We start from the raw sequence: 57,671 nt of genomic DNA on the forward strand, positions 1-57,671 counted from the left end.
CAAAGCAAAAGCTCTTGCTATATTCTTACTAACTGGTTCTACATAGCCTTCACTTATTAAATTATTTAATCTAAATTCTATAGGATCTATATTTAATTCTCTTGCTATATCTTCAACATGGCTTTCTATGGCAAAAAACATTTGAGGTGCACCATATCCTCTCATAGCTCCTGCAACTGGTAGATTTGTATAAACTGTTTTGGGATTATATTTAATTGAATTAAAATCATATAATGGTCTAAATTTTCCTCCTGCACTCATGGTAACTGAATGACCATGTGAAGCATAGGCTCCATTATTAACTAAGTTCTCTATATATATTCCAAGTAATTTTCCTTCTTTTGATACTGCAGTCTTGAATTTTAATTTCATAGCATGTCTAGTTCTTGTATCTATAAAACATTCTTCTCTACTTAATCCATATCTTACTGGTCTTCCATGCACAGCCAAACTCATTGCTACTGTTAGTGGTTCAAGAACTACGTCTTGTTTGTTACCAAATCCACCTCCAATATATGGTTTAATTACTCTTATTTTTCCCCAAGGTATCCCAAAAGCTTGCCCAACTATTCTTCTAACTATATGAGGGATTTGAGTTGATGATACAACAACTATTCTTCCTTCTCCATCAACATAAGCATATGCACTGTGGTTTTCCATTTGACAGTGTTGAACCATGCTAGTTTCAAAGGTACCTTCAAAAATTTTATCCGCATTCTTAAAGTCTTCTTCTACCTTTCCTGATTCTGATCCCATTTGGCTCAAAATATTATTAGGTATTTCTTCATGTATTGCTGGAGCTCCTTCTTTTATAGCATCTTCCGGCTTTATAATATGAGGTAAAACTTCATATTCAACCTTTATAAGTTTTAAAGCTCTTTCGGCTATTATTTCATCAGTTGCTACAACTGCTGCTACTGCATCACCAACAAACCTTGCCTTATCAGTAAGTATTAACCTATCTTCAATATCTCTATGACTTTCCTCTAAAGACCATGGATGTCCGGCTGTTCCAAACTTAATATTTGGTAAATCCTTATAAGTTATTACAGCTTCTACTCCTTCTAATAATTTAGCCTCTCCAACATCTATACTTTTTATTTTAGCATGTGCATAAGGACTTCTTAGAACTTTTCCAACTAGCATATCTCTTTCAAAAAAATCGTCTACATACTTAGCTTTACCTGTTACTTTAGCAACTGCATCTAGTCTATTTACGCTACTCCCTATTACTTTGTAAGTCATTTTACACCTCCACAAATTTTTTGTAATTATTTACATAACTAGAATATATAAAATTTTATTGCTATATATATCCTGTCAATGCTTGCTTATTGTGTTTATTACTTATATTTATTTTATAAAAAGCCAACACCTCTAAATAACTTTATTAGCTTTTTATTTACTAATTTGCTGTAATTTCTTTATGATAAAATTATCTTCTACTTTAATAATTTATACTCTTCTATTTTTCTATATAAAGTTGCTATTCCTATTCCTAATTTTTGTGCTATCTTCTTTTTGCTTTCAGTGGTAGTACCATATAAATCTAGTGCTTTTTTTATTTCTATTTCTTCTAATTCCTTTAATGGTATAATATCCTCTCTATCTATAAATAATTGTGCTTTTTCTGCTGATAAAATATTCTTTGGTATAACTTCCTTATCTATTATTCCATCTACACCTATCATATTAACTATAAATTCTATAGTATTTTCCAACTCTCTAACATTTCCTGGCCAAGAATAGCTATAAAAAGCTTTTTTTACTTCTTCAGTAATTGTTATAGATTTAAAACTCTTATCTAAAAGATTTGTGTACTTTTCTATAAAAAAGCTTATTAATATCTCTATATCATCTATTCTGTCTCTTAATGCTGGAATTTCAAATGGAATAACATTTAATCTATAATATAAATCTTCTCTAAACTTATTTTCTTTTATAAGTTCCTTTAGATTTTTATTTGTTGCTGCAATTACTCTAACATCTATATCTATTTCTTTATTTGATCCTACTCTTGTTATCTTTCTTTCTTGTAAAACTCTTAAAATCTTTGTTTGAAGATAAATTGGCATATCTCCTATTTCATCTAAAAATATTGTTCCTTTATTAGCAAGCTCAAACTTACCTATTTTCCCCATAGGGTCTGCTCCAGTAAATGCTCCTTTAACGTAACCAAATAATTCGCTTTCTAATAGTGTATCTGGAATTGCTCCACAGTTTATGGCTACAAAAGCCTTAGTTTTTCTATTTCCTTCATTATGTATAGCTCTAGCAAAAACCTCTTTTCCCGTACCACTTTCCCCTGTAACTAATACTGTAGAAGTTGAAAGTGCTATTTTCTTCACTTTATTCTTTAGCTCTTTCATAATTTTAGTTTGTCCTAATATATTTTCTGTCTTAATAACCTTTTTTATATTAGTATATTCTGAGATATCATCTCTAAAACCTTTATAATCTCTAAAAATAAATATCTTATCAAATTGCTTATCATTTATCCCCATAGAAAAAATATTGCCTATAAATTGAAAGCTTTGATTTCCTATGGAAACTTTGTAAATTTCCATTTGAAATAAACTATCACCAGTTGATTCTATAACTACCTTTGATGCAAAAAAATTATCTACATGCTTTATAAGTTCTACACCTTTTGAATTTATATGAGTAACTTTATCATTTTTATTTAATACCATTACTCCCTGATCCATTTTATCTATTATTAGATTTAAAGATTTTACTACTACATCTTCTCTTTTTCGTTGTATATTTTCATAGGCCGCAGTACTTATAAATTCTGCTATTTGTTCCATAAAAGCCCTATAGTTTTCGAATCTTTCCATTATATGATGTTTTTGTTCTTTACTAAAACAAACTAAGCCTATAACTCCTATTATTCTACCCTGTAATTTTATTGGAGTACTCATTTCAAAAACTTCTTCACACTTTCCTCTTTTTATGCAATTTCTACAAATGCTATCTTTACCAGGTTCAGTTATAGCTTTAAATTCTCCTGTTTTTAGTACTTCTCTATAAGCATATCCTTGCTTCGATATATCTTTATCTATCCTATTTCTATATGCGCCTGTAGCTGCAATTCTTATTAAGTTTTCATCTACTACTTCTACATCTACCATAAGTATTTTTTCTACTATATTGATGTATTTCATTACAGCACCTTGAATTTCTTTCAATATAGATGACATATCTAAACACCTCTTTAAGTTTTATAATATAAGTTAAATATTTTAATATTTTACTTATATATAATTAATAGCAATTCCCATGCCATTAATTACCTTTTTGTAAATTTTATAATTATCATATGCCTTTAATTTATAATATATTAAAGGCTATACACAAAGCTTTAATTCACGCTTATGTACAGCCTTTGTATAATACTATCCCTCTATTTTACTTCTTTCAATTTCTTCTTCTTCTATAGTTTTCTTTGGTAATATTAAATTTAATAATATTACTGATATAGTCGTTATTACTACCGGTGAAGTTCCAAAAACCATGCTCACCCCACTTGGAAATGCATCTAAAACTCCAGGAACTTGTGTTACTCCCATTCCAAGAGCAACTGAAAGTCCTACAATGCTCATGTTTCTACTTGACAATTCATCTTTAATTATTATCTTAATACCTGTCATTGTAATCATAGCAAACACTATTATAGTTGCTCCTCCTAAGACACTTTGAGGTATTGTTGTAATTAATGCTCCAAATTTAGGTATAAAACCTGCAATTAACATAAATAAAGCCGCTATCATAACTACAAATTTACTAATAACTTTTGTCATTGCAACTATTCCAACGTTTTGACTATAAGTAGCTGTTGGAAGCCCTCCAAAAAGCACACCAAGTACACTGGCTACACCACTTCCTATGATTCCTCCTGATATCTCAGTATCTTTAGCATCTCTACTAAGTCCTCCTTCTGTTATAGCTGAAAGATCTCCTACAGCTTCTACAGAATTAACTATATATATTACACTAATAGATGCTATAGCTGAAGGTATAAACTTAATTCCAAAATGAAACGGAGTAGGAACTTGAATCCATGCTGCAGTTGAAATTGCTGTAAAATCAACTCTTCCCATAATCATGGAAATGATATAACCTACAATTATCCCTATTAATATTGAAGCTAGTTTAACATATCCTTTTGTAAAATGATTACAAAACAAAACTACAACTAATGTAATTATAGCTATTGCCCAATTAATAGGAGATCCAAAATCACTTACATCTGTTCCTCCAGCCATATATCTTATAGCTGTTGGATATAAAGATAATCCTATAGAAAATACAACAGTACCTGCAACTAGTGGCGGAAATAATTTTCTCATAGGTTTTAAGAAAGCGCCAAATAATATAGCTACAAATCCACCAGCCAGCTGAGCTCCAAATATAGCTTCTATTCCATAGGTTGATCCTATAGCGATTAATGTCGGTACATAAGTAAAGCTTACTCCTATTACCATTGGTAATCCTGATCCTATCTTCCATACAGGATATAATTGCATCAACGTTGCAATTCCTGCAATGAAAAATGAACATTGAACTAAAAGAGTTTTATCACTTAAATCCAATCCAGTTGCCCCTGCAACTATAAGAGCTGGTGTTACATTTCCAACTATCATAGCTAGTAAATGTTGTAATGATAAGGGCATTGCTTTTTTTAGCGAAGGAACTCCATCTAAATCAAAGACTGAAGTACTCCTCTTTTTCCTTTTACTCATTTCTAACATAATAATATATTCCCCCTCATGTAAGATTTATAATTTAATACATCACTCGAGAATATATCATCATTATCAACTGAAGAACTTTCTTCTCATTTTGATAATAACGCTATTCTTTTATATTATTTTTGTATTTCATAACCTTTTAAATTCCTTTTAATATTATTTTTCTTACATATATATGTTTGGAATTTCTATAATTCAAAAGGATTTTTAAAGCTTGCTTCACTTAAGTTAAAAATAGTAAATACTATAACTTTAAAATATTCTTATATTTATTTATAAACTATTAAAGACTATACATAAAATTTTAGTTCTATATATAGTCTTTTATTTTATATCTCTATTTTGCTTCTTTCTTTATCTTCTTCTTCTATAGTTTGTTTTGGTAGTATTAAATTTAATAGTATTACTGATAAAGTTGTTATTACTACTGGTGAACTTCCAAAAACCATATTAACCCAGCTTGGAAAAGTATCTAAAGCACCTGGAACTTGTGTTATACCCATTCCAAGAGCAACAGAAAGACCTACAACGCTCATATTTCTACTTGAAAGTTCGTCTTTAATAATTACTTTAATTCCTGTCATAGTAATCATAGCAAATACTATTATGGTAGCTCCACCTAAAACACTTTGTGGTATTGTTGTGATTAATGCTCCAAATTTAGGTATAAAACCTGCAATTAACATAAATACAGCTGCTATCATTATTATAAATTTACTAACAACCTTTGTCATTGCAACTATTCCAACATTTTGGCTATAAGTAGCAGTTGGAAGCCCTCCAAAAAATGCACCTATTATACTTGATACTCCATTTGCCATTATTCCTCCTGATAATTCAGTATCCTTAGGTTCTCTATTAAGTCCCCCTTCTGTTGTAGCTGAATAATCTCCTACAGCTTGCACAGAATTAACTATATATATTATAACCATAGATATTATTGCAGAAGGCATAAATTTCATCCCAAAATGCAATGGGGTAGGAACCTGAATCCATCCCGCTTCAGTAATTGCTGTAAAATCAACTTTGCCAATAACTATAGAAAAAATGTATCCTACAACTATCCCTATTAATATTGATGCTAGCTTAACATATCCTTTTGTAAAATGATTACAAATTAAAACTACAACTAATGTAACTATAGCTATAGTCCAATTAATAGGCGATCCAAAATCCTTTGCAGTAGCTCCTCCAGCCATATATTTTATAGCTGTTGGATATAGAGATAACCCTATTGTAAATACAACAGTTCCAGCTACCAAAGGAGGAAATAACTTTCTTAAAGGCTTTATAAATGCTCCAACTAATATAGCTGCAAATCCTCCAATTAACTGTGCTCCAAATATAGCTTCTATTCCATAGGCTGAACCTATGGCTGTTAGCGTTGGTACATATGCAAAGCTTATTCCCATTACTACTGGTAATCCTGAACCTAGCTTCCATACAGGATATAATTGCATTAATGTTGCAATTCCTGCCATAAATAGTGAGCATTGAACTAAAAGAGTCTTATCGCTTAAACTTAACCCAGTTACTCCTGAAACTATAATAGCAGGTGTTACGTTTCCAACTATCATAGCTAATAAATGTTGTAACGATAATGGCATTGCTTTTTTTAATGAAGGTGTTCCATCTACCTCAAAAATAGAAGTGCTCTTAGCTTTTCTTTTACCCATTTCTAACATAATAATATATTCCCCCTCATGTAAACTTATTAATTTAAACTTAATACATCACTCGAGAATATAATAACTATTATCAAAACGAGAATGGATTCTCGGATTGATAATAGACTTATTCTTTTATACCACTTTTGTAACCGTTTAAATTTTTTTGACATTATTTTTTCACATAGCTATATGTTTTAAATTTCTATAACTTAAAAGAGCCTTTAAAGTTTCACTTATTACAAAAGCAATAAGTATGCCAAACTTTAAAAGCCCTTTAAAATTTACTTAATATTCAGTCTTTTCAGTCACTTATACTATTTTTAATAGATTACACAAAGTATTAAAATGATAATTAAATTAACTTATAAATAGCGAGTTTCCTTACATTTATTTATTAATTTATCTATATCAAATTAATAATTTTTTATCATATTGATATTACCAAATAATTTCATGCTTTATATTAAGCTTAACTAGCAACCTATATATAAAACTAACTACATCCCACATATTATCTATTTCATCTTCACAATCTATTATTAAATATGAATTTTTATCTTCTGTATAGCATTCAACTATTATATCATAACCTTCTTCAACAAAATAATTTTCTAAAGTCTGGGCTAGATTATCTCCCTTTTCATATAAATAGTCTTCTCCTAACTTTATCTCTATTACATAATTTAATTTCATTAAATTATATAAATCTAAAGCGTTCTTACAAAACTCAATAAGGATTTTAATTTTTTTTATTATGTACTTTCTTTCAATTCGTTGTCTCAAATTTTCCCTTACCCTCTATCTTAATATATTTAATGTTTAATCTTCTTTTTTAATTTTGTATCTTCTATATAAGATACAATTATAGATAATATCATAAAGAAAATTCCTACGTATAATATAGGTCTATTATCCTCAATCGGACATGCTCCAACAGGTAGATGTTGTCTTACTTCATATATTTTATAAAAACCATATAAACTTATAACTATTGCTATAGTAATTAGTATGTTTGATAGTTTAATTAAATTCTTCATAATTACTTTTGCCTTTCGTAAAAATATATCTATATTATAGCACATTTATATAATTATATATATTTTTTAATTTATTGAAAATCATATATATAGGTTCTATTAAAGTTTCTACATTTAATATATTATTTCAATTATTGTAAGTTATATGGTTATAAGATGACTTTAAAGAACCTATATATGTAAAATTTAAAAATATATCTGATTCTAATTCGCTATTAAACTTATATTTTGACTTTTAACTATTAATTTTAATTTAACCGTAGATGATGCGGAATGTTAATTAGAACATATATATACCATAAAAATTAATTTAAATAAAAGTTTATAACTTAAATCAAAATTATTAGAAATACTATTTTTATATGTAACAATTATATATTTATATTCATATAATTAAAGATAGCTATTAGCTTTATGGCTAATCCATATAAATTCATCTCCTTCATTAATTATATAAAAAAGAATCAAAGCATATAGCATTGATTCTTTTTTATATTTCTCCAAATCTAATATTTATTTTCTTAAATGCAATTTCTTTACTTAAAGTCAGATTTTCTATATCTATTTTAATTTTAAATATATTAGGGCATTTTTCCTCTCTCCATAATTTCATAAACTTAGGAGTTGCGGTTAAACTTGCATAATATTTTTCTTCAAAATCGTCCCAAAACTCAAAAAACTCTAGTTTACTATCTTTATCTATACATAAGTTGTCCTTATTTATATTATTTACTAAAGGCACAAAATACCTAAGTGGAACTTGATAATTATACCTTCCTTTTATCTTTTTAGCTTCAATTATAGCTCTCTTTAAAAAAGGATAATTAACTAACTCTTCATTCTTTATTCTTATTTTAAAAATAGGCTCCTCATTTTTATCTTTTTGTATTTTAAATTTAATCATTTGTTTCACCCTTAGTTTATTTTATTTCCATGTATCCCAAACTTCTTTTTTATATCCAATAGTAGCCATATTACCATTTCTTACTATTGGAGACTTAAATAGTTTAGGATTCTCTAATAAAATTTCTTCTTTCATTTCGCTACTTCTAATTTTATCTAAATTTAAGCCTTTATATTCTTTTGCTAGTTGATTTATTAATTCATTTATGGAAACTTGCTTTTTTACAGAATTTAGCTCTCCCCTACTTAATCCCTTTAAATCTATATCAATGAATTGAAAGCTTATTTTTCTCTCTTTAAAATATCTTTCTGCCTTTTTAGTATCAAAGCATTTTTTTCTTCCAAATATTTGTATATTCATATTCTTCATCTCCTTTTAAACTTCAATCTATTATACCATAAAATTATTTTTTATATAAAATAGGAATAATACATTAATATACTTAATATTATTTTATAGTACTGAATTATTATTTGTATTATTTAAATCCTTGATTAAAAAGCTTGGTTATAAGGTTTAATAGCAAATATCTATTATCTCACAGCTTTTTAAATTATATTTTGGACATTTTACTATTCTTCATATTTAATAAGCTAGAGAGTAGATTTTCTATACAGCATTAAGAAAGCTATTACATACTTTTTATGCTTTCTTAATGCTGATTTATTTTCCTAAAAACTATCACTTTTTTTATATAATACTCTATATTAATAATTAAGATGAATTTTAAGGGTGATGATTTTGCAGTATCTTATTATAACTTTAAAAATTTTTATTATAGAATATATAATTCTTTTTCTACATGAACTTAGTCACTATGTAGTATCTCTAATTTTAGGTTTTAAGTGCTCTTTTTATTATATGATTCCTTTTACCATATACAGAAAAGATTCTAAAATAAAACTTAAATTAAGACCATCAATACAGAGTGATATAACTAGTAGATTGCATTTTGATTCAATAAAAATTTCTTCTAAATTAGAGTATAATATACTTTTAAAAAGATTAAAAATCTTTCTTTGGATTGGTCCTATATTTGATTTTATAGCTTTTATAGTATTATTTTGTATAGGAGTTACTTATGTAAACCTATCATACTTAGCTTTAATTTCTTTAATTCATCTTTCTATAAGCACAATTAATTTCTTTAATAGTGATGGAAAATATGCAATTGGATCTAAAGAAGATAATAGAATTGCTTTTGATTTAATTAGAAATGCTACTATTTGTGGAAACGCTGAAGTTTCTTGTGAAAGTAAAAGAATTCTTACTGACATTCATATGGAAATTTCTGAAAATATAACTCTAGAAAGCTTTGATGTTAATAATTTATGGGAATTCTTAAACAATATATCTTTCTACACTAATTCCCTATTAAGTTTTTTGAATAAAGATCTTTTAACTATTCATTCGTCTTCCTTTGCTTTTTTTGAAGGCTTAATAAATGATTTTGATAATATAAAAAAATATGATTATAGACAAATACAAAAAACTTCTATTTCTATAACTTATTATTTAATATATAAAAAGCTTAATGATATATCTTTTTATCCTAGTTCATTAATCATGGCTAAGATTTATGATGGGTGTAACTCCATTTATTTTAGAAAACTATTAGATTTATATTTCAAAAATGATTCTGGAAATATAGATTATCTAGTTAATGAAGATAATATGCCTATTTCTATATCTTATTGTCAGGGATATAATAAATTACTCTTTAATATTATAGAGTTATATAATTTATAGAATTTGTTAAAAGCACTGTAAAATTATAATATTTTACAGTGCTTTTAATTAAATTTTAATTTACTTCTGTTCCATCAAATTTATTATTTAAAATAAGTATATCAACTCTTCTATTTTTTGCTCTTCCTTCTTCTGTATTATTATCAGCAATACTTCTATATTCGCCATAACCTACAGCAGATAATCTATTTGGAGAAATTTCTCCATAATTTATTAAAAATTCAACTACATTAGAGGCCCTAACAGATGAAAGTTGCCAATTTGAATGGAAATCACTATTATTTATAGGTATATTATCTGTATGTCCTTCCACTCTTACATAGTTATCAATTTTATTTAAAATCTTTGATACAGAAATAAGCTTAGGTTTTAATTCGTCTTTTATATCTGCTTTTCCACTATCGAAAAACACACTATCTGTAAAGCTTATAATAAGACCTCTTTCTTCAATACTAGTTGATACGCTTCCTTCTAACTGTAAATCTTTTACTATATCATTAATTTGATTTTCTATTCCCTTTAATTTTTCTTCTTCTGTTTGAACTAACGGTTTTAACTCACCAGCATTATCACTTGAACTTCCAGAATTCTCCTCACTCCCTAACACCGTTGATCCACCAGTAAAAACTGCTCCCATTGAAGTAGCTAATTGTTTATATTTTGTTTCATTTACAGTTGAAGCTGAATATAGTACCACAAAAAATATCATAAGTAACGTTATAAGATCTGAATATGTAAGTAGCCATCTTTCATGATTTTCTGGTTTTTCTACTCTTTTTTTCATACTATTTTTCCTCACCAGCTTTAAGCTTTTTCAATTCTTCTTCTGTTAAAAAACCTTCTAATTTACTTGTTATAGAACTTGGACTAGCTCCAGCTTGTACAAGTAATAGTGCTTCTATACACATCTCTTTTTCTATTATTTCTTCACTATTTAATATTTTTAGTTTATTAGCTATTGGAAGCCACAATAAATTTGCTGTCCCTATACCATAAAGCGTTGCTATAAATGCTACTGCAATTTTAGGCCCCAAAGTGCTTGGATCATCTAAATTACCCAGAACTTGAACTAGTCCCATTACTGTTCCTATAATTCCCATAGTAGGAGCATATCCTCCTGCTGCTTCAAAAATAGAAATTCCTTGATGATGTCTTTCTGATATTTGCTCTAACATAGTTTCTAATGATCCTTTCATTATTTCTGGATCAATTCCATCTACAATCATTTGTAAGCCCTTTCTTATAAAAATATCTATGTTAGGATTGTTTAGGTCTAATTCCAAGCTAAGTAATCCATTCTTTCTTGTTTTAACTGCAATCTCCTTAAAAAATTCTACATTTTCTACAATACTGCTTTCTCTCTTCTTAAATGCAATTGCAATAACTTTAGGAAATCTTTTTAGTATTTTTCCTGGAAAAGCAACTCCAATAGCCCCTATCGTTCCTCCTACAACTATTAATAAAGCTGTAAATTGATATAAAGCTCCTAAAGCTCCTCCTTCTAATATAAATCCTAAAATGATACAAGTAAATGCAAATATTATACTAATTATTATCGTAATGTCCATATTTCACCATCCATATAAATTTATCTTCTAAATTATATATTCTTTATTTTCATATATCAATTTCATTTTTCTGCTGTTTTTTATCCATTTAAGTCCATTTTATTGCATAAAAAAAAACTATTGTGCACTAACTAATTTTATCGTTATAATACACAATAGCTTAAAATTTTTATAGTTTTTTCTTAACTGCCTTAACCCATTCCTTTGCTCCACGAACTGAATCCCAAGCTGTTTCTGCATTTTTCATATAGTATATTGCATCTTCTTCCGAACCTAGACTCTTTAGTTCTGGTGGGTTTTTAGGAATTCTTTTTTGTTTTATAATATAATCTATAACAAATGGATTAGAAGCATTCGCGATTCTTAATGCCCTCTCTGCCTCATCTTTTTTACCAACTTTAAATAAATAAAGTGCCTTTGAAAACTTTGTAGATGATAAATAATCCCCCTTATACCTTTCTAATAGATTCTCCGCCTCCTCATCTAAACTCTCTGAGATGAGCCAAGAAAGCAATATGCCTCTTATTAATAGCCTATCCTCTGGACATAACTCTATTAAATCATTAAATTCTTTTATAGCCTCTAATTTTTCATTTATACTCCAAAGTAAATTTCCAAGTCTATATTTTGCACTATAATAAGGCCTAGTAATTTCTAAATCTAAGAATTTTCCAATATAATCTTTTAGATTTTCTTTTCCTATAACATTCTCAGCAGCTTCTATTCCCTTAATTACTAAAGCTTTTTGTTCTTTTATATTTAATGAGTTATCATATGAAAGTATTATATACGCCTCTGCACAATTTTTACTTATTTCTAATGCTTCTCTAGCTAACTTAACTTTCTTATTATAATTCTTTTGGTTCCATGCTTCATTAGCTAATTTATTAGCTTTTTTTAAGTCTTCATCCTCTTTAATATTAACTTCCATTTGGGAAACACAGACTTCATCTAATGCTAACTTTTTTACAATTTCTTTACTTTCTTCTTTATCTTCTATTTCACCAACTTCACTCTTTAAAGAAGTTAATAACCATTTTTCATCTTCTATATCTATTAATGATCTTACTTCCTTCGATTTTGAAAGCCCTGTACTACTACTTACATTAAATATTTTATATAAATCCCCAGCTTTAATATTAATTTCTGTTTTATTTGTAAATAGTCCATTTTTTAATCCCAAAGCATGTACAATTCCACAAGCCCATGAATTTGCTTTTCCTTTATTTATAGAAGTTGTCTCTAATTTGCATATTTCTTTACATAAGTTCTCTGCAAGAAACAAATATTTTTTATTTAAGCTTTTTTTACAAACCTCTTCAATAGCACTCATTATTTCTAAATATCTTTCATTATTTACCCTAGATGTTTTTTGCATTACTTATTTTCTCCTCTTTCCTTTATGGTATTTGGAATCCCGTAAATTAATTCTCATCTTTAATGATTATTACTTAATTAATAATTTAAGCCAACGTTTTATATTATATTCTATATTAATACTTTTTTCAAATAATAGAATTTTTAGCTATTAGTTATAATTAAAATTTTGTAAATTTGTAACAATTGCCGAATTATGCTATAATATAAGAAAGATAATTTCAAAGGGGGAATTTTGAATGAAAAAGAACATTATAGCTACATTACTATTATTATTTATACCTTTTTCAATAATTTCTTGTACTCCTAAAACTCCAGCTAAAAACGATACAACCTCTAATATTAATGTAAATGAAAATAATTCATCTAAAATTAATGTCAATAAGAATAATTTAGCTAAAAATGATACAATTAATAAAGAGAATAATAATACTCCTCCAGAAATAATAAATGATAATGCTAAAATATATTATTACGATGCTGTTAATGATAAGATAGTTTATATAAATAAAACTATTGAAATAAAAAATAAAGCAGTTGCAACAGCTTTGGTCAATGAATTAAAAAAGGCTCCTAATGACGAGGTTGCATCATCAATATCTACAGACATTTCACTTATATCAGCTAATGTTGACGAAGATAAGGATTGTATAACATTGAATTTTTCTTCTAACTTTGTAAAAGCTCAAAACCTAGGTGGTGGAGCTGAGTCAAGTACTCTTAATGCTATATGTAATACATTTGGTAATTATTTCAATATAAAAAACGTTATAATAACATTAGAAGGTAAACCTTATAGCTCAGGTCATATTTTGATGAAAGATGGAGAAGCATTTAAGGTTGATTTAAGCAATACTGTTGAACTAAGTAAATAATATCTAATAATTAAATACTAACTAAGGAGATTTTAAAATGAGATATGATGAAAGCAAATGCCCTAATTGTGGTAATACAACTAAAGGCGATATAGTTTATAAATGCACTCATTGTTATGATATTTATTGTGAAGCTTGTGCGGGAGATGGTCCTTTAGATACCACTTGTCCTCATTGTGGAGATCTATCTGCTGAAAGACTTTATGACATTAAGTAACTCTATAATAAATATACTACTAAAAATAAGTTTATATCATTAATTTAATGATATAAACTTATTTTTTTATTTATACTCAATTCCTCTTGTATAAAATAAATCATCTGATATAGCTGCAATTCCCTTTATCTTTTTACCTTTTTTTATTCTTTCTTCTTTTATAGGATCTAATGGATATGCATTTCCATTAAACTTTAATACTCTAAAATCCTCTCTCTCATTATCTAGTACTTTTAGTATTAAGTTTCTATATTCATTAGTTTTGTCTTCCGAAATAATTATAGGGCTTGTTGCATTACTTATTTTTGATATTACTTTATACTCATTATTTATTTTATCTAATACAGCTAAAGTTGCCCCTCTTTCAGTACAAAATCTAGGTCCTTCTAAATAAACTAAAACCTGATAACTATCACTATCCTTTAAATTTACTTTATTATATAAATAAGTAACTTTATCTTCTTCTGGATTTAATAAAAATTCTTTCTCTATTGTTCTCTCTATTAAGTTGTCCTTTATAACTTCTGATTCTATAAATTCAACTTTTGAAAAATCTATATACTCTTTTCCACCTATATTACTTAATACTTTTTCCTCACATCTAAGTAATGAATTAGGCCTTTTCTCTCCTAATATAGTAACAAAAGAATTTATTTTTTCAAATTTTGTATCTTTGAAGCTTAAAATGCAATTTAAATTTCCTAAGATATCATTTTCATTTATTCCTATTATCTTTTGTATTGATAAAATATCTATTTTATCATTCCTACTTAAATTTATAGGACTTATTTCAGATACAGGCAAAACCTTTCCAAATATCTCCTTTTTCAACTTTCCATTAGAGTCATAAATGTTATTTAAATAAGCTTTATCTTTTTTACTTATATCTATTAAGTAATTTATATTAGTATTTATATCTACTAAATTAACTTTATAATTATCTTGATATAATACTTGATAAATTTCTCCTCTCTTATAGTAGCCTGTATCAAATATTTTCACTTCTTTATCACTATCTAATGAATACATTTCTCCTATTATATAGCCATTATTCTCTTTATCTTCTATTGTAAATAGTATTTCCTTATTCTTATCAATTTTAAAGTTTTCTAAAGTTATTTTAGGATTATACCCTCTTATTTCTCTTAAGTTTATATCAATCATACTTCCATTTTCTCCGTCAGAAACTATAATTTGCATATTACTATAAACTGCATTCTTCCCCTTTCCCTCTACATTACCTAATAAATAAATAATATCTTCTTCTCTCTTTCCCTTTACGTTACCGATTTTAGTTATTATTACACTCTTTTGATTGGGTACTTCTAATTCAGTTCTTAATAAATCTTTTATATACATTAATATAGCAACCTCTTTTTAATTATTATTACAATACATACTATTACACTATAATAAATTTTGTTATTTTAAATAAAAAAATAAGGTAGGAGTACCCTACCTATAATATAACTTGCAACTAATTGTTAGACATATTTTTTTATTTTCTTTAGGTTTAAATTAAAATGCTCCTTCTCCATCACAAACTGGGCATTTAAAACTACCTTCTCCACTACATGTTACGCATCTTAGATTAGGTGATTTTTCTGTACCACAATCACAGCTTATTCTGCCAGTTCCGCTACAGCTAATGCATTCATTCATATAAATATCTTTATTAACCTCCACAGATTCGCCTCCTATTATTAGTTCCATTAATTAATTATTGTCTAACAAAATAAATTTATTCAATTTATAAGTAAAAGTTGTTAAATATCTCTAAAACTACTAAAAGTCATACTGTATTATAAAATACATTATGACTTTTAATAATTGTAAATTAAACAGAAATTTCGCTCTTAACTTTTAATGCTTCTTTATTATCCTCAATTATAGGATTTATGTAGTTTTCTATAAATTCTACAACTTGACTTGGTGCTCTTCCAACAAACTTAGTAGGATCTATTATATTTAATATTTCACCCTTACTTAACTTAAAGCTATCATCATTTATAATTCTTTCTATTAAATCGTTATCTAAGCCCTCTCCCTTCACTCTTTGAGCTGCTGCCATTGAATGAACTCTTATTTTTTCATGAAGCTCTTGCCTGTCTCCACCTCTTTTTACAGCTTCCATCATTATATTTTCTGTAGCCATAAAAGGAAGTTCATTATTAACATGGCTCTTTATTACTTTTTCATATACTACCATATTTTCAGCAATATTAATATAAAGGTTTAATACTCCATCTAAAGCTAAGAATGCTTCTGCAACTGCAATTCTTTTATTAGCTGAATCATCTAAAGTTCTTTCAAACCATTGTGTTGCAGCTGTTATTGCTGGATTTAATGAATTTACTATAACATATCTTGCTAAAGAACTCATTCTTTCACTTCTCATTGGATTTCTCTTATACGCCATTGCAGATGATCCTATTTGATTCTTTTCAAATGGTTCCTCAACTTCTTTCATACTTTGTAGTAATCTTAAATCATTACTAAACTTATAAGCACTTTGTGCAACTTCTGATAATCTATTTAATACTATAGAATCTAATTTTCTAGGATATGTTTGACCTGTTACGCCATAGCTCCTTTCAAATCCCATCTTTTTAGCTACTATATTGTCTAACTCTTTAACTTTTTCCTCATCATCATTAAACAAAGTCATAAAACTTGCTTGAGTACCAGTAGTTCCCTTGACTCCCCTTAGCTTTAAAGTAGATAATAAGAAATCTATGTTCTCTATATCTAAAACTAAATCTTGCATCCAAAGAGTTGCTCTTTTTCCTACTGTAGTTAATTGTGCAGGTTGAAAATGGGTAAATCCAAGAGTTGGCATATCTTTATATTTCATTGCAAAATTTGATAAATGATTTAATACTGTTACTATCTTTTTCTTTACTAGTAATAGAGCATCTCTCATAATGATTATATCTGTATTATCACCTACATAACAGCTAGTAGCTCCTAAGTGTATAATTCCCTTTGCATTAGGACATTGTAATCCATATGCATATACATGACTCATAACGTCATGTCTAACTTCTTTTTCTTTTTTTATAGCCTCTTCATAGTTTATATTATATATATTAGCTTTAAGCTCTTCTATTTGCTCTTCACTTATGTTTAACCCTAATTCTCTTTCTCCTTCTGCTAAAGCAACCCATAATTTTCTCCATGTTGAAAATTTCATATCATCTGAAAATATATAACTCATTTCTTTTGATGCATATCTTGAATTTAACGGTGTACTATATAAATCTCTCATCCTTAGATAACCTCCGAATAAATTTTTATTTTTCTGATTTATAATTCGTATTATAACATAATAAAATTATTTTTTCAGCTTTTTTAAATTATTTTCAGTTATATTTTGATTATTTTTTAATATATATATACTGTATTAATTCATAAGGGGGATAAATTATGTGTAAAATTAATTTAATGGATAAAATATCTTTTATATTAGTATTAATTGGTGCTATAAATTGGGGATTTATAGGATTACTAGGTATAAATCTTGTTACTTTATTAGTTGGTGGCTCAGTTTTACTACAAAGAATAATATATATAGCTATATTTGCAGGAGCTATTGATTTAGTTTTATTGATGTTTAAATGTAATTCCTTAAAACTATTTAATTAACTACATACTATATATTATAAATAGAAAATAAAAAAGTGCCCCTTGGCACTTTTTTATCTTAGTCTTCTAAGCTAGCTATTAAGTTAACAATTTCTTCAACTGCTAAAGCTTCGTCATCTCCACTTGCTAAAACAGTTACTTTTGCTCCTTTAGTAACTCCTAAAGAAAGAACTCCGATTAAACTCTTAACGTTAGCTTTCTTCCCATTAAATTCAATGCTTACATCTGATTTGAAAGATGAAGCCTTCTTTACTAATAAAGTTGCTGGTCTAGCATGTAAACCAGTTCCGTTGTTTACTACAACCTCTTTAGATATCATTAAACACACCTCTTTACATTAAATTTAAAATAGTTATCTACTTAACTATTTCATTATATATGCAAATAAAAAAAATTTCAAGGTTTATAATGGGCTATTTAACTTATTATGAAAAAGAACTACCTTAATGTAGTCCTTTTCTTTATTTTGCCCAAATAAATTCTCTCCCCAATTTAAACTCCATTTAAATAATATTTAAAATATGGAACTTACTATCTTGGTTGAACGATTAGTTTTATTGCTGTTCTTTCTTCACCATCTATTTCTATATCAGTGAATGCTGGAACACAAACAATATCTTTTCCGCTAGGGGCAACGAAGCCTCTTGCTATAGCAATTGCTTTTACTGCTTGATTTATAGCACCTGCTCCTACTGCTTGAATCTCTACTATATTTTTTTCTTTAATTATGGCAGCTAATGCACCTGCCACTGAATTTGGATTTGATTTTGTTGAAACCTTTAATACTTCCACTTGTCTTTACCTCCTAGATAAAAATCGTTTACAATAAAATTCAAAGTATTTACCCTTGCATTATATATATTCTATGACTACTAGAAAAATCCTTCTTTATTTTGAAAATTTTTTTATATTTAAAAAATTCTTTCCCTTAATAAAAAATAAGGTACATTTTGCTTTGCAAAATGTACCTTATATTATTTAGCATAATCTACTGCTCTTGTTTCTCTTATAACATTAATTTTAATTTGACCTGGATATTCTAACTGTTCTTCTATACTCTTAGCTAAGCTTCTAGCTAATTCTATAGATCCAGCGTCATCTAAATGATCTGGTTTAACCATAATTCTAATCTCTCTACCAGCCTGAATCGCATATGATTTTTCTACACCTTCGTAAGAATTTGCAATTTCTTCAAGTTTCTCTAAACGCTTAATATATGCTTCTAGAGTTTCTCTTCTAGCACCTGGTCTTGCCGCTGATATAGCATCAGCTGCTTGAACTAATACAGCTTCTAGTGTTAACATTTCAACATCTCCATGATGCGCAGCTATAGCATTATATACAGCTTGTGATTCTCCATACTTCTTAGCTAAATCTCCACCTATTACAGCATGGCGACCTTCTTCTTCTTGTGTTGCTACTTTACCTATATCATGTAGTAAACCTGCTCTTTTAGCTAAGTTTACATCTAAGCCTAGCTCTGCAGCCATAACACCAGCTAAATATGAAACCTCAATAGAATGTTTTAACACATTTTGTCCATAACTAGTTCTATACTTTAGTCTACCAAGTAGTTTAATTATTTCAGGATGAACACCATGAACACCAGTTTCTAATGTTGCTTGTTCTCCTTCTTCTTTAATATCATTTTCAACATCCTTAGTAGCTCTTTCTACCATTTCCTCGATTCTAGCTGGATGAATTCTACCATCCACAATTAACTTTTCTAAAGCTATTTTAGCAATTTCTCTCCTTACCGGATCAAAACTTGATAAAATAACTGCTTCTGGAGTATCATCTATAATTAAATCCACTCCTGTTAATGTTTCAAGAGTTCTGATATTTCTACCTTCTCTCCCTATAATTCTACCCTTCATTTCATCATTTGGAAGGGCAACAACATGTACTGTTGATTCTGATACATGATCTGCGGCACATCTTTGAATAGCAGTTGTTATAATTTCTCTTGCCTTTTTATCTGCTTCTTCCTTAGCCTTTGCCTCTATATCTTTGATCATAATAGCAGTTTCATGAGTTATTTCTCTTCTTACTTCTTCTAAAAGAATTTCTCTTGCTTCTTCAGTAGATAGAGTTGCTATTCTTTCAAGCTCCTCTCTTCTTTTAGAATATAGTTCCTGTACATTTGCTTCCATTTCATCGATTTCTTGTAATCTTTTATTTAGTGCTTCTTCTTTCTTTTCTAAAAGATCACTCTTTTTGTCTTGGGATTCTTCTCTTTGAATAAGCCTTCTTTCAAGTCTTTGAATTTCGTTTCTTCTTTCTCTTGAATCCCTTTCAAGATCATTTCTAAGTCTATGAACTTCTTCCTTAGCCTCTAAAATTGATTCTTTCTTAGTAGCTTCAGCTTCCCTCTTAGCATTTTCTAAAAGGTTTTCTGCTTCTTTTTCTAAGCCTTCTATCTTTGTTTTAGAAGCGCTTTGTATAGCTTTATAAAGTACTAAGCATAATACGGCTAATACTATAATATCAACTATTACCCAAATAAGAATTTTATCCATAACAACACCTCCTCCATTCATATAAACCTATAGTTTAACAGAAAATGTAGTAGGCATCATACTTAATCTAACTGATATTTGAAATATGATAAAACCAGTATTTGTTATTATTTTATCTTAAAATTAAAATTATGTCAAGTTTAGTTACATAAATAAGGAAACAAATTTTAATTGTTTACATAATTATGAAATCTTTGTCTAAGATTATTTTCTGCCAAATATAAATAATAAAGTCGATAATAGTAATTATAATATTACTATTATCGACTATTATTATTAACATATTTAGCTAACTATATTCGAATTATTATTAAATTTATTCTTCTTTGCCATTTTTATTTGTAGAAACCTCTTTCATAACCGGTAAATCATATTTTTCTCTTATCTTATTTTCTATTTCTAATGCTGTTTCAGCATTATCTTTTAAGTATTGTTTTGCATTTTCTCTACCTTGGCCAAGTCTTATATCGCCATAAGAAAACCATGCTCCACTTTTTTGAACTATTCCTTCTTTAACACCTACATCTACAATATTACCAGTTCTTGATATACCTTCATTATACATTATATCAAATTCAGCTTGTTTAAATGGAGGAGCTACTTTATTTTTCATTACCTTAACTCTTGTTCTGTTTCCTACAATGCCTTCACCTTGCTTTATTGAATCAATTCTTCTAACATCAAGTCTAACTGAAGAATAGAACTTTAAAGCTCTTCCACCTGTTGTAGTTTCAGGATTTCCAAACATAACTCCAACCTTTTCTCTTAATTGGTTTATAAATATAGCCACACAGCCTGTTTTTTGGATAGTTCCTGTTAATTTTCTTAAAGCTTGGGACATAAGTCTAGCTTGAAGACCAACGTGAGAATCACCCATTTCACCTTCAATTTCTGCTCTTGGAACTAATGCTGCAACTGAGTCAACTACTATAACATCAATTGCTCCTGAACGAACTAAAGCTTCAGCAATTTCAAGCCCTTGTTCACCTGTATCTGGTTGTGAAACTATAAGATTTTCAGTATCAACCCCTAAATTTCTCGCATAACTTGGATCTAAAGCATGTTCTGCATCTATAAACGCAACAGCTCCACCATTTTTTTGAGCTTCAGCAGCAATATGTAAAGCTACTGTTGTTTTACCTGAACTTTCTGGTCCATATATTTCTATTATTCTTCCCTTAGGAACTCCCCCTATTCCTAAGGCTATATCCAAGTCAAGACAACCTGTTGAAATAGATTCTATATTTAATGAACTATTCTCACCTAGTTTCATTATAGATCCTTTACCAAACTGCTTTTCAATTTGACCCATTGCATTTTCTATAGCTTTTAACTTATCCATATCTATATTTCCCATATAGCACCTTCCTCTCTAAAACGAACATTTGTTCTATAAATAAATTATAAAGTATTTATTGAATATAGTCAACATCTAATATATATTTTTTTAACATAATATTTTCCATATTAAAAGTTCCAACTATTTTAGATGGAACTTTTATTTTAAATTATACCCAATTTTTTCTATTATAAACTATTTATTAGTATCTATTATCTTTTTATTTTTTTTAAAGTAATCATACCCTGATACTATTGTCATTATTACAGCTAAAAACAATAGATATTTTGGTCCATATTTAATAATTAGCTTAAATGTATCGCTTGCTGATACTAATGACATTAAATATTTTGAAGACCCTATATTTACTTGAATTAATGAAACTATTATAGCTGCTATTTGCGTAACAGTTTTAACCTTTCCCCACATACTTGCAGCAATTACCTTTCCTTCTGATGCAGCAATTGTTCTAAGGCCTGAAACTGCAAACTCTCTTGCAATTATCACTACAGTTGCCCAAGCTGGTACAACTTGAAGTTCAACTAATGAAATTAAAGCAGCTGTAACTAAAAGTTTGTCTGCAAGTGGATCCATAAATTTTCCAAAATTAGTTACTTGATTTCTACTTCTTGCAATATATCCGTCTAATTGATCAGTTAAAGATGCAATTATAAATATAAAAGTAGCTATGAAAGTTCCATATGGAATGTCATTTACCGCAATAAATATTAAAAATAACGGTACTAAAAATATTCTTAACATTGTTAGCTTATTTGCTAAATTCATTACATACCTCTCCTACTAAATCATACTCTAAAGCCTCTTTAATTTCTACCTTAACAAATTCTCCTCTTTCAAGGTTTTTAGTGGTATTAATTAATATAATTCCATCAATTTCTGGCGCCATTTCTGAACTTCTTCCAATAAAATATTTTCCTTTTCTTCCATCTATAATAGTATCATAAACTTTAGATATTTTCAATTTGTTTAACTCTTGAACTACTATTTTTTGGACTAACATAAGTTCTCTTTGTCTTTCTTCTTTTACTTCTTCATCTATCTGATTTTCCATAGCTGCAGCTGGAGTTCCATCTTCTTTTGAATATTTAAAAACCCCAACATTATCGAGCTTATATTCATTTAAAAAATCACAAAGTTCTTTAAAGTCTTCCTCTGTTTCACCAGGGAATCCAACTATAAGAGATGTTCTAAGAGTTATCCCAGGAATTCTTTTTCTTAATTTATCTATTATTTTTGTTATTGTTTCTTTATTTGTTCTTCTTGCCATACGCTTTAATATATTATTACTTATATGTTGTATAGGTAAATCTAGATATTTTACAACCTTTGGATTTGTTGCCATTTCTTCAATTAATTCTTCTGTTATTTCTTCTGGGTAGCAATAAAGTAATCTTATCCATTCTATGCCCTTAACTTTTGAAATTTCTCTAATTAATTCATGCAGTTTATTTTCCTTGTAGATATCCACTCCATAATAAGTTAAATCTTGTGCTATTAAAATAATTTCCTTAACTCCATTTTCAGCAAGAAGATTTACCTCTTTTAATATATTTTCTATATTTCTACTTCTAAACTTCCCTCTTATCTTTGGTATTATACAATAAGTACAATAGTTATCACAGCCTTCTGCTACTCTTATATAAGCTGTATGTTTATCGGTAGTTAAAAGTCTTATTCCTTCATTTATATTTTCATCACTATAATTTGCTGCAAGTATCCTTCTTTCGCCTTTTATAAAGTCTAATATAAGCTTATGTAGCTTCATATAGTCATTAACACCCATAAGTATATCAATTTCTGGCATAAGATCTAAAAGCTCTTCACCATATCTTTGTGTTAAACATCCTGTTGCTATAAGCATTTTGCATTTATATTTATTTTTATACTCAGCCATTTCTAGTATAGTATCTATAGATTCTTGTTTTGCACTTTCTATAAACCCACATGTATTTACTATTATTATTTCAGCTTCCTTAGGATCATTAGTTATTTCATAAAATTTATTTATTGTTCCTAGTATAAGTTCAGAATCTACTCTGTTTTTATCGCACCCTAAACTTATCATACCAACTTTATACTTTTCCAAAGATACTTCCTCCTACGTTTTCTACATTATTTCTCATTTAGCCTAAACTTATTTTAATGTACAAAAATAATATTTACAAGTTTTTTTAATCTTCAATATTTAATTCTTCTTTTGAAACTAGAACCTGCCTTGGTCTACTTCCATCTTTTTCAGAAATAACACCACGTTCCTCAAGTTCATCCATTATTCTCGAAGCTCTATTAAAGCCTATTCTAAGCTTTCTTTGAAGGAATGATGTAGATGCTTGATTATATTCTATAACAATCTTTATTGCTTCCTCTAAAAGTTCATCACCATCTTCTGAATCTTCACCTCTGCCACCTTCTTTTATTCCATTTTCTATATGCTCAATTATAGATTTTTCATAGTCAGAATTAGATTCTTCATCCTTTATAAAGTTTACAACCTTTTCTACTTCTTCTTCTGATATAAATGCCCCTTGAACTCTAAGAGGTTTATTTTCACCTATTGGACAATATAACATATCCCCTCTTCCAAGAAGCTTTTCAGCTCCAGTAGAATCTAGTATTGTTCGAGAATCAATTCCTGACGAAACTGCAAAGGAAATTCTTGATGGTATATTAGCCTTAATTACACCTGTAATTACATCTACAGAAGGCCTTTGTGTTGCAATTATTAAGTGCATTCCTGCAGCTCTAGCCATTTGAGCTAATCTACATATATAGTCTTCTACATCATTTGGACACGCCATCATTAAATCTGCAAGTTCATCTACAATCATAACTATATATGGTAACTTTTCTTCAATCATCCCTTTTTCATAAAGAGCATTATAGCTCTCTATATTTCTTACAGATGAATCTGCAAATAACTTATATCTTTTATTCATCTCATTAACTGCCCAATTTAAAGCTGCTGCTGCTTTTTTAGGATCTGTTACTACTGGAATTAAGAGATGTGGTATTCCATTATAAACGCTAAGCTCTACCACCTTAGGATCTACCATAAGTAGTTTTACTTCATTTGGACTATATTTATATAATAGACTAACTATAAGTGTATTTATACATACAGATTTACCTGAGCCTGTTGCACCTGCAATTAACATATGAGGCATTGTAGCTAAATCTCCAACTACACATTTTCCTGTAATATCTTTTCCTAATGCAAAAGCTAACTTTTTATTTGAAGTTTCAAACTCTTTAGAGTCTAAAACTTCTCTTAAAAATACTGATGTTTGTTTATTATTAGGAACTTCTATTCCTATTGCCGCTTTTCCAGGTATAGGGGCTTCCATTCTTACGCCACTCGCAGCAAGTCCTAATGCTATATCATCTTGTAAGTTTACTATTTTTGAAACCTTTACTCCAGGACTTGGTTGAATTTCAAATCTAGTTACAGATGGTCCCTTCGTTACTTGAACTACCTTTGCATCTACTCCAAAATCATTAAGTATCCCTTCAAGCTTCCCAGCATTTTCTATAAGTTCTTTTTTATCTTCACTTTTAAGCTTCATTTTGCTATTTATATTTAAAAGTTCTACTGATGGATGCTTGTAAATTTTTTCTTCTTTTTTCTCATCTATTAAACTTTCTTCTATTTCTTTACTAACTACATCTTTAACTGTATTATCTAACTTTTCTTTTTTCTTAGCTCTTTCATCAACCTTTACTTCTTTATTGAAATGATTTTCTGCAATTCTTTCTTCATCAAAAACTTCTACATTAAAAGGATTAATCTTTTTTCTTTCTTTAAATTCTTCACCTGAATTTTCAATAGCATTCTCATCTAATGATGAATTTTTCATAAAATCTAAAATCTTTATTTTATTATTTATTCCAGTTATAAATTCTTCTCTTTCCTTTTCTTCCCTCTTTGGTACAACATCTATTAAAGGAGTATTTTCTTTTTCCTTTACTATATTAACTTCCTTATTCAAAGCTTTTTCCTTTGTTTTAAGCTTTTTACTTTTTTCTTTAAAAAACATAACTATATCGTATAATGTTATATCAAAAAGAAGTACTGTTCCTATAACCCATAAAGCCGAATATAATATATATGAACCAATATAACCAATAAGTCTACTTAAAGGGTAAGATAGCAGATGTCCTAATAACCCACCATGAATACCTTTTATACTTACAATTTCAATCCATGTATTATAAAAACCATCTTTCTTTTCTAATATATGAATACTACCAGTAGAACATCCTAATGTTATAGCTAATATAATAAGAGTTATTCCAAAAAATCTTCTTGTTACTTTGATACTTCCTTTTGAAGCTATACTATGATATCCAAAATAAATTAAATATAACGGAAGTACAAAAGCACTAACCCCTACTAACTTATATATTACCTCCCTTGATAAAATAGATAAGGCACCTGCCCAAGTAGTATAAATTGCTATAGCTAATAAAATTCCTACAGCTATATAAATTATACCTTTAATATCTCCATTTTCTTTTATATCACTTTTTTTATTAGTGTCCTTCTTTTTACTAGTATTTTTTGCCTTAACTCTAGACACATAATCACCTCGCTGTTTTCCCATTTACTGTAAGTTACTCATTTACATAATAATATTATAAACTTTATAGAAAAAAAAGCAATTTAAATAACTACCTATTATTTAAACTGCTTAAATTAATATATTATATTATAAATAAAAACTGTCATTTTCGTAAATTTCTATATCTATTCTTCCTTTTCTTCTGTCAATTCCTTTTCTTTTTCTTCTATTAATTTTTTTAATTTACTTAAGGCATCCTTTATTCCCCCTACTTCATCTATAAGCCCACAATCTACAGCTTGTTTTCCTATTAAAATAGTTCCCATGTCATTTAATAATTCATCCGATTTTAACATCATTTCTTTTAATTCATTCTTATCTATTTTTGATGTTCTTACTATAAAGCTATCTATTCTTTCCTGCATTTTTTGGAAATAATTAAATGTTTGAGCTACACCTATAACAAAGCCATTCATTCTTATTGGATGTACAATCATTGTTGCTGAAGGTGTTATAAATGAATAACTAGATGAAGTTGCTAAAGGTACTCCTATTGAATGTCCACCACCAATTACTATTGATACTGTTGGCTTTGAAAGAGAATTTATCATTTCTGAAATAGCCAATCCCGCTTCAACATCTCCTCCAACTGTATTTAATACTATTAATACACCTTTTACATTATCATTTCGCTCCATAGAGATGAGTTGAGGAATTACATGTTCATATTTTGTTGACTTAGATTGAGCTGGTGAAACTTGATGTCCTTCTATTTGTCCTATTATTGGTAATATTTGAATGCTTTCATCTTGCGCTACTTCGTTTGCAGTTCCGAACTCTTTTATTTCTTCTCTTTTTTCTTTAGATTCTCTTAAATCTTCTTCATTTTCTATATCTTTATTTCCATCAGTCGATGAGTAAAAAAAATTATTCATAATAAAATCCTCCTATACAGTATTATTTTGCACAGGAGGATTTATTTTATTCACCTAAGTTAAATGCTTTATGAAGTAAATTTAGTGCTTTGATAATATTCTCTGATTGAATTAAACACCATATAGTCATATTAGAGTCAGCTGTTTGAAGAATTTCTATTGAACCCTCTGCTAGGGTTTTTATTATTTTTGCCATTATTCCAGGGACTCCATTCATTCCAATACCTACTATAGCTATAGTGCTACAGTTTTCTTTTATATTGTAATTTATATTTACTTCTTTAAAGACTTTTTCTAATTTTTCCTTTTTACATGAATCTATGGTAAAAATTTGTTCAGTTGGAAATATATTTATAAGATCTAAGCTTATACTACTTTTTGCTAAAGTTTCTAATAAATATCTATAATTAGTGTTATCTTTATTTTCTTTTAATCTTACTGTTACTTGTATTCTATTATTTAAATGTGTTATTCCTGAGATAACTTTTTTATGATCACTTGTCCCGTAACTGTTTACTAAAGTTCCCTTGCAATCATTCATTGTATTTTTTATAACTATTGGAATATTGGCTCTTCTTGCACACTCAACAGCTCTTGGGTGTATAACTTTTGCCCCCTGATCTGCAAGTTGAAATATTTCATTGTAACTTATTGTGTCTATTAATGCTGCATCTCTTACTATTCTTGGATCAGCAGTCATTATACCATCTACATCTGTATAAATTTCAATTGCTTCTGCATTTAATGACATTCCTAATATACAAGCAGATGTATCACTTCCCCCTCTTCCCAAGGTAGTTAAATATCCTTTTTCAGTTACACCTTGAAAACCTGTAACAACTGGAACTTTACCACTTTCTAAAATATTTTGTATATTTTCTAGGTTTGTGTAAATTAGTTCAGCTTCGGAAAAGCTATCATTTGTTATAATACCTGCTTGACCTCCAGTAAGTGGAACTGCTTGAATGCCTTCATTTATTAAGACATTACTCATTAATACCGAACTTATTATTTCTCCACAGCACATAAGCATATCTGTTGCTTGTAGGTTATTTCTCTTAAAATTATTATCTAATAATGATAATAAAGTATCTGTAGCATAAGGTTCACCTCTTCTTCCCATAGCAGATACTACTACTACAGGAGAAAAGCCTTTATTTATTGCATTTTTAACCTTAGATACTACTTGATTTCTTCTTTCTTCAGTAGATACAGATGTACCTCCAAATTTTTGTATAATTATTTTCAAGTAATAACCTCCCTAAGTTATGCTCTTGCCCTCCTTATCTTTTCCTTATCAGCTGAAACTACAATAACATTTGCTCCAACTTTAGTTACATAATTCCAAGGAATTTCTACATATTCTCTTCCTCCAAATAAACCCAATTTACTTCCAGCAACAGCAGCAACTACAAATTGTAAATTTCCATCTTCATCAATTATAAAATCTAGAGCTTGTTGAGTATCATATTTTTCTGCTTCTTCTGTATTAAATATTTCAAATCTTTCTAAATCACTAAGAAGCCTATACTTATACTCTCTTTTAGGATCTTCTTCATAATATTCCCCTTTTCTTTTATCGCCTCTTAACATAAGATTCACCTCCATACTATCTTATGTAAATCTTATGCTAATTAGAGATAATTTAGTACATAATATTATGGTAATATTATGTACTTTTTAACCCTTCATTATTAGAGTTATCATAAGCTTTTATATTAGGCTCTATAATATGATTTAACTTTTCCCATTCTATATCTTGACCTACATATGATGAGCTTATTATGCCTGGTTTAAAGCAAGTATCTAATACATATTTTATGTCTTCACTATTTATATTGTTAATTCTTTTTATTACTTCTTCTTGAGTTTTAATCTTATTCTGAAGCAACATGCTTTTTGCATTAGCAAACATTCTAGATGAAGTACTTTCTAATCCTAATATATAACTTGCTTTTATTTTTTCTTTATTAATTTCTAATAAATCTTTTGAAATTCCTTTATCCGCAAACTTTTTAAGCTGCTTATTAATTACATCTAAAGCTTTATCTGCTGATTGCTTACTTACACCTGTATATATATTATTTATTCCTACGCCTAAATATGGTTGACCATATGAATAAATAGTATAGCAAAGACCTAATTCTTCTCTAACATTTTGGAATAATACAGATGATGCTCCTCCTCCAAAAACATTATTTAAAAGGACTAATGCATAAGATTTTTCGTGAGCATATGGTAATCCATTTAAAGTCAAATTTATATGAACTTGTTCTATTTGTTTATTTGTATAGTTACTTTCATTAAGTAAAATAGGTGTCTTGTATTCAGGTACATAGTGTCCTTCACTTTCCCAAGAACCAAAGTTTTCTTCTATCATCTTCATTAACTCTTTTTCATCAAATTTTCCACAAACAGATATTACTGAATTATGCGGTGCATAATGAGATTTAACAAATTTCTTTATCTTATCACTATTAAATGATTTTATATTATCTATACTCCCAAGTATAGGATATGATAATGAATTATCGCCAAATACTGCTTTTGATTGATTATTATCTAAAACATCTTCTGGAGTATCTTCACTCATATTTATTTCCTCAATAACTACTCCTTTTTCTTTTTCTATTTCTTCGTCATCGAATTTAGAATTTAATATCATATCAGCTAGTATTTCTATAGATAAATCTAAATGTGTACTTAAAGCTTTTATATAATAGCAAGTTGCCTCTTTACTTGTATATGCATTAATTTGTCCACCTACATTTTCTATTTGTTGAACTATCTCCTTTGAAGTTCTATTTTCTGTTCCCTTAAAAAACATATGCTCTATAAAATGAGATATACCATTTAGCTCTAAGTCCTCGTTTCTTGAACCATTTTGAACCATCACCCCAACACTTATTGAATTTACATGATCTATATATTCTGTTACAACTCTTAATCCATTTTTTAATGTATATATATTGTACATAGTTCCTCCTCTTTATCTATTTTAAATTTATTCTATATTACTATTATTCTATATTATTTTAGAGTTATGTAATACTAATTATTTATATTTAATTAAAATTTTATCATATAAAGAAAAAAAGGCAATAAATTGCCCTTTACTAACTTTTTTTCTATTCGCTTTTTTCTGTTTCACCTTCTGAATCATCAGTTAATGCATCTTTTCTTGAAAGATTAATTCTTCCTTGATTATCTATTTCAGTTACCTTAACTAATATTTCATCTCCCACAGATACAACATCTTCAACCTTATTTACTCTTGCCTTATCTAATTTTGATATATGGCATAATCCTTCTTTATTTGGAAGAATTTCAACGAAGGCTCCAAATGCAGCTATTTTTGTTACTTTTCCTAAGTAAACTTCTCCAGCTTTAACTTCTTTAGTTAAGCCTTCTATAATAGCTATTGCTTTATTTACGCCATCATGATCTGCTGAAGATACAAATACTGTACCATCTTCTTTAATATCAATTTTAACTCCAGTTTCATCGATAATCTTGTTTATAACTTTTCCACCTGCACCTATAACATCTCTTATCTTTTCTGGATCAATACTTATTATTAAAGTTTTAGGAGCATATGTTGAAACTTCTTTTCTTGATTGTGGAATACATTCACTTATTTTATCTAATATATGAAGTCTAGCTTTTCTAGCTCCCATTATAGCATCTTCTATAACTTTAAAGCTTAAACCTTTTATTTTAGTATCAACTTGTATTGAAGTAATACCCTCTGTAGTTCCTGCAACCTTAAAGTCCATATCAGCAAAGAAGTCTTCTATTCCTTGAATATCTGTTAAAACTTCTTCTTTTGAAAGGTCTTCTGAAGTTATAAGTCCCATTGCTATACCAGCAGCTGGTCTCTTAAGAGGTACACCTGCATCTAAAAGAGCTAACGTACTACCACAAACTGAAGCTTGTGATGTAGAACCATTAGAGCTTAATACTTCTGATACTAATCTAATAGTGTATGGAAATTCTTCTTCTGAAGGTATTAATGGCTCTAAAGCTCTTTCTGCTAAAGCTCCATGTCCTATTTCTCTTCTTCCCGGTCCTCTAAGTGGTCTTACTTCACCCACTGAATAGGCTGGGAAGTTATAATGATGCATGTATCTCTTAGATTCTTCTTCACCTATCCCGTCAATTATTTGAATATCACCTACAGCTCCCAATGTAGCAACTGTCATTACTTGAGTTAACCCTCTTGTAAATAATCCTGTACCATGAGTTCTTGGAAGAATTCCAACCTCACAAGAAATTGGTCTAACCTGATCAAAGGCTCTTTCATCTGGTCTTCTGTGATAATTCAAAAGCATATCTCTTACAACTTCTTTTTGTAAGTTATAGATTATTTCTTTTACATCAGCTAGGTTTTCTGGATACTTTTCTTCAAATTCTGCATAAACCTTTTCATTTACTTCGTCCATTGCAGCATTTCTTTCATCTTTATCCTTTATCCACATAGCTTCTTTAATCATTTCACTAGCATATTCTTTAATAGCATTTTCTAATTCTTCACTTGGCTTATATAGTTCTGGAACCATTTTTTCTTTTCCAAATCTACTCATAGCTTCTTCTTGGAATTTGATTATATCTTGACAACTATCAAATCCAAATTTAATTGCACTAATCATAACATCTTCTGGAATTTCTTGACCGCCAGCTTCAATCATCATAACTCTTTCACTAGTTGCGCAAACAGTTAATTGAAGTTCACTTTCTTCTCTTTCTTTAGATGTTGGGTTTAAAATGAAGTTTCCATCGATTAGACCTACTTGCACAGCTGCAACAGGTGTTGTAAAAGGAATGCTTGATAAACATAATGATAATGACGCTGCATTAATTGCTAGAATTTCTGGTAGGTTATCCTTTTCAACTGATACTACTGTGCAAACAACTTGCACATCATTTCTATATCCCTTTGGAAATAATGGTCTTAAAGGTCTATCAACTGCTCTTCCAAATAATATAGCATTTTCTGAAGGTCTACCTTCCCTCTTAATAAATCCACCTGGAATTTTTCCTACTGAGTATAATCTTTCTTCGTATTCTACGCTTAATGGAAAGAAATCTATACCCTCTCTTGGTTTTTCTGAAGCATTTACATTAGTTAAAATAACTGTGTCTCCATAGCTAATAAATGATGCTATATTTGATAACATCCCAACTTTTCCAAATTCTAATTTAAGCTCTCTACCAGCTATAGTTGTTTTCATTACATTGTTCATTTTGTAACCTCCCTTCGGGCTTATCTCTTATCATTTAAATTTGTTAAAATAATAGAGCGGCTTAAAAACCGCTCTAAAGACTATCTTCTTAAGCCTAATTTTTTGATTATAGCTCTGTATCTTTCGATATCTTGAGCAGCTAAGTAATTTAAAAGACCTCTTCTTTGTCCAACCATCATTAAAAGACCTCTTCTTGAGTGGTGGTCTTTCTTGTGCATCTTTAAATGACCAGTTAAAGAATTAATTCTTTCTGTTAATAAAGCGATTTGCACTTCTGGTGAACCAGTATCTCCTTCATGTCTTCCGTGTTCTTTAATTATTTCTTGCTTTCTTATTGCGTCCATTGTTCGCACCTCCGTAAAATTATCCCCTATATCCAGGAAATGAGCTAGCACCCTCATATCTTAGAATTAGGTTCTTCTTTGCTATTATAACAAATCATATACATATTGTAAATTATAAATTTATATAAATTATATTACTATATCCTTATCTTTTGCAAATTTTTCATCTTTTTTTATTTGTGCAACAAGTTCTTCTAAAGAGTTAAACTTTATTTCACCTCTTATTCTTTCTATAAAATAAATTTTAATCTCCACACCATAGATTTCTTCATTAAAATTTAATATAAAAGTTTCTATAGTTAATTGTTGCCCATTTACTGTAGGATTATTCCCCACAGATGTAATTCCTCTGTAAATTTTATTTTTATATTCTACATTGGTATAATAAACTCCTTTTTGGGGAATTATCATTTCCTCATCAAACTCTAAATTTGCAGTTGGAAATCCTATAGTTCTTCCAAGTTTTTTACCATGAATAACTTTACCTTTAATTAAATATGGCTTAGACAACATCTTAAAAGCTTCTTCTACATTTCCCTCTAAAATAGCTTTTCTTATTCTTGTACTACTTATTACATCATCTTTATACGTATATGGTTCTATTATATACAATTCGTATCCATATTTTGCTTGAAGACTCTCTAACAGCTTTACTTCACCTAGATTTTTATATCCAAACTTAAAGTTAAAGCCAACTACAATTCCTTTTACATTATAGTCCAAACAAAGTAATTTTATAAAATTCTCTGCCGACATTGACATAAACTCTTTAGTAAAGCTTCTAAGGACTACTATATCTACATTTTCTTCTTCTAAATACTTAAGTTTTGTTTCTAAATCCATAATTAATTTAGGTGCATTCTCTGGATTTACTAATGTTTTAGGGTGATTCTTATATGTAAACACCATGCTTTTCCCATTTTTTTCTTTAGCTATTTCTACAGTCTTTTTTACAAGAGATAGGTGTCCACAATGAAGTCCATCAAAGCTTCCCAACGCAACATAGTTACCTTTTTCCTTCTTATCCATAATAATATCATCTATTACTATCATATCCTGCTCCCCTAATTAATTAATAATTTTTCTATTTTAAAGCCCTGATGATCGCTTTTTCCAAGTCCAATAAAATTTCCACTTTCATCATAAACTCTATATAGTTTTCCTAATTCAACATTATCTTTAGTAAATCTCTTATCAAAAACTTTAACGCCATTAATTAAAAGCTTTGAAAATCTATTTAAAACTATTAATTTCTTATAGGTATCTAATGCATCTTCTATACTTATAATATAATTCTCTATATTCTCTGAATTTATATTATCTATATTAATGGATTCTTCTTCAGTAAATTTGGATGTCTTGCTTCTTTTTAGCTTTGTCATTGTAGCTCCAACTCCCAAAGCCTCACCTATATCATAACAAAGACTCCTTATGTAGGTCCCTTTAGAACATGTTACCTTCATTTTAATATAGGGATTATTTATTTTAATATCTTCTATTTCATATATTTTAACAAGTCTACCTTCTCTTTCTACTTCTATGCCTTTTCTTGCTAGTTCATAAAGTCTTACCCCATTTTGCTTTATAGCAGAATACATAGGCGGTATTTGAGAATATTCACCTTTAAATAAATAAATAGACTTTAATATCTCTTCCTCTTCTATATTAGAAGGATCTTTTTCATCTATTATATCTCCCTCTAAATCATATGTAGTAGTTTTTATACCAAGCTTAAATTCTACTTCATATACTTTATCTGAATTCATTATATAATCTATAATTTTAGTTCCTTTTCCTATACATACCGGTAAAACTCCACATGCTTCTGGATCTAATGTTCCAGTATGTCCTACTTTACCAGTAGATGCAGCTTTTTTTACAATTCTAACTACATCAAAAGAAGTCATACCAGCATTCTTAAAAATATTAATTACACCGTCCATTACAACAACTCTTTCTCTATTTCTTCTAGAATTTTATCCTTAGCCTCTTCTAATTTTATCCCCTTTAGAGTTATCCCTGCTGCTTTTACATGGCCTCCGCCACCTAATTTTTCTGCAATATTTCTAACATCAAAATTATTCTTTGATCTTAAACTTGCTTTAGAACCATTTTCTATTTCTTTAATTAATACGGCAACTTCAACACCTTTTATTTGTAATCCAAAAGAAATTATATCTGATGTATCTCCTATTTCTACTCCTAACTCTTCCCCATAAGAAATAGGAATTTTAATAAGAGCCACTCTTCTATCAAACAATAATTCCATATTATTTAGAGCTTTACCTATTAATCTAATCTTCTCAAAACTTTTATTATCAAAAAGATTTTGATGTATGTTTGTATTATTTACACCTATGTTTTTTAATCTTGCTGCAATAGTATGAGTTCTAAAAGTTACATTTGAATGTCTAAAAGCACCTGTATCCGTAACTAATGATGTGTAAAGGCATGTTCCTATTTCTCTTATGTCATCCTTTTCCTCATTAAAATTTAAGCCTAATATTTCTAATAATTCAAATACTATTTCTGCTGTTGCTGCTGCCTCTGTATCTACATAATTTAAATCTCCATACTTATCATTTGAAATATGGTGATCCACATTTAATATACTTCCTTTAAAATTATCTAAATTTGCAGATATTCTTTCGTAATTTCCACAATCTAGAACTATAACTATAGGAGTGTCTTCAGTTGGAGATGTTAAATTTCCTGTAGCTTCATTTGCAGCAGGAAGAAATTGAAGATTTTCTGATATTATATCCTTTGAAATTAAATAAGCGTCCTTTTTTATACCTCTAAGTCCATTTAATAGTGCAAGTGCACTACCTACCGCATCACCATCTGGTGATACATGGTAGGTAATGCCTATTTTTTTACTATTTAAAATTGCTTTACTTACTTCTTGTAAAGTAGACATCTATTTTTCTCTAGCCTTTTCTATAAGCTCTTCTATCTTCATACTATAGCTTATAGAGTCATCAAGTTCAAATAGAATTTGAGGAGTATTTCTCAAATTTATTCTTTGACCTATTTCTTTTCTTATATATCCGCTTGCACTTTTTAATGCTGCAAAGGTTTCATTCTTTTCTTCTTCATTCTTTCCAAATATACTTACAAATACCTTTGCATATCTTAAATCCTTTGTTACTTTAACTGCTGTAATTGAAACCATAGCCGTCATTCTAGGATCCTTGATTTCATCTCTTATTATAACGCTTATTTCTCTTTTAACTTCTTCGTTTATTCTTCCGCCTCTGTAATTAGCCATTTAAAATCACCTCTTTATTTAAAGCTGTTTTCTTTCAATTGCTTGCATACTAAATGACTCTATTACGTCACCTTCTTTAAGATCATTGAATTTTTCTACGCTTAAACCACATTCATATCCTGTGTTTACTTCCTTAGCATCGTCTTTGAATCTCTTAAGTGAAGCTAAAGTAGATTCAAATATTACTATTCCATCCCTTATTACTCTTACTTCTGAGTTTCTTAACATTTTACCATCTGTAACGTAACATCCTGCAATTGTTCCTACATTAGAAATTTTATAAACTACTCTTACTTCTGCTTTACCATTTACAACTTCTTTGTATTCTGGATCAAGCATTCCTATCATTGCTGATTTAACATCTTCTATTGCATCATATATTATTCTATATGTTTTAATTTCAACACCATCTCTATCAGCTATCACTGTTGCATTTGAATCTGGTCTTACGTTAAATCCTATAAGTAATGCATTTGATGCTGTTGCTAGTGTAACATCTGTTTCTGTTATAGCTCCAACACCACCGTGAATTACTCTTACCTTTACATCTTCTGTTGAAAGCTTTTCTAAAGATTGTTTTATAGCTTGAACTGAACCTTGTACGTCAGCCTTAACTATTATTCCAAGCTCTTTAACAGTCCCTTCTTGAATTTGACTATATAAATCTTCAAGAGAAACTCTATTAGCTGAATGGAAGCTTTCATCCTTAATTTTTTGTTTTCTAATTTCAGCCATATTTCTAGCTGTCTTTTCATCTTTAACAACAGTAAATCTATCTCCTGCTGCTGGTACTTCTGAAAGTCCTAGTATTTCTACTGGTATAGAAGGTCCAGCTGATTTAATACTCTTTCCTTTGTCATCAAACATAGCTCTAATTCTACCATATGTAGAACCAACTAATATTGAGTCTCCTACATGTAATGTACCATTTTGAACAAGAAGTGTTGCAACTGGTCCTCTACCCTTATCAAGCTGAGCTTCTATAACAGTTCCCTTAGCCTTTCTCTTTGGATCAGCTTTAAATTCTGCCATTTCAGCGGTTAATAGAACCATTTCTAATAACTGTTCTAAGTTATCACCTGTTTTTGCTGATACAGGAACACAAATAGTGTCTCCACCCCAGTCCTCAGCTACTAATTCATATTCTGTTAATTCTTGTTTAACTCTATCTATATTAGCTCCTGGTCTATCTATCTTGTTTATAGCAATTATCATAGGAACTCCAGCTGCTTTACAGTGATTTATAGCTTCTTTTGTTTGAGGCATTATTCCATCATCAGCTGCAACAACTAATATAACTACATCTGTAATTTGAGCTCCTCTAGCTCTCATTGCTGTAAAAGCTTCATGTCCTGGAGTATCCAAGAATGTTAGCCTTTCTCCATTTAAGTTAACAGTATAAGCTCCTATATGTTGAGTTATACCACCTGCTTCATTAGATGTAACATTTGCTTTTCTAATAGCATCTAATAATGAAGTCTTACCATGGTCAACGTGTCCCATAACTGTAACTATCGGTGGTCTCTTCACTAAATTTTCTTCAACCACTTCTTCTTCTTCTTCAACTATTTCTAACTCTTCTTTTTCTTCTTTTTTAACAACTAAACATTCATATTTTTCACATACTTTTTCAGCAGTTTCAAAATCTATCTCTTGGTTTATTGCAGCCATAACACCTGTAAAAATAAGTGTTCTTATAACATCAGTAGTTGGTTTACCAAGTTTTTCTGAAAGTTCCTTTACAGTTATTGTTTCTCCGATTTCAACAACTCCTGATCCGCCTTCTCCAATTGAATCAACTTCTTCTACTTTCTTTTTCTTTCTCTTTTTAGCTTGATTATTAACTTCTTCAGCCAATATTTCTTCGTATTCATCAACTATAGTCTTATCTTCTGAAGATCCATTTTCTCCGATTAATTCTTTAATTAATTCTGCATCTTCATCCTCTATAACACTCATATGATTTTTAACATCTACGCTAAATTCATTCATTAATAATTCTATAAGCTCCTTTGAGCTTATTTGCAGTTCTTTTGCCAATTCATATACTCTGATTTTTGACAATAAAATCACCCCCGGTTAAATTTTAACTTTTTCCCCTTCGTAAAGGGTATAAAGTTTTTTAGCCATATTTTCATCTGTTACAGCTAATATTTTCACTTCTTCTCTTCCAATAGAAGCACCTAATTCTTCCTTAGAAAAGTCTTCTATAAATTGTATATTCTTCAATACACAATGATTTTTAAATTTCTTTTTTGTACTAATTGAAGCATCATTGGAGATTATGAATAAAAAAATAGCTTTTCTATTTCGTTGTTCATCGCACTTACTATACCCTTCAACTAAATTTCCTGATCTTTTAGCTAAACCTAGAAAATTAAAAAATTTATTCATGCTTAATTTCTTCCCTTAATCTATTATATATAACTTCATCTATTGCTATATCCAAGTTTCTTGAAAGCCTCTTTGCTTTAAAAGCTTTCTCTAAGCATTCTATATCTTTACAAATATATGCACCTCTACCTGATTTTTTTCCAGTCAAATCAACTGAAACTTCACCTTCTGGACTTTTCACAACTCTTATAAGCTCTTTTTTAGGTTTCATCTCCATACATCCAGTACACATTCTTAAAGGAACTTTCTTTACTTTCATAAAAATCCTCCCTTATTCTAATACTTCTGATTTTTCTGCTTTTAACGCTTCTGCTTGAGATTTACTCTTTATATCTATCTTCCAGTTAGTTAATTTTGCTGCAAGTCTAACATTTTGACCTTCTTTTCCTATAGCAAGTGATAATTGATTATCATCTACAACTACTTTTGCTGACTTTGATTCTTCATCAGCCACAACTTCTAAAACTTTTGCAGGGCTTAATGAAGCTGCTATAAACTCTTCTGGATTTTTACTCCACTTAATTATATCTATTTTTTCACCTTTAAGTTCATTTACTATATTTTGAACTCTAGTTCCTTTTGGTCCAACACAAGCACCCATTGGATCTACATTTTCATCATTTGAGTAAACTGCAATTTTGCTTCTTGAACCAGCCTCTCTTGATATGCTCTTTATTTCAACAACACCTTCATATATTTCAGGTACTTCTAACTCAAAAAGTCTCTTTACTAATCCTGGATGAGTTCTTGAAACTAAGATTTGTGCTCCTTTTGATCCATTTTTTACTTCTACTACATATAGTTTTATTCTTTCGTTGAATTTATATTCTTCTCCTGGAATTTGTTCGTTTGGTCCAATAGAACCTTCTATTCTTCCAAGGTTTACAAAAGTATTACCTTTGTCTTTTCTTAAAACAGTTCCAGTAATTATATCGTATTCTAGTTCTTTATATTCAGAATATACTATGTTTCTTTCAGCTTCTCTTATTCTTTGAGTTACCACACCCTTAGCAAGTTGTGCTGCGACTCTTCCAAAATTCTTTGGTGTAACTTCTAAATCAACTATATCATCAAGATCATATCTTGGGCTAACTTCCTTAGCTTCTTCTAAACTTATTTCAGTTACATCATCATATACGTCTTCAACTACTACTTTTTGAGCGTACACATGAATTTCCCCTGTTTCTCTATTTATGCTTACTTTTACATTTTGTGCTGAAGTAGTTGGACTAGCATAGTTCTTTTTATAAGCTGCAACTAAAGCATCCTCTATCGTAGTAAAAATTAAATCTTCGCTAATCCCCTTATCTTTAACAATTTCTTTAAGAGCACCTATAAACTCTTGGTTCATTTTAATATCCTCCTTGTTATATTTCCCCTTCTAAATTGGCTGATTTTATTTTATCTTTTGGAATTGTAACTAATTCATCAGATTCAACTGTTACTGATTCATCATTTACTTCCTTTAATATACCTTTTATATTTTTTATTCCATTTAATGATTTCGTGAATCTTAGCATTACTTCTTTTCCTATTTGTCTCTTAAAATGATCATCTGTAAATAATCCTCTATTTAAACCTGGTGATGATACTTCCAAGAAATAAGCTACAGGGATTGGATCCTTTTCATCCATAATATCACTGACTCTTCTTGATAGAGCTTCACAATCTGATAAAGTAATTCCACCACCGTCTTTATCAATATATATTCTTAAATAATATTCTCCATTTTCTTTTACATATTCAATGTGATAAATCTCATAATCTAATTCTTCTGCTACAGGTTTTACTAATTGATTAATTGTTTCTAATAATGCATCAACCTTCATATTAACCCTCCTTTTCTATATTCAGTTTTAAGACTTTAAATATTTACTAGCTAATCTATAAAAAAAGCAACTATTTGTAGTTGCAATTAAATAGAAAGAGCGGGCATTTATCATTCCCACTCCTAACTTCTAGCTATTAGTAAATTACTTCTTTTATTATCCTATCATAATTTCCTAATTAATACAAGGGGTAGTTGGATAAATTATTCAGCACCATGTATTTATTAGTTGCCCTATTTATAAGACTTTTATACTAAAAATTAGAATAATGATAACTGATTTGTTTCTGACATTCCTTCAAGACATCCATGATTACTTAAAGTCTCTATAACAGTCTTTGAAACTTTAGCTCTTATTCTTAAGTCTTCCTTTGATATAAATTCCCCTTGCTTCCTAGCTTCTACTATACTTTTTGCAGCATTTTCTCCAACCCCTTCAAGAGCTCTAATTGGAGGCCTTATTCCCTCTTTTTCTATTGTGAATTTAGTTGCTTCTGATATATATATATCTACTTTTAAGAAATTAAGTTTTCTTGCATAAAGCTCATAAGATAGTTCTAAAACTGTAATTAAACCTTTATCTTTTGCTGTTATTTTATTCCCTAATTCATAAAGCTCATCTAACTTAGCTTTTATTGCTCCAGGTCCCTTACAAATAAGATCAGCATCAAAGTCATCTGCTCTTACAGTAAAATATGTTGCGTAGTAAGCTTCTGGATAATAAACTTTAAAATAGGCAATTCTTACAGCCATCATAACGTAAGCAACTGCATGACCTTTAGGAAACATGTATTTTATTCTTTTACATGATTCTATATACCAATCAGGCACATTATTTTCCCTCATTGTCTTTTCAAAATCCTCTGTTAGTCCCTTACCTTTTCTTACACTTTCCATTATTGTAAAAGCCATTTTAGGTGGTACCCCAGCATACATTAAATAAACCATTATATCATCTCTTGTAGAAATACAATCTTTTAATGTAGTGTATCCTTCTTTTATAAAATACTGCGCATTATTAAGCCAAACATCTGTACCATGTGAAAGTCCAGATATTCTAACTAAATCTGCAAAACTTTTTGGCTGAGTGTCTACAAGCATTCCTCTAACGAATTTTGTACCAAACTCAGGTAAACCATAACTTCCAACTTCACATTCAAGTTCCTCCTTTGTTACACCAAGAGCTTCCGGAGATGTAAATAAGGATATAACCTTTTTATCATTTAATGGTATAGTTTTAGGATCTACTCCTGTTAAATCTTGAAGCATTCTAATCATAGTAGGATCGTCGTGCCCAAGTATATCGAGCTTAAGCAATCTACCTGAAATAGAGTGATAATCAAAATGTGTAGTTGTTACATCTGAAGTTGGATCGTCTGCTGGTCTTTGTATTGGCGTGAAATTGTAAATTTCATTATCACTGGGAACAACCATAATACCACCTGGATGCTGCCCTGTAGTTCTTTTTATTCCTGTACATCCAATAGTCAATCTTTCTATTTCAGCCATGGAAGCTCTTAATCCTCTTTCATCTAAATACTTTCTAACATATCCATAAGCTGTTTTTTCAGCAACAGTGCCTATTGTTCCTGCTTTAAATACATATCCTTTACCAAAAAGAACTTCGGTGTACTTATGAATTTCTCCTTGGTTATCCCCTGAAAAATTAAGATCTATATCAGGTTCTTTATCACCTTCAAAACCTAGGAAAGTTTCAAATGGTATATCATGCCCCTCTTTTATATATGTAGTTCCACACTTTGGGCAATCCTTATCTTCTAAATCTGCTCCTGAGCTTACTGATCCATCTAAGAAGAATTCCGATTTTTTGCAATTTGGACAAACATAGTGAGGAGGTAACCCGTTAACTTCTGTAATGTTTGACATTGTTGCAACAAATGATGATCCAACAGATCCTCTTGATCCAACCAAGTATCCATCTTCTAGAGATTTAGCAACTAGTTTTTGTGCAATTAAATAAAGTACAGCATATCCATTATTTATTATAGAGTTTAGCTCCTTATCTAACCTTTTTTGAACTACTTCTGGAAGAGGATTACCATAGATAGAATGAACCTTCTTCATAGTCATTTCTCTTATTTCTTCATCTGCACCTTCTATTTTTGGTGGATATGTTTCATCAGGTATAGGTTTTAATACTTCTATAGAATCTGCAATTTCTCCAGGATTGGTTATTACTACTTCCCTTGAAGCTTCTCCTCCTAAATATGAAAATTCCTTTAACATTTCTTCTGTGGTTTTTAAATATAGCGGAGGCTGATTACTAGAATCAGAAAATCCTTGACCTGCCATTATTATTCTTCTAAAAACTTCATCTTGAGGGTCTAAAAAATGGACATCTCCTGTTGCTACAACAGGTTTGTTTAGTTCTCTACCTAAATTATATATTTTCATATTTAAAGCTCTAAGTTCATCTTCATCTTTTACATTCCCTTTATTTATAAGGAATTCATTATTTGTTATAGGCTGAATTTCTAAATAATCATAAAAATTCATAATATCTTTTAATTCTTCATCACTCTTACCATCTAAGACGGCTCTATACACTTCACCAGCTTCACAAGCTGACCCTATAAGAAGTCCATCTCTCATCTCCATAAGTTTACTTTTTCTTGTTCTAGGATGCTTTTGGAAATTATCTATATGAGCTTCTGATACAAGCTTATATAAGTTTTTCATTCCAACTTGAGTTTTAGCAAATATTATTACATGATGAGCTTTTTCTTTTTTAATATCCATCTTTTCAAGGAATTCTTTATTTAAATCATGCAAACTATTCATATTTAATTCTTCTATCATTTTTTTAATAGATATTAAGAAGATTTCTGCAGTAGCTTTTGCATCATCTACTGCTCTATGGTGGTTTTCAAGAGACACGCCTAGATGTTTAGCTACTAAATTTAATTTAACTCTTTTTAATTCCGGATATAAAAACCTTGCAAGGGGTACCGTATCTACTATAGTAGAATTAAATTCTAAACCTAAGTCAGTACAATTTTTCTTTATAAATCCTGTATCAAAAGCAGAATTATGAGCAACTACTACTGAACCCTTTATAAATTCCATAAACTTTGGAAGAACTACTTCTATAGAATCTGCATCCTTAACCATTTCATCCGTTATTCCTGTAAGTTCTGTTATTTTATATGGAATTCTGCATTTTGGGTATATAAACTCACTAAAAGTATCTATTACTTCTCTTCCCTTTATTTTTACAGCACCTATCTCTATAATCTTATCATTTTTAGCTGAAAAACCTGTAGTTTCTATATCAAATACTACATAAGTATCATTAAAATCTTGGCCCTTTTCATTTAAAGCTATAGGCATTCCATCATTTACTAAGTATCCTTCTACTCCATATAAAACCTTGATTTTATTTTTCTTTGCTGCCATTTGTGCATCTGGAAAAGCTTGCACTACTCCATGATCTGTAATTGCAATTGCTTTATGGCCCCATTTTGCTGCTCTCTCTATTATTTTACTTGCTGATGCAACTCCATCCATAGCACTCATAGTCGTATGGCAATGAAGCTCAACTCTTTTTTCTTCAGCTCCATCCATTCTTTCTATTTTACTCATCTTTAAGATATCTCTACCCATTATTACTACTTCTCTTGCATAGGTGTCATAAATAGCCTCTCCTCTTACTTTACAGTAAAGGCCTTTTTTTACCTTCTCTAAAACTTCTTCTGTTTCTTGAGGCTTTAAGAAACACTTCACAGTTATAGAGCTTGTATAATCTGTTATAAAAAATGTTAATATAATTTTTCCAGTTTTCGTTTCTACTATATCTGTTTTAAATACTTCACCAATTACAGCAACTATTCCTGAGGTTTCATCTATATCTTTAATTGGAATAGCTTCTTGACTTATACTTCTTCCTAAGATACTATTTTCACTTTTAGGCTCTCTTTTAAATTCTCTCTTTTCATAAGTTTTCTTAGGTTTATTAGCTGTCTTTTCCTCTTTCGGTTTATTTGAATCTTCAATTGAAATATTTCTTCCACTAAAAATTTCTTTTAAAACTTCTTTTTCCTGTTCAAGCTTCTGACTATAATTACTCTCTATTTCTAAATCAGAATCATACTCTAAAACTACCTTAGCTTTTATACCAAATATATTTTCTATATTAAGTGAAATTTGCTTAGGGATATCTTTAACATTTAAGTGTTCATTTATTTTCTCATATCCACTTTTTATAGTTATAGTATTTCCCTTTATTGTCTTCACTCCTTTTATTAAAACAGCCTTAGATAAAGGAACTCTTTTCATAATATCTTCTATAACTTCAATCCAATGCTTTTCTAATATCTCTTCAAGTGTTAAGGTCGATATATCTCTGTAAAATAACACTTTTATATCTATTTCAATTCCTAAAGTCTTTTTTATAGCTCTTTTTACATCATCTTCTTCTTGGTTATTTAATCCATCTTTTCCTCGCAAGACCACTTTAAGAAGATTGCTTTTCCTTAAAAATTGAAACTTTACTATATTTATTTCTTTATCTTCTAATGATTCATTTTTATTTATTTCTCTTTTTATAAGTTTTAAAGCATCTTCGCCCAAATAAACACCACCTTTATAATTGACTATTAAGGCATCCTCTAATATTTTAATGTAAGTTTATTTACATATTCCTAATTTAACGAAAGAATTGACAATGTCAAATAATCAATTTAGGCTAGACTTTCTAAACTTAATTAATCATTATTCATTGTCAATTATTTTTAATTACATATTTTCTATTTCTTTCATTAATTCATCTATTAAATCTTCTTCTTTTACTTTTTTAATAATTATGCCTTTTTTGAAGATTAAGCCTTCGCCTCTTCCACCAGCAATTCCAATATCAGCTTCTCTTGCTTCTCCTGGTCCATTAACAGCACATCCCATTACTGCAACCTTTATATTCTTATTTATACTCTCTAGCTTTTTCTCAACTTCTTGTGCTATCTTTATAAGGTTTATTTGAGTTCTTCCACAAGTTGGACAAGAAATAAATTGTAATCCACTTTCCTTTAATTTTAAAGCCTTTAATATTTCTTTTGCTACCTTTATTTCTTCAATTGGATCACTTGTTAATGATACCCTTACAGTATCCCCTATTCCTTCTGCTAAAAGAGTTCCAAGTCCTATACTTGATTTTATAGTTCCCCTAAAAGGAGTACCTGATTCTGTAACTCCTAAATGTAGAGGATAATTGCAAGATTCACTCATAAGTCTATAAGCTTCTATCATCATAACTACATCAGAAGATTTTATTGATACTACTATATCATAAAAGTCTAATTCTTCTAATATTTTTACATGTCTTAAAGCTGATTCAACTAATCCCTTAGCAGTAGGCTTCCCATCTCTCTCTAAAATATCCTTTTCTAAAGAGCCTGAATTTACACCTATTCTAATAGGAATACTTTTACTTTTTGCTGCTTCTGCAACTATTTTTACTTTCTCAGTGCTACCTATATTACCTGGATTAATTCTTAAGGCTGAAACCCCATTTTCAATAGCTGCTAAAGCTAATTTATAATCAAAATGTATATCTGCAACTACAGGTATTGGAGATTCAGCACATATTCCTTTTAAGGCCTCTGCTGCTTTCATATCAGGAACTGCACATCTAATTATGTCACATCCTGCTTTATATAAATCATTTATTTGATTTAATGTTGCTTCAACATCTCTTGTATCTGTATTTGTCATTGATTGTATTGAAACTGGAGCATCTCCTCCTACATAACAACTTCCAACTTTTACTTTTCTTGTTTCTTTTCTTTTCATTTTTCTTCCTCTCCTAAAATTGTATTGGGAATAATATGTCTTTTATCGTAACTAGTATCATAAGTCCAAAAAGTAACATTAATCCAACATAATTTACTGCCCCTACCAATTTATCTGGAACTTTTCTTCTTGTAATTAGCTCGATTAATAATATTACCGTCCAACCACCATCTAATGCTGGAAATGGTAACATATTAAACACTGCTAAGTTTATACTTATGAATGCTACAAAATACATAAGATTCCATATTCCGTTTTTTGCAGCTTGGCTTGACATTCTAATTATAGATACAGGCCCTCCTACATCTGTTTTAAAGTTTACCTTTCCAGTAATCATCATTTTAATACCCTTATAGGTCTGATTAATTGCTGATAATGTTTCTTTAAAACTTTGTTTAAAACTTTGCATAATCCCTGGATTTTCTACAGTTTCAAAGCCAAAACCTATTTCATATCTTTCCCTTTTATTTTCATTTTCCTCTTCATTTTCCTCTTCATTTTCCTTTACAAGTCTAGGAGTAATTATTATCTCCTGTTTTTCCCCATTTCTTTCTATTAAAAAGTTTATAGGTTTATCTTTAGCCATATTTATTCCTACAAATAAATCATCAGCAGAAAAAACCCTACTTCCATCAACCTTTAAAAATTTATCTCCCACTTCAAGCCCTGCTTCTAAGGCAGGTGAATTTTCAGTTACTGTTTTTACTTCTGGCAATCTATATCCAAATTTATTTAAGAAAATTGTAAATATAATTATAGCAAATAAAAAGTTCATAACTGCTCCTGCTATAATTACACTTATTCTTCTAAGAGGTGACTTTGAAGAAAAGCTTCTTTCATCTTGAACCTCTTCTTCCTCCCCCATCATTTTAACATATCCTCCTATAGGAAACAAACCTATCGAATATTTAGTTTCTTTTCCTTGAGTAGAAAATATTTTAGGACCCATTCCAATAGCAAATTCTTCAACTTTTATACCATTCACCTTAGCCATTATGAAATGACCAAGTTCATGAACTATTATAAGTAAACTAAACCCTAATAACGCATAAATTATATACAATATATTTCCTCCTAACTCCACCTAGCCTTTATATATTCTCTAACTTTATTATCTAACTCAATTACATTCTCTAAAGTTACTTCTTTAGATTTTTCTTCCTTGAAGTACTCTAAAACCTCCTCGATTATTTCTGCTATTTGTAAAAACTTAATTTTTTCTTCTAATAGTAAAGCTACAGCTTCTTCGTTAGCTCCATTTAATATACAAGGTGCTAACCCACCCTCTTTTCCAACTCTATAAGCAAGTTTTAAACATTTAAAGGTATCTATGTCAGGCTTTTCAAAAGTTAATGTTCCAATTTCATAAAAATTAAGTCTTTTTGCTATAGCATGTTTTCTTTCTTTTTTATTTAAAGCATATTGAATTGGAAGTTTCATATCTGTTGAACCCAGCTGAGCTATAACACTCGCATCATTATATTCAACCATTGAATGAATTATACTTTGTGGATGAACAACTACTTCTATATTTTCATACGGACAGTTAAATAAAAAATGAGCTTCTATAACTTCAAGTCCTTTATTCATAAGAGTTGCTGAATCTATAGATATTTTTTGTCCCATATTCCATTTAGGGTGCTTAAGAGCATCTTTGACAGTGACATTCTTTAGCTCTTCTATATTTTTTCCTCTAAAAGGTCCACCTGATGCTGTTAATATAATTTTACTTACATCTTCTTCATTATACCCATTTAATGATTGGAATATAGCGCTATGTTCTGAATCAACTGGTAAAATTTCCACTCCCATTTCCTTTGCTTTTTTCATAACTAGTTCACCAGCAACAACTAATGTTTCTTTATTGGCTAAAGCTATGTCTTTTTTTGCTTCTATCGCCTTTATGGTTGGTCTTAATCCTATCATTCCTACAACTGAAGTTACAACCATATCTATTTCTTCTAAAGATGCAATTTTTTCAAGACCTTCTATTCCTGAAAATACTTCTATGTTTAAATTGTTTTCTAGACAATAGTTCTTAATTGACTTAGCGCTTTCTTCATCCATCATAGCTACGTATTTAGGATTGAATTCATTTATTATTTCTTTAATCTTTTCTACAGATGAATTAGCTGTTACGCCTATAAGCCTTATTTCATTATTTGAACTTCTTATTACCTCTAAAGTTTGAGTACCTATTGAGCCTGTAGCCCCTAAAATTGAAATGTTTTTCATTTTTACCTCCTAGCTTCAGTATTTAACTACTGTAAATCATATCTTTTGCAATTATACTATAAATTGGACCTGAAATAATACCAATAAATCCAAACATTTTTACCCCTATATAAATTGATACTATTACTATTAATGGATGAATTTCTAATTTACTACTTAGAAATTTTGCTTCTAAAATTTCTCTAGTGAATCTTTCTAATAAATATAGTGAAATTAATCCAAATACTAATAAGTACTTCTTCATTATAATATTGTATATTATAATTGGTATAAAAACAATTGTTGTACCAATAAAAGGAAGTATGTCTAAAACTGCACATACACTTCCTAAAAAAATGCTATTATGTATTCCAAGCACCTTAAATCCTAATGTTATTATAACTGCACTTAATACTATCAATTTAACTTCTATCTTAAAAACTTCTTTTAAATTTTTAATTTTTTGTGAAAAACTAGCTATTATTTCTTTAGGAAATAAATTTTTTAATAAATTATAAATTTTATTTTTATCTACTAGTATAAAATAATCTATTATATTTGCTAAGAAATATGATACTAACCCATCTCCTGTAATTATAGCGCCCTGCATTATCATATTGCCATTAAAGACTCCACTTATAGTTTGAATCATCTTATTTAAATCAAAATTTAATAGTATCTTGATATTATTAATAAAAGTATCTACTTCTACCATATTATTTCTATAAAGCTTTTGAAAGAATCCTAATATGGCATTTCCAAAATAAAATATCACTATAAATATGGATATATTTACTATGATTAAGCTTAATATTGCAGATATTACTTTAGGGATATTTCCTTTTATAAAGAATTTATATAAAGGTTGTGTTATTAAAATCATCATTATTACTATACAAAAAGGCTGAAAGTAATTTTTTATTAATATAGTTATTAACACTACAATAATAAATGCACTAACTAAATTTATTATTTTACTATAAGTTTTATATAATTCCATAGCATTACTCCTTGTTATTTCATACTATGATTATATTAAGCTTTTTACTAATACATACCCTTTCACCCTTAATTTAGTATAATATAAAATAATTTTATTTTTCCAACTAAAAAAGTAGATATATATAAATTTACTTATTCCGTCGCCGAACTCCAAGTCAACGCAAACTTACATATGTCCACTTTCAAACTGAAGCTAAGGAAAGTATAAAATAAATCTATTTTTCAAAATCCAATTGCTAGAAGTCTTATATACTTACATTTTGAAAAATTTTATACTTTCCTTAAAAATTAAAAAAGGTAGAGAATTAATCCATCTCTACCTTAATCTATTACTTTATAATTATATTCCTACTATAAAAGTTAGATAATAAAAAACTACTGCCGCATTAAATAATATAGAATCGCATCTATCTAATATTCCGCCATGTCCAGGAATTAGATTGCTATAGTCTTTAATTCCAACATATCTTTTTACTGATGATGCCACTAAATCTCCGAATTGTCCCATTATTCCACATAAAGCCCCTATTAAAAAGAAATGAATAATTGAAACTTGCTGTACATTAGCTCCAATTATTAAACCAAATATTCCACATCCAATTGTACTTCCTAAAAATCCACCTACTGATCCTGCTATTGTTTTCTTCGGACTAACTTCGGGACACAACTTTCTTTTTCCTAAGTATTTTCCCACATAATAAGCTGTAGTATCAGCAAGCACAGATCCTAGGAAAATTAACCATACCAAGTATTGTCCTCCAACCTTACTATTAACCATAGGTATAAAACTAAATAATATCCCTACATATAAAAATCCTAATAAAGTTATTGAAACATCTATAAATGTGTATTTTAAATTTACAACAGGCAGTATTAATAAGATTATTGTTGCTAACACTACAATATACATAATTTCTTCAAAGTTATTTTCTCTTAAATAAAAAACTACTAAAAGTGCATAACCAATTATAGGAATAGGATTAAATTTCTTTTCCTTTAAAGCCTTATAAAATTCATATAACCCACCTACTGAAAGTACTATTGTAAAAGCCTTAAGCCAAATTCCACCTAGTAAAATAAACAGTATAAATGGTGCTATCATTGCCGCCCCTAAGTATCTACTATTCAACTTCATTTCTCCACCTCAACTACTATACTCCGCCATATCTTCTATCTCTATGTTGATAGTCATATATGGCTTTATGTAAGTGCTCTTCTTTAAAGTCTGGCCAACATACATTAGAATACCAAAATTCTGAATAAGCACATTGCCATAATAGAAAATTACTAATTCTTTGTTCTCCTGAAGGTCTTATTATCAAGTCAGGATCTGGTATATCATTGGTATATAAATGTTCTTCAAAAACTTCTTCTGTTATATCATCTACATTTATTTTCCCCTTCTTAACCTCTTCTGATACCATTTTAACAGCTCTTATTATTTCATCTCTTCCTCCATAATTAAAAGCTATATTTAAGATTACTCCCTTATTATCTTTAGTGATTCTAATTGCTTCATTAATTTCTTTTTGCGCATCAATAGGTAGCTTAGTAATATCTCCTAAAACTCTAATAACCACACCATTTTTATTTAACTCTTCTAACTCACTTCTTAAATATTCAACTAGTAATTTCATCAATGCTGAAACTTCATCATCAGGTCTTTTCCAATTCTCAGTTGAAAATGCATATAAAGTTAAGTATTTTATACCTAGTACATGTGATTCCTTTATAACTCTTCTTATAGTTTCTACACCAGCTTTATGCCCCATAGTTCTTGGAAGTTTTCTTTGTTTAGCCCATCTCCCGTTTCCATCCATGATTATAGCTATATGTTTAGGTATACTTTCATTATCTAAAACTATCTTTTCTTTACTTCTCTTGTTTTTACTAGTTTTAAAAATATCTAACATATTTTTATGTTCCCTCCACCACTTCTAATAAGGAAAAAAACCTGCTAAAGAGCAGGTTTTAAATTGACATAATCTCTTTTTCTTTTGCCACAATTATTACATCTATTTCCTTAACGAAGGAATCTATTATCTTTTGAACTTTTTCTTCTGAATTTTTAAGTTCATCTTCACTGATTTCTCCATCTTTCTTTAATGCTTTTATTTTATCATTAGCTTCTCTTCTTATAGATCTTAAAGCAACTTTTGCTTCTTCCCCTGTTTTTTTAACATTTTTAACAAGATTTTTTCTTGTTTCTTCTGTTAATTCAGGAATAACTAATCTAATTACACTACCGTCATTTGATGGGTTAATTCCTAAATCTGAAGTAAGTATAGCCTTCTCTATTTCTTTCATCAAACTCTTTTCCCATGGAGATATTACTAGTACTCTTGGTTCAGGAGCTGAAATATTAGCTACTTGACTTAACGGACATGGGCTACCATAGTAGTCAACTTGTATTCTATCAAGCATTGTTGGGTTAGCTCTACCCGCTCTCATAGTTGAAAGATCAGATTTTAACACAGATATAGTTTTTTTCATTTTTTCTTCTGCTTTTTGAATAATGTCCTTAATCATAAAAACCTCCTATTTTTTAGATGAAACTAAAGTTCCTATTTTTTCACCAGAAATAGCTCTCTTTATATTTCCTGGTTCTTCTAATCCAAATACTAAGATTGGAATACTATTATCCATACATAAAGAAGTTGCAGTAGAATCCATTACTTGTAATCCTTGTTCTAAAACTTCTATATAAGTAAGTGTATCATATTTTTTAGCATCTGGGTACTTATATGGATCCTTATCGTAAACTCCATCAACCTTTTTAGCTAAAAGTATTACATCTGCTTCAATTTCAGCTGCTCTTAGTGCTGCTGTAGTATCAGTTGAGAAATATGGATTTCCTGTTCCTGCTGCAAAAATTACTACTCTTCCTTTTTCTAAATGTCTTACAGCTCTTCTTCTTATAAAGGGCTCTGCAATTTCTTTCATTTCAATAGCAGTTTGTACTCTAGTCATAACTCCATTTTGTTCAAGGGAATCTTGAAGAGCTAAAGCATTTATACATGTTGCAAGCATTCCCATATGATCAGCTTGTGATCTATCCATGCCTTCACCACTTCTTCCTCTCCAAATGTTTCCTCCACCAACTACTAAACCTACTTCTACTCCCATTTCCACTAATGCTTTAACTTCTAATGTGATACTCTTTACTATATCAAAATCAAATCCAAATCCATTTACTCCAGCTAAAGCTTCACCTGAAACTTTCAGTATTACTCTTTTATATTTACTTTTCTCCATTCTTAGTACCTCCGCATATTATTTGGTTACTTCCTAAAAAAAGAGAACACATATGTGTCCTCCTTTGTATTACTTAGTCATCTTAGCTACTTCTTCAGCGAAGTTATCTTCTGCTTTTGCGATACCTTCTCCTCTTTCGAATCTTACAAACTTATTAATAGTTATAGGAGAACCAACTTCTTTTGATTTTTCTTGAAGGTATTTGCTTATGCTCTTATCTCCATCTTTTACCCATGCTTGATCTAAAAGACATACTTCTTTATAGTATTTTTGAATTCTTCCCATTACCATTTTTTCTACTATGTTTTCTGGTTTTCCTTCATTTAAAGCTTGAACTCTGTAGATTTCTTTTTCTTTTTCTAAAGATTCTTGATCTACATCTTCTCTACTTAAGAATGCTGGATTAGTAGCAGCTACTTGCATACATACATCTTTCGCTACTTCTGTTAAAACAGTAGTGTTATCAGCATCACATCCTAATTCAACAACAACACCGATTCTTCCACCACCATGGATATAGCTTTCAACTACACCATTTTCTAAAGTAAATTTAGCAAATCTTCTTACAGTCATGTTTTCACCTAACTTAGCTATTAAAGCTGTAAGCGCTTCTGAAACTGTATTTTCAGCATCAAATTTTTCAGTAACAAACTCTTCTACTGTAGCAACTGAAGTTTTTGAAGCCATTTGAGCTAATCTGTCTGCAAAGCTTACAAATTCTTCGTTAGCAGCAACGAAATCTGTTTCACAGTTTAATTCAACTATACCAGCAGATTTTTTATCTTCTGCTATGTAAGTTTTTACTATTCCTTCTGCAGCAACTCTTCCTGCTTTTTTAGCAGCAGCAGCAAGACCCTTTTCTCTTAATATTTCAATAGCTTTTTCCATATCTCCTTGAGATTCTGTTAAAGCCTTTTTGCAGTCCATCATTCCTGCGCCAGTTTTGTCTCTTAATTCTTTAACTGATTGAGCAGTTATCATAATGTAAATTCCTCCCAACTTAATGTAAACCTTATTATTTAGGTTAAAAGGTAAATGAGAAAACTCACCTACCCTTTAATTTTATTATTCAGCTAATTGTTCGCCTTGTCTTCCTTCGATTATACCATCAGCCATTTTTGCAGTTATTAATTTAACAGCTCTTATAGCATCATCGTTACCCGGAATTACGTAATCAACTTCTTCTGGATCACAGTTAGTATCAACTATACCTACTACTGGTATTCCTAATATCTTAGCTTCTGAAATAGCATTCTTTTCTTTTCTTGGGTCAACTACGAATATAGCTCCTATGTTTGAAGCATCTAAATTCTTAATTCCACCTAAGTTCTTTTCTAATTTTTCCATTTCGCCTTTTAACTTTATAACTTCTTTCTTTGGTAAAACGTCAAATGTTCCGTCTTCTTCCATAGTCTTTAAAGTTTCTAATCTGTTAATTCTAGTTTTGATAGTTTTGAAGTTAGTTAACATACCACCTAACCATCTATTATTAACAAAGTGCATGTTTGATCTTATTGCTTCTTCTTGAATAGCTTCTTGAGCTTGTTTCTTAGTTCCTACAAATAAGATATCTTTTCCTTCTGTTGCAACTTCTTTTATAAAGTTATAAGCTTCGTCTACTTTTTTAACTGTTTTTTGAAGATCTATTATATATATTCCATTTCTTTCTGTGAATATATAAGGAGCCATCTTAGGGTTCCATCTTCTAGTTTGGTGTCCGAAGTGTACACCTGCTTCTAATAATTGTTTCATTGATATAACTGCCATTTTCTTACCTCCTGGTTTTTCCTCCACTATCTTCTTATAAAGTTTCCTTAAAATAAGGCACCATCTTTACAAATCTAATAGTGTGCGTATTTGTTACCTTTGTTAGTATAACATAAGGTTATTACAGTGGCAACATTTTTTTCATCTAAAAATCAATAAATGTAAATTAAAATAATATTTACATTTATATTAAAGATTTATATCTATGACTTTAAATTTTATAGTTAAAAATAATTTAATTATATATTTTTACATTTATAATTTATAAAATATTAATATAGTTTTTCAAACCTTCTTCTATATACTAAAAGCGCCAAATTATTCTAAGTAATTTGACGCTTTTAGTATATGCTAATTTATCTTTTTTAATTCATCTAATAGCTTTTCATTTAATATTTTTATATGTGTTCCCTTCATTCCAAGAGATCTTGATTCTATTACTCCTGCACTTTCAAATTTTCTTAATGCATTTACTATAACACTTCTTGTTATACCAACTTTATCAGCAATTTTTGATGCAACTAGTAATCCTTCACTTCCTTCTAATTCATTAAATATATGTTCAACAGCTTCTAACTCTGAATAAGATAAAGTTCCTATAGCTAATTGAACTACTGCTTTCTTTCTTGCTTCTTCTTCTATTTCTACTTGTTTAGATCTTAATATTTCCATCCCTACTATTGCAGCACTATATTCAGCTAACACTAAATCTTCATCTGTAAACTCTTCTCCAAATCTTGCAAGCATTAAAGTTCCTAGTCTTTCTCTATTACCTATTATAGGAACTATTGTAGTTATTTTATCTTTCATAATACAGCTTCCTTGTCCTTCAAAGACACATAATCCCTTATTATTTAGATTAGCAATACTTTCATGAATATTTAATAAATTATCATTATATTCCTTTGGAAATCTCTTCTCATCTATAACTTGATTTTTCATAATATCACACTCAAAGTTTTTTGAGAATGTATATCCAAGTATTTTACCTTTTCTACTTGTTACATATACATTACATGATAATACTTCACTTAATAATGAACATATGTCTTCAAATGCTACAGGATCTGTACCGGATTTTTGTAGTATTTTATTCAACATTCTTGTCTTATTTAATAATGATGACATCCCATCTTCCTCCTATAAATAAAGCCATTAAATTTTTTGAAAATTTAAAATTGCACAAATTTTCTCAAAATATCTTTATTACTTATTTATACTATCATAAGCCCTACTTATTTTCAACAAATTTTTTGCACTTTTCGACATTATGTATAGAAAATAGGTCATTTTATTAATTTATTAAGATTTAATTGATTTCTATTGTTTATTTTTCATTATTTTCTGTATTTAAATTAATAGTCTTATTACAATTTGAATTTGAACATTGAGCATAATTACCTTTTGTTTTATTATATTTTAACACCATATAAGCTCCACATTCTGGACATTTATCTTTTAAAGGTTCATTCCAGCTTATAAAATCACACTCTGGGTAATTACCACAACCAAAGAACTTCTTTCCTTTTTTACTTTTCTTAGCTAAAATTTTCCCCCCACATTTTGGGCAAGGAGCATCTATTTCTTCTACTATAGGCTTAGCATTCTTACATTCTGGATACCCTGGACATGCTAAAAAATTCCCATACCTTCCATGTTTTATTACCATCATACGACCACATTTATCGCAAGGTACATCACTTACTTTATCTTCTATAACTACTTTAGATACTTCTTTTTCAGCTTTATCTATAGCAATTTTTAATGGTCCAAAGAATTCTCCAACTACTTTTCTCCATTCTTCTTGCCCTTCTTCTATGTGATCGAGGTTTCTTTCCATTTCAGCAGTAAAATCCACATCTACAATTTGTTTAAAATACTCACTTACCATATTATTAACTATAAATCCAAGCTCTGTTGGAATTAAATTTTTCTTCTCTCTCTTTATATAGTCCCTACTTAATATTGTAGTTATTGTTGGTACATAAGTACTTGGCCTTCCTATACCTTTTTCTTCTAGTGACTTTACAAAAGATGCTTCACTATAACGTGCAGGCGGTTGTGTAAAGTGTTGTTTTCCTTCTATATCAACCTTACTTAATTCATCATTTTCTTCTAACTTAGGTAATGAAACATCTTCATTATCCTCTTCTGTTGCATATTCATAAAGCTTCATAAATCCATCAAACTTTATAGTAGATCCACTTGCTTTGAATTTATAATCTCCATTTTTAATTTCTATACTATTAGTATTTAATTCGCAAGAAGCCATTTGGCTTGCCATAAATCTATTCCAAATAAGAGAATATAATTTATATTGCTCAGATGTTAATGAGTTTTTCGCCATCTCTGGTGTAATTTCAATTATAGATGGTCTTATAGCTTCATGAGCGTCTTGTATATTTTTCTTTCCTTTATAAATTCTTGGAGAACTTGGAGCATACTCTTTTCCGTAAGTAGTATTAATAAATTCTACTGCTTTTCCTTGAGCTTCCTCTGATATTCTAACAGAATCTGTTCTCATATAAGTGATTAATCCTACTGTTCCATATCCTTTAACCTCTACACCTTCATATAAGACTTGAGCTATAGACATCGTTCTTTTAGTCATAAAATTTAACTTCTTTGATGCTTCTTGCTGCAGTGTACTAGTAGTAAAAGGTGGTAATGGATTTTTAAGTTTTGATCCTTTTTTAACCTTAGTAACTATAAATTTATCTTTCTTTAATTCTTCTATTATTTTATTACTTTCTTCTTCAGTATTAATTTCAATTTTCTTATTCTTATAATAAGATAACTTTATAGAAAATTTTTTTCTATCTTTAGTTGCTGTGCAATCAACACTCCAATATTCTTTTGGTTCAAACTTATTAATTTCTTCTTCTCTATCACATATAAGTTTCAATGCGGCTGATTGAACTCTTCCAGCACTTAATCCCCATTTTACATTCTTCCATAAAATTGGGCTAATTTCATAACCAACTAATCTATCTAATATTCTTCTTGCTTGCTGAGCATCTACTAAGTTGGTATTTATTTCTCTTGCTTCTTTTATAGATGATTTTACTGCACTTTTAGTTATCTCATTAAATACTATTCTACATTTTTCATCTTCTGAAATATTTAAAATATTGGCTAAATGCCATGATATTGCTTCACCTTCACGATCAGGGTCCGTTGCAAGATAAACTTTATCAGCTTTTTTTGCTGCTTTTTTAAGTTTAGTTAAAAGTTCGCCCTTGCCTCTTATAGTTATATACTTTGGATCAAAATTATTCTCTATATCAACGCCTAATTTACTTTTTGGCAAATCTCTCACATGTCCCATAGATGCTTCTACTGTATAATTCTTTCCAAGATACTTTCCTATAGTTTTAGC

53 protein-coding genes (2 of these 53 cut by a window edge) are annotated in these 57,671 nt (G+C 29.2%); 4 read left to right on the top strand and 49 right to left on the bottom strand.

The window, feature by feature from the left end:
• The 8 genes from xdhA to ACYUEX_RS09085 form a co-directional block, all read right to left on the bottom strand.
• Positions 1-1,245, bottom strand: partial view of a xanthine dehydrogenase molybdenum-binding subunit XdhA gene (xdhA, locus tag ACYUEX_RS09050; RefSeq protein ID WP_460287746.1) — the 5' portion only. It extends 1,047 nt beyond the left edge of the window; the window shows 1,245 of its 2,292 coding nt (coding positions 1-1,245); it begins with the start codon at positions 1,243-1,245; the stop codon falls past the left edge of the window.
• A 197-nt stretch (positions 1,246-1,442) separates the two neighbouring features.
• A complete protein-coding gene (locus ACYUEX_RS09055; protein ID WP_460287747.1) occupies positions 1,443-3,203 on the bottom strand; it encodes a sigma 54-interacting transcriptional regulator in 1,761 nt (586 codons plus the stop codon).
• Positions 3,204-3,398: 195 nt separating this feature from the next.
• Positions 3,399-4,754: a uracil-xanthine permease family protein gene (locus ACYUEX_RS09060; protein WP_460287748.1), complete on the bottom strand. Its 1,356-nt coding sequence runs from the start codon at positions 4,752-4,754 to the stop codon at positions 3,399-3,401.
• A 329-nt stretch (positions 4,755-5,083) separates the two neighbouring features.
• The gene (locus tag ACYUEX_RS09065; RefSeq protein ID WP_460287749.1) at positions 5,084-6,439 is read right to left on the bottom strand and encodes a uracil-xanthine permease family protein; all 1,356 of its coding nucleotides are present in this window, start codon (positions 6,437-6,439) and stop codon (positions 5,084-5,086) included.
• A gap of 423 nt (positions 6,440-6,862) precedes the next feature.
• Positions 6,863-7,117 carry a hypothetical protein gene (locus tag ACYUEX_RS09070; RefSeq protein ID WP_411170571.1) on the bottom strand — a complete coding sequence of 85 codons (255 nt, stop codon included), beginning with the start codon at positions 7,115-7,117 and terminating at the stop codon, positions 6,863-6,865.
• A 119-nt stretch (positions 7,118-7,236) separates the two neighbouring features.
• Complete coding sequence (locus tag ACYUEX_RS09075) at positions 7,237-7,461, bottom strand: hypothetical protein (RefSeq protein WP_411170570.1); 225 nt, start codon at positions 7,459-7,461, stop codon at positions 7,237-7,239.
• Positions 7,462-7,951: 490 nt separating this feature from the next.
• Entirely contained in the window at positions 7,952-8,365 is a 414-nt protein-coding gene (locus ACYUEX_RS09080; protein WP_460287750.1) for a hypothetical protein, read from the bottom strand.
• A 21-nt stretch (positions 8,366-8,386) separates the two neighbouring features.
• Positions 8,387-8,725: an arsenate reductase family protein gene (locus ACYUEX_RS09085; protein ID WP_411170568.1), complete on the bottom strand. Its 339-nt coding sequence runs from the start codon at positions 8,723-8,725 to the stop codon at positions 8,387-8,389.
• A gap of 501 nt (positions 8,726-9,226) precedes the next feature.
• Here ACYUEX_RS09085 and ACYUEX_RS09090 point away from each other — a divergent pair.
• Positions 9,227-10,114, top strand: coding sequence for a hypothetical protein (locus ACYUEX_RS09090; RefSeq protein ID WP_460287751.1), 888 nt, complete (start codon positions 9,227-9,229; stop codon positions 10,112-10,114).
• Between the two features lie 55 nt (positions 10,115-10,169).
• Here ACYUEX_RS09090 and ACYUEX_RS09095 read toward each other — a convergent pair whose 3' ends face one another.
• The 3 genes from ACYUEX_RS09095 to ACYUEX_RS09105 form a co-directional block, all read right to left on the bottom strand.
• A complete protein-coding gene (locus ACYUEX_RS09095; protein WP_460287752.1) occupies positions 10,170-10,898 on the bottom strand; it encodes a flagellar motor protein MotB in 729 nt (242 codons plus the stop codon).
• Position 10,899: 1 nt separating this feature from the next.
• Positions 10,900-11,682: a flagellar motor protein gene (locus ACYUEX_RS09100; RefSeq protein ID WP_411170565.1), complete on the bottom strand. Its 783-nt coding sequence runs from the start codon at positions 11,680-11,682 to the stop codon at positions 10,900-10,902.
• 169 nt (positions 11,683-11,851) lie between these two features.
• On the bottom strand, positions 11,852-13,060 hold the full coding sequence (locus ACYUEX_RS09105) for a DUF6398 domain-containing protein (RefSeq protein WP_460287753.1): 1,209 nt from the start codon (positions 13,058-13,060) through the stop codon (positions 11,852-11,854).
• Between the two features lie 238 nt (positions 13,061-13,298).
• On the opposite strand from ACYUEX_RS09105, the gene ACYUEX_RS09110 reads away from it, so the two are divergent.
• Positions 13,299-13,934, top strand: a complete 636-nt coding sequence (locus tag ACYUEX_RS09110) for a GerMN domain-containing protein (protein WP_460287754.1) — start codon at positions 13,299-13,301, stop codon at positions 13,932-13,934.
• Positions 13,935-13,971: 37 nt separating this feature from the next.
• The gene (locus ACYUEX_RS09115) at positions 13,972-14,151 is read left to right on the top strand and encodes a hypothetical protein (RefSeq protein ID WP_411170562.1); all 180 of its coding nucleotides are present in this window, start codon (positions 13,972-13,974) and stop codon (positions 14,149-14,151) included.
• Positions 14,152-14,217: 66 nt separating this feature from the next.
• On the opposite strand, the gene ACYUEX_RS09120 is transcribed toward ACYUEX_RS09115, so the two are convergent.
• The 3 genes from ACYUEX_RS09120 to purB all read right to left on the bottom strand — a co-directional run bounded on the left by ACYUEX_RS09120 (position 14,218) and on the right by purB (position 17,419).
• A complete protein-coding gene (locus tag ACYUEX_RS09120) occupies positions 14,218-15,510 on the bottom strand; it encodes a hypothetical protein (RefSeq protein ID WP_460287756.1) in 1,293 nt (430 codons plus the stop codon).
• A 159-nt stretch (positions 15,511-15,669) separates the two neighbouring features.
• Positions 15,670-15,837, bottom strand: coding sequence for a DnaJ-like cysteine-rich domain-containing protein (locus ACYUEX_RS09125; protein ID WP_411170560.1), 168 nt, complete (start codon positions 15,835-15,837; stop codon positions 15,670-15,672).
• Positions 15,838-15,988: 151 nt separating this feature from the next.
• On the bottom strand, positions 15,989-17,419 hold the full coding sequence (gene purB / locus ACYUEX_RS09130) for an adenylosuccinate lyase (RefSeq protein WP_411170559.1): 1,431 nt from the start codon (positions 17,417-17,419) through the stop codon (positions 15,989-15,991).
• A 158-nt stretch (positions 17,420-17,577) separates the two neighbouring features.
• On the opposite strand from purB, the gene ACYUEX_RS09135 reads away from it, so the two are divergent.
• Positions 17,578-17,796, top strand: coding sequence for a DUF378 domain-containing protein (locus tag ACYUEX_RS09135; RefSeq protein WP_460287759.1), 219 nt, complete (start codon positions 17,578-17,580; stop codon positions 17,794-17,796).
• Positions 17,797-17,854: 58 nt separating this feature from the next.
• Here the strand turns inward: ACYUEX_RS09135 and ACYUEX_RS09140 are convergent, their stop codons facing one another.
• The 35 genes from ACYUEX_RS09140 to topA form a co-directional block, all read right to left on the bottom strand.
• Positions 17,855-18,115 (bottom strand): HPr family phosphocarrier protein, encoded by a 261-nt coding sequence (locus ACYUEX_RS09140; protein WP_411170557.1) that lies wholly within the window; start codon positions 18,113-18,115, stop codon positions 17,855-17,857.
• Positions 18,116-18,327: 212 nt separating this feature from the next.
• Complete coding sequence (locus tag ACYUEX_RS09145) at positions 18,328-18,588, bottom strand: stage V sporulation protein S (protein ID WP_016206312.1); 261 nt, start codon at positions 18,586-18,588, stop codon at positions 18,328-18,330.
• Between the two features lie 182 nt (positions 18,589-18,770).
• Positions 18,771-20,315, bottom strand: coding sequence for a ribonuclease Y (gene rny / locus ACYUEX_RS09150; RefSeq protein WP_460287760.1), 1,545 nt, complete (start codon positions 20,313-20,315; stop codon positions 18,771-18,773).
• A gap of 316 nt (positions 20,316-20,631) precedes the next feature.
• On the bottom strand, positions 20,632-21,672 hold the full coding sequence (gene recA, locus ACYUEX_RS09155; protein ID WP_460287762.1) for a recombinase RecA: 1,041 nt from the start codon (positions 21,670-21,672) through the stop codon (positions 20,632-20,634).
• A gap of 177 nt (positions 21,673-21,849) precedes the next feature.
• Positions 21,850-22,440, bottom strand: coding sequence for a CDP-diacylglycerol--glycerol-3-phosphate 3-phosphatidyltransferase (pgsA, locus tag ACYUEX_RS09160; RefSeq protein WP_460287765.1), 591 nt, complete (start codon positions 22,438-22,440; stop codon positions 21,850-21,852).
• Positions 22,424-23,761 (bottom strand): 30S ribosomal protein S12 methylthiotransferase RimO, encoded by a 1,338-nt coding sequence (rimO, locus tag ACYUEX_RS09165; protein ID WP_460287766.1) that lies wholly within the window; start codon positions 23,759-23,761, stop codon positions 22,424-22,426. Before rimO ends, pgsA begins: the two co-directional genes overlap by 17 nt.
• A gap of 85 nt (positions 23,762-23,846) precedes the next feature.
• Positions 23,847-26,252 carry an FtsK/SpoIIIE family DNA translocase gene (locus ACYUEX_RS09170; protein ID WP_460288188.1) on the bottom strand — a complete coding sequence of 802 codons (2,406 nt, stop codon included), beginning with the start codon at positions 26,250-26,252 and terminating at the stop codon, positions 23,847-23,849.
• Positions 26,253-26,419: 167 nt separating this feature from the next.
• On the bottom strand, positions 26,420-27,169 hold the full coding sequence (locus ACYUEX_RS09175; protein WP_411170552.1) for a ClpP family protease: 750 nt from the start codon (positions 27,167-27,169) through the stop codon (positions 26,420-26,422).
• 46 nt (positions 27,170-27,215) lie between these two features.
• Positions 27,216-28,418 (bottom strand): aspartate kinase, encoded by a 1,203-nt coding sequence (gene dapG, locus ACYUEX_RS09180; RefSeq protein ID WP_460287768.1) that lies wholly within the window; start codon positions 28,416-28,418, stop codon positions 27,216-27,218.
• A 17-nt stretch (positions 28,419-28,435) separates the two neighbouring features.
• Positions 28,436-28,762 (bottom strand): YlmC/YmxH family sporulation protein, encoded by a 327-nt coding sequence (locus tag ACYUEX_RS09185; RefSeq protein ID WP_411170550.1) that lies wholly within the window; start codon positions 28,760-28,762, stop codon positions 28,436-28,438.
• Between the two features lie 76 nt (positions 28,763-28,838).
• Complete coding sequence (locus ACYUEX_RS09190) at positions 28,839-30,146, bottom strand: M16 family metallopeptidase (RefSeq protein WP_460287770.1); 1,308 nt, start codon at positions 30,144-30,146, stop codon at positions 28,839-28,841.
• Positions 30,147-30,297: 151 nt separating this feature from the next.
• A complete protein-coding gene (locus ACYUEX_RS09195; protein ID WP_460287771.1) occupies positions 30,298-32,412 on the bottom strand; it encodes a polyribonucleotide nucleotidyltransferase in 2,115 nt (704 codons plus the stop codon).
• 80 nt (positions 32,413-32,492) lie between these two features.
• A complete protein-coding gene (rpsO, locus tag ACYUEX_RS09200; RefSeq protein ID WP_411170547.1) occupies positions 32,493-32,756 on the bottom strand; it encodes a 30S ribosomal protein S15 in 264 nt (87 codons plus the stop codon).
• Positions 32,757-32,885: 129 nt separating this feature from the next.
• On the bottom strand, positions 32,886-33,809 hold the full coding sequence (locus ACYUEX_RS09205) for a bifunctional riboflavin kinase/FAD synthetase (protein ID WP_460287772.1): 924 nt from the start codon (positions 33,807-33,809) through the stop codon (positions 32,886-32,888).
• Positions 33,810-33,820: 11 nt separating this feature from the next.
• A complete protein-coding gene (gene truB / locus ACYUEX_RS09210; RefSeq protein WP_460287774.1) occupies positions 33,821-34,699 on the bottom strand; it encodes a tRNA pseudouridine(55) synthase TruB in 879 nt (292 codons plus the stop codon).
• Positions 34,699-35,676: a DHH family phosphoesterase gene (locus ACYUEX_RS09215; protein ID WP_460287775.1), complete on the bottom strand. Its 978-nt coding sequence runs from the start codon at positions 35,674-35,676 to the stop codon at positions 34,699-34,701. The genes truB and ACYUEX_RS09215 overlap by 1 nt, the downstream gene beginning before the upstream one ends.
• Positions 35,677-36,027 (bottom strand): 30S ribosome-binding factor RbfA, encoded by a 351-nt coding sequence (rbfA, locus tag ACYUEX_RS09220; RefSeq protein WP_460287777.1) that lies wholly within the window; start codon positions 36,025-36,027, stop codon positions 35,677-35,679.
• A gap of 18 nt (positions 36,028-36,045) precedes the next feature.
• Positions 36,046-38,091, bottom strand: coding sequence for a translation initiation factor IF-2 (infB, locus tag ACYUEX_RS09225; RefSeq protein ID WP_460287778.1), 2,046 nt, complete (start codon positions 38,089-38,091; stop codon positions 36,046-36,048).
• A 15-nt stretch (positions 38,092-38,106) separates the two neighbouring features.
• Positions 38,107-38,421, bottom strand: coding sequence for a ribosomal L7Ae/L30e/S12e/Gadd45 family protein (locus ACYUEX_RS09230; protein WP_411170541.1), 315 nt, complete (start codon positions 38,419-38,421; stop codon positions 38,107-38,109).
• Positions 38,414-38,680 (bottom strand): RNase P modulator RnpM, encoded by a 267-nt coding sequence (gene rnpM / locus ACYUEX_RS09235; protein WP_411170540.1) that lies wholly within the window; start codon positions 38,678-38,680, stop codon positions 38,414-38,416. The genes ACYUEX_RS09230 and rnpM overlap by 8 nt, the downstream gene beginning before the upstream one ends.
• 12 nt (positions 38,681-38,692) lie before the next feature.
• A complete protein-coding gene (nusA, locus tag ACYUEX_RS09240) occupies positions 38,693-39,772 on the bottom strand; it encodes a transcription termination factor NusA (protein ID WP_411170539.1) in 1,080 nt (359 codons plus the stop codon).
• Positions 39,773-39,788: 16 nt separating this feature from the next.
• Positions 39,789-40,250, bottom strand: a complete 462-nt coding sequence (rimP, locus tag ACYUEX_RS09245; protein ID WP_460287779.1) for a ribosome maturation factor RimP — start codon at positions 40,248-40,250, stop codon at positions 39,789-39,791.
• A gap of 260 nt (positions 40,251-40,510) precedes the next feature.
• Positions 40,511-44,839, bottom strand: a complete 4,329-nt coding sequence (locus ACYUEX_RS09250) for a PolC-type DNA polymerase III (protein ID WP_460287780.1) — start codon at positions 44,837-44,839, stop codon at positions 40,511-40,513.
• Between the two features lie 165 nt (positions 44,840-45,004).
• Positions 45,005-46,054 (bottom strand): flavodoxin-dependent (E)-4-hydroxy-3-methylbut-2-enyl-diphosphate synthase, encoded by a 1,050-nt coding sequence (gene ispG, locus ACYUEX_RS09255; RefSeq protein WP_460287782.1) that lies wholly within the window; start codon positions 46,052-46,054, stop codon positions 45,005-45,007.
• A 13-nt stretch (positions 46,055-46,067) separates the two neighbouring features.
• Positions 46,068-47,117: a M50 family metallopeptidase gene (locus tag ACYUEX_RS09260; RefSeq protein ID WP_460287783.1), complete on the bottom strand. Its 1,050-nt coding sequence runs from the start codon at positions 47,115-47,117 to the stop codon at positions 46,068-46,070.
• A gap of 11 nt (positions 47,118-47,128) precedes the next feature.
• Complete coding sequence (gene dxr, locus ACYUEX_RS09265; RefSeq protein ID WP_460287785.1) at positions 47,129-48,289, bottom strand: 1-deoxy-D-xylulose-5-phosphate reductoisomerase; 1,161 nt, start codon at positions 48,287-48,289, stop codon at positions 47,129-47,131.
• Positions 48,290-48,311: 22 nt separating this feature from the next.
• Positions 48,312-49,268 carry an AI-2E family transporter gene (locus ACYUEX_RS09270; RefSeq protein ID WP_460287787.1) on the bottom strand — a complete coding sequence of 319 codons (957 nt, stop codon included), beginning with the start codon at positions 49,266-49,268 and terminating at the stop codon, positions 48,312-48,314.
• 342 nt (positions 49,269-49,610) lie between these two features.
• Positions 49,611-50,405 (bottom strand): phosphatidate cytidylyltransferase, encoded by a 795-nt coding sequence (locus tag ACYUEX_RS09275; RefSeq protein WP_460287788.1) that lies wholly within the window; start codon positions 50,403-50,405, stop codon positions 49,611-49,613.
• 16 nt (positions 50,406-50,421) lie between these two features.
• The gene (locus ACYUEX_RS09280) at positions 50,422-51,183 is read right to left on the bottom strand and encodes an isoprenyl transferase (RefSeq protein WP_460287790.1); all 762 of its coding nucleotides are present in this window, start codon (positions 51,181-51,183) and stop codon (positions 50,422-50,424) included.
• A gap of 58 nt (positions 51,184-51,241) precedes the next feature.
• Complete coding sequence (frr, locus tag ACYUEX_RS09285) at positions 51,242-51,799, bottom strand: ribosome recycling factor (RefSeq protein ID WP_411170530.1); 558 nt, start codon at positions 51,797-51,799, stop codon at positions 51,242-51,244.
• 9 nt (positions 51,800-51,808) lie between these two features.
• Positions 51,809-52,525 (bottom strand): UMP kinase, encoded by a 717-nt coding sequence (gene pyrH / locus ACYUEX_RS09290; protein WP_460287792.1) that lies wholly within the window; start codon positions 52,523-52,525, stop codon positions 51,809-51,811.
• Between the two features lie 69 nt (positions 52,526-52,594).
• Positions 52,595-53,506 (bottom strand): translation elongation factor Ts, encoded by a 912-nt coding sequence (gene tsf, locus ACYUEX_RS09295; RefSeq protein WP_460287794.1) that lies wholly within the window; start codon positions 53,504-53,506, stop codon positions 52,595-52,597.
• A gap of 84 nt (positions 53,507-53,590) precedes the next feature.
• The gene (gene rpsB / locus ACYUEX_RS09300; protein WP_411170527.1) at positions 53,591-54,292 is read right to left on the bottom strand and encodes a 30S ribosomal protein S2; all 702 of its coding nucleotides are present in this window, start codon (positions 54,290-54,292) and stop codon (positions 53,591-53,593) included.
• Between the two features lie 351 nt (positions 54,293-54,643).
• Positions 54,644-55,420, bottom strand: coding sequence for a GTP-sensing pleiotropic transcriptional regulator CodY (gene codY / locus ACYUEX_RS09305; RefSeq protein WP_411170526.1), 777 nt, complete (start codon positions 55,418-55,420; stop codon positions 54,644-54,646).
• A 199-nt stretch (positions 55,421-55,619) separates the two neighbouring features.
• Positions 55,620-57,671, bottom strand: partial view of a type I DNA topoisomerase gene (topA, locus tag ACYUEX_RS09310; protein WP_460287795.1) — the 3' portion only. Its footprint extends 39 nt past the window's final position; only the last 2,052 of its 2,091 coding nucleotides appear in the window; the start codon falls outside the window, past its right edge — the gene reads right to left on this strand; it ends in the stop codon at positions 55,620-55,622.

The organism is Clostridium sp. CTA-7, assembly GCF_054768095.1.

What these genes read in the sequence shown, in the direction of transcription:
- ACYUEX_RS09095 (WP_460287752.1), bottom strand. Translation starts at nt 10,898, where the DNA reads ATGAAAAAAAGAGTAGAAAAACCAGAAAATCATGAAAGATGGCTACTT.
- pyrH (WP_460287792.1), bottom strand. Translation starts at nt 52,525, where the DNA reads ATGGAGAAAAGTAAATATAAAAGAGTAATACTGAAAGTTTCAGGTGAA.
- ACYUEX_RS09055 (WP_460287747.1), bottom strand. Translation starts at nt 3,203, where the DNA reads ATGTCATCTATATTGAAAGAAATTCAAGGTGCTGTAATGAAATACATC.
- rbfA (WP_460287777.1), bottom strand. Translation starts at nt 36,027, where the DNA reads ATGGCTAATTACAGAGGCGGAAGAATAAACGAAGAAGTTAAAAGAGAA.
- ACYUEX_RS09110 (WP_460287754.1), top strand. Translation starts at nt 13,299, where the DNA reads ATGAAAAAGAACATTATAGCTACATTACTATTATTATTTATACCTTTT.
- dxr (WP_460287785.1), bottom strand. Translation starts at nt 48,289, where the DNA reads ATGAAAAACATTTCAATTTTAGGGGCTACAGGCTCAATAGGTACTCAA.
- ACYUEX_RS09135 (WP_460287759.1), top strand. Translation starts at nt 17,578, where the DNA reads ATGTGTAAAATTAATTTAATGGATAAAATATCTTTTATATTAGTATTA.
- rnpM (WP_411170540.1), bottom strand. Translation starts at nt 38,680, where the DNA reads ATGAAAGTAAAGAAAGTTCCTTTAAGAATGTGTACTGGATGTATGGAG.
- nusA (WP_411170539.1), bottom strand. Translation starts at nt 39,772, where the DNA reads ATGAACCAAGAGTTTATAGGTGCTCTTAAAGAAATTGTTAAAGATAAG.
- ACYUEX_RS09275 (WP_460287788.1), bottom strand. Translation starts at nt 50,405, where the DNA reads ATGAAGTTGAATAGTAGATACTTAGGGGCGGCAATGATAGCACCATTT.
- ACYUEX_RS09175 (WP_411170552.1), bottom strand. Translation starts at nt 27,169, where the DNA reads ATGAATAATTTTTTTTACTCATCGACTGATGGAAATAAAGATATAGAA.
- ACYUEX_RS09215 (WP_460287775.1), bottom strand. Translation starts at nt 35,676, where the DNA reads ATGTCTACTTTACAAGAAGTAAGTAAAGCAATTTTAAATAGTAAAAAA.
- ACYUEX_RS09205 (WP_460287772.1), bottom strand. Translation starts at nt 33,809, where the DNA reads ATGATAGTAATAGATGATATTATTATGGATAAGAAGGAAAAAGGTAAC.
- rimP (WP_460287779.1), bottom strand. Translation starts at nt 40,250, where the DNA reads ATGAAGGTTGATGCATTATTAGAAACAATTAATCAATTAGTAAAACCT.
- ispG (WP_460287782.1), bottom strand. Translation starts at nt 46,054, where the DNA reads ATGAAAAGAAAAGAAACAAGAAAAGTAAAAGTTGGAAGTTGTTATGTA.
- ACYUEX_RS09230 (WP_411170541.1), bottom strand. Translation starts at nt 38,421, where the DNA reads ATGAATAAATTTTTTAATTTTCTAGGTTTAGCTAAAAGATCAGGAAAT.
- ACYUEX_RS09270 (WP_460287787.1), bottom strand. Translation starts at nt 49,268, where the DNA reads ATGGAATTATATAAAACTTATAGTAAAATAATAAATTTAGTTAGTGCA.
- ACYUEX_RS09070 (WP_411170571.1), bottom strand. Translation starts at nt 7,117, where the DNA reads ATGAAATTAAATTATGTAATAGAGATAAAGTTAGGAGAAGACTATTTA.
- ACYUEX_RS09060 (WP_460287748.1), bottom strand. Translation starts at nt 4,754, where the DNA reads ATGTTAGAAATGAGTAAAAGGAAAAAGAGGAGTACTTCAGTCTTTGAT.
- ACYUEX_RS09195 (WP_460287771.1), bottom strand. Translation starts at nt 32,412, where the DNA reads ATGAACAATGTAATGAAAACAACTATAGCTGGTAGAGAGCTTAAATTA.
- ACYUEX_RS09120 (WP_460287756.1), bottom strand. Translation starts at nt 15,510, where the DNA reads ATGTATATAAAAGATTTATTAAGAACTGAATTAGAAGTACCCAATCAA.
- rny (WP_460287760.1), bottom strand. Translation starts at nt 20,315, where the DNA reads ATGGATAAAATTCTTATTTGGGTAATAGTTGATATTATAGTATTAGCC.
- rpsB (WP_411170527.1), bottom strand. Translation starts at nt 54,292, where the DNA reads ATGGCAGTTATATCAATGAAACAATTATTAGAAGCAGGTGTACACTTC.
- ACYUEX_RS09080 (WP_460287750.1), bottom strand. Translation starts at nt 8,365, where the DNA reads ATGATTAAATTTAAAATACAAAAAGATAAAAATGAGGAGCCTATTTTT.
- ACYUEX_RS09065 (WP_460287749.1), bottom strand. Translation starts at nt 6,439, where the DNA reads ATGTTAGAAATGGGTAAAAGAAAAGCTAAGAGCACTTCTATTTTTGAG.
- ACYUEX_RS09140 (WP_411170557.1), bottom strand. Translation starts at nt 18,115, where the DNA reads ATGATATCTAAAGAGGTTGTAGTAAACAACGGAACTGGTTTACATGCT.
- ACYUEX_RS09190 (WP_460287770.1), bottom strand. Translation starts at nt 30,146, where the DNA reads ATGTACAATATATATACATTAAAAAATGGATTAAGAGTTGTAACAGAA.
- ACYUEX_RS09100 (WP_411170565.1), bottom strand. Translation starts at nt 11,682, where the DNA reads ATGGACATTACGATAATAATTAGTATAATATTTGCATTTACTTGTATC.
- codY (WP_411170526.1), bottom strand. Translation starts at nt 55,420, where the DNA reads ATGTCATCATTATTAAATAAGACAAGAATGTTGAATAAAATACTACAA.
- truB (WP_460287774.1), bottom strand. Translation starts at nt 34,699, where the DNA reads ATGGACGGTGTAATTAATATTTTTAAGAATGCTGGTATGACTTCTTTT.
- tsf (WP_460287794.1), bottom strand. Translation starts at nt 53,506, where the DNA reads ATGATAACTGCTCAATCAGTTAAAGAATTAAGAGACAAAACTGGCGCA.
- ACYUEX_RS09090 (WP_460287751.1), top strand. Translation starts at nt 9,227, where the DNA reads ATGATTCCTTTTACCATATACAGAAAAGATTCTAAAATAAAACTTAAA.
- pgsA (WP_460287765.1), bottom strand. Translation starts at nt 22,440, where the DNA reads ATGAATTTAGCAAATAAGCTAACAATGTTAAGAATATTTTTAGTACCG.
- ACYUEX_RS09085 (WP_411170568.1), bottom strand. Translation starts at nt 8,725, where the DNA reads ATGAATATACAAATATTTGGAAGAAAAAAATGCTTTGATACTAAAAAG.
- purB (WP_411170559.1), bottom strand. Translation starts at nt 17,419, where the DNA reads ATGAGAGATTTATATAGTACACCGTTAAATTCAAGATATGCATCAAAA.
- ACYUEX_RS09115 (WP_411170562.1), top strand. Translation starts at nt 13,972, where the DNA reads ATGAGATATGATGAAAGCAAATGCCCTAATTGTGGTAATACAACTAAA.
- recA (WP_460287762.1), bottom strand. Translation starts at nt 21,672, where the DNA reads ATGGGAAATATAGATATGGATAAGTTAAAAGCTATAGAAAATGCAATG.
- ACYUEX_RS09280 (WP_460287790.1), bottom strand. Translation starts at nt 51,183, where the DNA reads ATGTTAGATATTTTTAAAACTAGTAAAAACAAGAGAAGTAAAGAAAAG.
- ACYUEX_RS09185 (WP_411170550.1), bottom strand. Translation starts at nt 28,762, where the DNA reads ATGTTAAGAGGCGATAAAAGAAAAGGGGAATATTATGAAGAAGATCCT.
- frr (WP_411170530.1), bottom strand. Translation starts at nt 51,799, where the DNA reads ATGATTAAGGACATTATTCAAAAAGCAGAAGAAAAAATGAAAAAAACT.
- rpsO (WP_411170547.1), bottom strand. Translation starts at nt 32,756, where the DNA reads ATGGACGCAATAAGAAAGCAAGAAATAATTAAAGAACACGGAAGACAT.
- ACYUEX_RS09105 (WP_460287753.1), bottom strand. Translation starts at nt 13,060, where the DNA reads ATGCAAAAAACATCTAGGGTAAATAATGAAAGATATTTAGAAATAATG.
- ACYUEX_RS09075 (WP_411170570.1), bottom strand. Translation starts at nt 7,461, where the DNA reads ATGAAGAATTTAATTAAACTATCAAACATACTAATTACTATAGCAATA.